General features: G+C 71.1%; 55 protein-coding genes (2 of these 55 running past the window's edge). 28 read left to right on the forward strand and 27 right to left on the reverse strand.

Annotated elements, in window-relative coordinates:
- Both B3S45_RS05725 and B3S45_RS05730 read left to right on the forward strand, forming a co-directional pair.
- Positions 1–101, forward strand: the 3' end of a protein-coding gene (locus B3S45_RS05725) for a glycosyltransferase (RefSeq protein ID WP_071045431.1). 1096 nt of this gene lie to the left of the window's left edge; the window shows 101 of its 1197 coding nt (coding positions 1097–1197); the start codon falls outside the window, past its left edge; the stop codon is at positions 99–101.
- Positions 102–105: 4 nt separating this feature from the next.
- Positions 106–1311 (forward strand): glycosyltransferase family 4 protein, encoded by a 1206-nt coding sequence (locus B3S45_RS05730; RefSeq protein WP_071045430.1) that lies wholly within the window; start codon positions 106–108, stop codon positions 1309–1311.
- Here the strand turns inward: B3S45_RS05730 and B3S45_RS05735 are convergent.
- Complete coding sequence (locus tag B3S45_RS05735; RefSeq protein WP_071045429.1) at positions 1293–1523, reverse strand: hypothetical protein; 231 nt, start codon at positions 1521–1523, stop codon at positions 1293–1295. The two genes, B3S45_RS05730 and B3S45_RS05735, sit on opposite strands and share 19 nt — an antisense overlap.
- A gap of 98 nt (positions 1524–1621) precedes the next feature.
- On the opposite strand from B3S45_RS05735, the gene B3S45_RS05740 reads away from it, so the two are divergent.
- The 6 genes from B3S45_RS05740 to B3S45_RS05765 all read left to right on the forward strand — a co-directional run bounded on the left by B3S45_RS05740 (position 1622) and on the right by B3S45_RS05765 (position 8555).
- Positions 1622–2614: a GlxA family transcriptional regulator gene (locus tag B3S45_RS05740; RefSeq protein ID WP_176759447.1), complete on the forward strand. Its 993-nt coding sequence runs from the start codon at positions 1622–1624 to the stop codon at positions 2612–2614.
- A 45-nt stretch (positions 2615–2659) separates the two neighbouring features.
- Positions 2660–3058, forward strand: a complete 399-nt coding sequence (locus tag B3S45_RS05745; protein WP_176759444.1) for a response regulator — start codon at positions 2660–2662, stop codon at positions 3056–3058.
- Positions 3059–3065: 7 nt separating this feature from the next.
- A complete protein-coding gene (locus B3S45_RS05750) occupies positions 3066–3422 on the forward strand; it encodes a response regulator (RefSeq protein WP_071045426.1) in 357 nt (118 codons plus the stop codon).
- Positions 3419–5164, forward strand: coding sequence for an ATP-binding protein (locus B3S45_RS05755; RefSeq protein WP_071045425.1), 1746 nt, complete (start codon positions 3419–3421; stop codon positions 5162–5164). Before B3S45_RS05750 ends, B3S45_RS05755 begins: the two co-directional genes overlap by 4 nt.
- A 120-nt stretch (positions 5165–5284) precedes the next feature.
- Positions 5285–7498 carry an ATP-dependent Clp protease ATP-binding subunit gene (locus B3S45_RS05760; protein WP_194383984.1) on the forward strand — a complete coding sequence of 738 codons (2214 nt, stop codon included), beginning with the start codon at positions 5285–5287 and terminating at the stop codon, positions 7496–7498.
- A 187-nt stretch (positions 7499–7685) separates the two neighbouring features.
- Complete coding sequence (locus B3S45_RS05765) at positions 7686–8555, forward strand: UbiA family prenyltransferase (protein WP_286717935.1); 870 nt, start codon at positions 7686–7688, stop codon at positions 8553–8555.
- A gap of 64 nt (positions 8556–8619) precedes the next feature.
- On the opposite strand, the gene B3S45_RS05770 is transcribed toward B3S45_RS05765, so the two are convergent.
- From B3S45_RS05770 to B3S45_RS05785, 4 genes are read right to left on the reverse strand one after another with little or no spacing between them, the layout of a single operon-like run.
- A complete protein-coding gene (locus B3S45_RS05770) occupies positions 8620–9762 on the reverse strand; it encodes an FAD-dependent oxidoreductase (protein WP_286717937.1) in 1143 nt (380 codons plus the stop codon).
- On the reverse strand, positions 9755–10456 hold the full coding sequence (locus B3S45_RS05775; RefSeq protein WP_071045423.1) for a methyltransferase domain-containing protein: 702 nt from the start codon (positions 10454–10456) through the stop codon (positions 9755–9757). Before B3S45_RS05775 ends, B3S45_RS05770 begins: the two co-directional genes overlap by 8 nt.
- A complete protein-coding gene (locus B3S45_RS05780; protein WP_071045422.1) occupies positions 10453–11556 on the reverse strand; it encodes a type III polyketide synthase in 1104 nt (367 codons plus the stop codon). Before B3S45_RS05780 ends, B3S45_RS05775 begins: the two co-directional genes overlap by 4 nt.
- A gap of 52 nt (positions 11557–11608) precedes the next feature.
- Positions 11609–12901 (reverse strand): MFS transporter, encoded by a 1293-nt coding sequence (locus B3S45_RS05785; protein WP_286717943.1) that lies wholly within the window; start codon positions 12899–12901, stop codon positions 11609–11611.
- Between the two features lie 67 nt (positions 12902–12968).
- Between B3S45_RS05785 and B3S45_RS05790 the strand changes: the two genes are divergently transcribed.
- Positions 12969–13535 carry an ArsR/SmtB family transcription factor gene (locus tag B3S45_RS05790; protein ID WP_286717946.1) on the forward strand — a complete coding sequence of 189 codons (567 nt, stop codon included), beginning with the start codon at positions 12969–12971 and terminating at the stop codon, positions 13533–13535.
- A 51-nt stretch (positions 13536–13586) separates the two neighbouring features.
- On the opposite strand, the gene B3S45_RS05795 is transcribed toward B3S45_RS05790, so the two are convergent.
- Positions 13587–14171, reverse strand: coding sequence for a nitroreductase family protein (locus tag B3S45_RS05795; RefSeq protein WP_071045419.1), 585 nt, complete (start codon positions 14169–14171; stop codon positions 13587–13589).
- Positions 14172–14273: 102 nt separating this feature from the next.
- Between B3S45_RS05795 and rraA the strand changes: the two genes are divergently transcribed.
- Positions 14274–14735 carry a ribonuclease E activity regulator RraA gene (gene rraA / locus B3S45_RS05800; RefSeq protein WP_071045418.1) on the forward strand — a complete coding sequence of 154 codons (462 nt, stop codon included), beginning with the start codon at positions 14274–14276 and terminating at the stop codon, positions 14733–14735.
- Positions 14736–14801: 66 nt separating this feature from the next.
- Complete coding sequence (locus B3S45_RS05805) at positions 14802–15176, forward strand: VOC family protein (protein ID WP_286717951.1); 375 nt, start codon at positions 14802–14804, stop codon at positions 15174–15176.
- Positions 15177–15199: 23 nt separating this feature from the next.
- On the opposite strand, the gene B3S45_RS05810 is transcribed toward B3S45_RS05805, so the two are convergent.
- On the reverse strand, positions 15200–16597 hold the full coding sequence (locus B3S45_RS05810) for a glucose-6-phosphate dehydrogenase (RefSeq protein ID WP_071045492.1): 1398 nt from the start codon (positions 16595–16597) through the stop codon (positions 15200–15202).
- Between the two features lie 46 nt (positions 16598–16643).
- Between B3S45_RS05810 and B3S45_RS05815 the strand changes: the two genes are divergently transcribed.
- Entirely contained in the window at positions 16644–18437 is a 1794-nt protein-coding gene (locus B3S45_RS05815; RefSeq protein ID WP_286717954.1) for a glycoside hydrolase family 15 protein, read from the forward strand.
- Positions 18438–19064: 627 nt separating this feature from the next.
- Here the strand turns inward: B3S45_RS05815 and B3S45_RS05820 are convergent.
- The 4 genes from B3S45_RS05820 to B3S45_RS05835 form a co-directional block, all read right to left on the reverse strand.
- On the reverse strand, positions 19065–20177 hold the full coding sequence (locus B3S45_RS05820; protein WP_071045416.1) for an ABC transporter permease: 1113 nt from the start codon (positions 20175–20177) through the stop codon (positions 19065–19067).
- Positions 20174–21058 carry an ABC transporter ATP-binding protein gene (locus B3S45_RS05825; RefSeq protein ID WP_286717957.1) on the reverse strand — a complete coding sequence of 295 codons (885 nt, stop codon included), beginning with the start codon at positions 21056–21058 and terminating at the stop codon, positions 20174–20176. The genes B3S45_RS05820 and B3S45_RS05825 overlap by 4 nt, the downstream gene beginning before the upstream one ends.
- 109 nt (positions 21059–21167) lie before the next feature.
- Positions 21168–21917, reverse strand: coding sequence for a response regulator (locus B3S45_RS05830; RefSeq protein WP_286717960.1), 750 nt, complete (start codon positions 21915–21917; stop codon positions 21168–21170).
- A complete protein-coding gene (locus B3S45_RS05835) occupies positions 21914–23173 on the reverse strand; it encodes a sensor histidine kinase (RefSeq protein WP_286717962.1) in 1260 nt (419 codons plus the stop codon). Before B3S45_RS05835 ends, B3S45_RS05830 begins: the two co-directional genes overlap by 4 nt.
- Before the next feature lie 104 nt (positions 23174–23277).
- On the opposite strand from B3S45_RS05835, the gene B3S45_RS05840 reads away from it, so the two are divergent.
- Positions 23278–23895 carry a hypothetical protein gene (locus tag B3S45_RS05840; protein WP_286717964.1) on the forward strand — a complete coding sequence of 206 codons (618 nt, stop codon included), beginning with the start codon at positions 23278–23280 and terminating at the stop codon, positions 23893–23895.
- 6 nt (positions 23896–23901) lie between these two features.
- Here B3S45_RS05840 and B3S45_RS05845 read toward each other — a convergent pair whose 3' ends face one another.
- A complete protein-coding gene (locus tag B3S45_RS05845; protein ID WP_071045412.1) occupies positions 23902–24396 on the reverse strand; it encodes a nitroreductase/quinone reductase family protein in 495 nt (164 codons plus the stop codon).
- 48 nt (positions 24397–24444) lie between these two features.
- Complete coding sequence (locus tag B3S45_RS05850; RefSeq protein WP_286717968.1) at positions 24445–25284, reverse strand: exodeoxyribonuclease III; 840 nt, start codon at positions 25282–25284, stop codon at positions 24445–24447.
- A 46-nt stretch (positions 25285–25330) separates the two neighbouring features.
- Between B3S45_RS05850 and pyrE the strand changes: the two genes are divergently transcribed.
- Together pyrE and B3S45_RS05860 are read left to right on the forward strand one after the other, a co-directional pair.
- Positions 25331–25909 carry an orotate phosphoribosyltransferase gene (gene pyrE / locus B3S45_RS05855; protein WP_071045410.1) on the forward strand — a complete coding sequence of 193 codons (579 nt, stop codon included), beginning with the start codon at positions 25331–25333 and terminating at the stop codon, positions 25907–25909.
- Positions 25910–25957: 48 nt separating this feature from the next.
- A complete protein-coding gene (locus B3S45_RS05860; protein ID WP_286717972.1) occupies positions 25958–27037 on the forward strand; it encodes an alkene reductase in 1080 nt (359 codons plus the stop codon).
- Between the two features lie 107 nt (positions 27038–27144).
- On the opposite strand, the gene B3S45_RS05865 is transcribed toward B3S45_RS05860, so the two are convergent.
- The 4 genes from B3S45_RS05865 to B3S45_RS05880 all read right to left on the reverse strand — a co-directional run bounded on the left by B3S45_RS05865 (position 27145) and on the right by B3S45_RS05880 (position 30972).
- Positions 27145–27720, reverse strand: coding sequence for a YdeI/OmpD-associated family protein (locus tag B3S45_RS05865; RefSeq protein WP_286717974.1), 576 nt, complete (start codon positions 27718–27720; stop codon positions 27145–27147).
- A gap of 178 nt (positions 27721–27898) precedes the next feature.
- A complete protein-coding gene (locus B3S45_RS05870) occupies positions 27899–28744 on the reverse strand; it encodes a carbohydrate ABC transporter permease (RefSeq protein ID WP_286717976.1) in 846 nt (281 codons plus the stop codon).
- Entirely contained in the window at positions 28737–29654 is a 918-nt protein-coding gene (locus B3S45_RS05875) for a carbohydrate ABC transporter permease (protein ID WP_286717978.1), read from the reverse strand. Before B3S45_RS05875 ends, B3S45_RS05870 begins: the two co-directional genes overlap by 8 nt.
- Entirely contained in the window at positions 29647–30972 is a 1326-nt protein-coding gene (locus tag B3S45_RS05880) for an ABC transporter substrate-binding protein (protein WP_071045406.1), read from the reverse strand. The genes B3S45_RS05875 and B3S45_RS05880 overlap by 8 nt, the downstream gene beginning before the upstream one ends.
- Positions 30973–31193: 221 nt before the next feature.
- Between B3S45_RS05880 and B3S45_RS05885 the strand changes: the two genes are divergently transcribed.
- Genes B3S45_RS05885 through B3S45_RS05895 form a run of 3 tightly spaced genes read left to right on the forward strand, consistent with a single transcriptional unit; the run spans position 31194 to position 35144 of the window.
- Positions 31194–32615, forward strand: coding sequence for an LLM class flavin-dependent oxidoreductase (locus B3S45_RS05885; RefSeq protein ID WP_286717980.1), 1422 nt, complete (start codon positions 31194–31196; stop codon positions 32613–32615).
- A 10-nt stretch (positions 32616–32625) separates the two neighbouring features.
- On the forward strand, positions 32626–33855 hold the full coding sequence (locus B3S45_RS05890) for an acyl-CoA dehydrogenase family protein (protein WP_071045405.1): 1230 nt from the start codon (positions 32626–32628) through the stop codon (positions 33853–33855).
- Positions 33852–35144: an acyl-CoA dehydrogenase family protein gene (locus B3S45_RS05895; protein ID WP_286717982.1), complete on the forward strand. Its 1293-nt coding sequence runs from the start codon at positions 33852–33854 to the stop codon at positions 35142–35144. Before B3S45_RS05890 ends, B3S45_RS05895 begins: the two co-directional genes overlap by 4 nt.
- On the opposite strand, the gene B3S45_RS05900 is transcribed toward B3S45_RS05895, so the two are convergent.
- Positions 35128–35952, reverse strand: coding sequence for an HAD-IIA family hydrolase (locus B3S45_RS05900; protein WP_071045404.1), 825 nt, complete (start codon positions 35950–35952; stop codon positions 35128–35130). The two genes, B3S45_RS05895 and B3S45_RS05900, sit on opposite strands and share 17 nt — an antisense overlap.
- 105 nt (positions 35953–36057) lie before the next feature.
- Here B3S45_RS05900 and B3S45_RS05905 point away from each other — a divergent pair, with 105 nt between their 5' ends.
- The gene (locus B3S45_RS05905; protein WP_286717984.1) at positions 36058–37020 is read left to right on the forward strand and encodes an SDR family NAD(P)-dependent oxidoreductase; all 963 of its coding nucleotides are present in this window, start codon (positions 36058–36060) and stop codon (positions 37018–37020) included.
- Here the strand turns inward: B3S45_RS05905 and B3S45_RS05910 are convergent.
- Together B3S45_RS05910 and B3S45_RS05915 are read right to left on the reverse strand one after the other, a co-directional pair.
- Complete coding sequence (locus B3S45_RS05910; protein WP_286717986.1) at positions 37010–37642, reverse strand: metal-dependent transcriptional regulator; 633 nt, start codon at positions 37640–37642, stop codon at positions 37010–37012. The two genes, B3S45_RS05905 and B3S45_RS05910, sit on opposite strands and share 11 nt — an antisense overlap.
- A gap of 50 nt (positions 37643–37692) precedes the next feature.
- Positions 37693–38727, reverse strand: a complete 1035-nt coding sequence (locus B3S45_RS05915) for a DUF2332 domain-containing protein (RefSeq protein ID WP_286717989.1) — start codon at positions 38725–38727, stop codon at positions 37693–37695.
- Positions 38728–39227: 500 nt separating this feature from the next.
- Here B3S45_RS05915 and B3S45_RS05920 point away from each other — a divergent pair, with 500 nt between their 5' ends.
- Positions 39228–39887: a TrmH family RNA methyltransferase gene (locus B3S45_RS05920; protein WP_286717992.1), complete on the forward strand. Its 660-nt coding sequence runs from the start codon at positions 39228–39230 to the stop codon at positions 39885–39887.
- Between the two features lie 21 nt (positions 39888–39908).
- On the opposite strand, the gene B3S45_RS05925 is transcribed toward B3S45_RS05920, so the two are convergent.
- Positions 39909–41234, reverse strand: a complete 1326-nt coding sequence (locus B3S45_RS05925) for an MATE family efflux transporter (RefSeq protein WP_286717994.1) — start codon at positions 41232–41234, stop codon at positions 39909–39911.
- Positions 41235–41327: 93 nt separating this feature from the next.
- Between B3S45_RS05925 and B3S45_RS05930 the strand changes: the two genes are divergently transcribed.
- Positions 41328–43316: a M13 family metallopeptidase gene (locus tag B3S45_RS05930; protein ID WP_286717996.1), complete on the forward strand. Its 1989-nt coding sequence runs from the start codon at positions 41328–41330 to the stop codon at positions 43314–43316.
- 30 nt (positions 43317–43346) lie between these two features.
- Positions 43347–44279, forward strand: a complete 933-nt coding sequence (locus B3S45_RS05935; protein ID WP_083336563.1) for a serine hydrolase — start codon at positions 43347–43349, stop codon at positions 44277–44279.
- A gap of 19 nt (positions 44280–44298) precedes the next feature.
- On the opposite strand, the gene purU is transcribed toward B3S45_RS05935, so the two are convergent.
- The gene (gene purU, locus B3S45_RS05940; protein ID WP_286718002.1) at positions 44299–45180 is read right to left on the reverse strand and encodes a formyltetrahydrofolate deformylase; all 882 of its coding nucleotides are present in this window, start codon (positions 45178–45180) and stop codon (positions 44299–44301) included.
- A 175-nt stretch (positions 45181–45355) separates the two neighbouring features.
- Between purU and B3S45_RS05945 the strand changes: the two genes are divergently transcribed.
- The 3 genes from B3S45_RS05945 (at position 45356) to B3S45_RS05955 (ending at position 48974) form a co-directional block, all read left to right on the forward strand.
- The gene (locus tag B3S45_RS05945; RefSeq protein WP_228480849.1) at positions 45356–46369 is read left to right on the forward strand and encodes a sodium:calcium antiporter; all 1014 of its coding nucleotides are present in this window, start codon (positions 45356–45358) and stop codon (positions 46367–46369) included.
- A gap of 68 nt (positions 46370–46437) precedes the next feature.
- Positions 46438–47241, forward strand: a complete 804-nt coding sequence (locus B3S45_RS05950) for an SDR family NAD(P)-dependent oxidoreductase (RefSeq protein ID WP_071045183.1) — start codon at positions 46438–46440, stop codon at positions 47239–47241.
- Between the two features lie 140 nt (positions 47242–47381).
- Positions 47382–48974: a catalase gene (locus B3S45_RS05955; protein WP_286718005.1), complete on the forward strand. Its 1593-nt coding sequence runs from the start codon at positions 47382–47384 to the stop codon at positions 48972–48974.
- A gap of 66 nt (positions 48975–49040) precedes the next feature.
- Here the strand turns inward: B3S45_RS05955 and B3S45_RS05960 are convergent, their stop codons facing one another.
- From B3S45_RS05960 to B3S45_RS05970, 3 genes are all read right to left on the reverse strand, one after another.
- Positions 49041–50168, reverse strand: a complete 1128-nt coding sequence (locus tag B3S45_RS05960; RefSeq protein ID WP_286718007.1) for a PQQ-dependent sugar dehydrogenase — start codon at positions 50166–50168, stop codon at positions 49041–49043.
- A 196-nt stretch (positions 50169–50364) separates the two neighbouring features.
- Positions 50365–51885, reverse strand: coding sequence for a SulP family inorganic anion transporter (locus B3S45_RS05965; protein WP_286718009.1), 1521 nt, complete (start codon positions 51883–51885; stop codon positions 50365–50367).
- A 122-nt stretch (positions 51886–52007) separates the two neighbouring features.
- On the reverse strand, positions 52008–53345 hold the full coding sequence (locus B3S45_RS05970; protein ID WP_286718011.1) for a peptide synthetase: 1338 nt from the start codon (positions 53343–53345) through the stop codon (positions 52008–52010).
- An 82-nt stretch (positions 53346–53427) separates the two neighbouring features.
- Here B3S45_RS05970 and B3S45_RS05975 point away from each other — a divergent pair, with 82 nt between their 5' ends.
- Genes B3S45_RS05975 through B3S45_RS05985 form a run of 3 tightly spaced genes read left to right on the forward strand, consistent with a single transcriptional unit; the run spans position 53428 to position 55256 of the window.
- Positions 53428–54213 carry an alpha/beta fold hydrolase gene (locus tag B3S45_RS05975; RefSeq protein WP_286718013.1) on the forward strand — a complete coding sequence of 262 codons (786 nt, stop codon included), beginning with the start codon at positions 53428–53430 and terminating at the stop codon, positions 54211–54213.
- Positions 54214–54266: 53 nt separating this feature from the next.
- Positions 54267–54506, forward strand: a complete 240-nt coding sequence (locus B3S45_RS05980; protein WP_414683075.1) for a DUF3072 domain-containing protein — start codon at positions 54267–54269, stop codon at positions 54504–54506.
- A gap of 30 nt (positions 54507–54536) precedes the next feature.
- Positions 54537–55256 carry a GNAT family N-acetyltransferase gene (locus B3S45_RS05985; RefSeq protein WP_286718015.1) on the forward strand — a complete coding sequence of 240 codons (720 nt, stop codon included), beginning with the start codon at positions 54537–54539 and terminating at the stop codon, positions 55254–55256.
- 36 nt (positions 55257–55292) lie between these two features.
- Here B3S45_RS05985 and B3S45_RS05990 read toward each other — a convergent pair whose 3' ends face one another.
- On the reverse strand, positions 55293–55481 hold the full coding sequence (locus B3S45_RS05990) for a multidrug transporter (protein ID WP_286718017.1): 189 nt from the start codon (positions 55479–55481) through the stop codon (positions 55293–55295).
- Positions 55481–55945, reverse strand: the 3' portion of a protein-coding gene (locus tag B3S45_RS05995; RefSeq protein WP_286718019.1) for an SDR family oxidoreductase. It continues 336 nt past the right edge of the window; only the last 465 of its 801 coding nucleotides appear in the window; its start codon lies beyond the right edge, outside the window; the stop codon is at positions 55481–55483. Before B3S45_RS05995 ends, B3S45_RS05990 begins: the two co-directional genes overlap by 1 nt.

Below are 55945 nucleotides of genomic sequence, written 5' to 3' on the forward strand. Positions count from 1 at the left end.
GGATGCAGCAGGCATCTCTCGACGGGGTGGCCGTGCACGACATCAACCGCACCCTCGACACCTTCGAAGCCCTCTACCGCGGCGAACCGCTCCCGGAGTGACGCCGTGCACGTGGTGATGTTCGGCGATCAGCACGTCGAATCGCTCGGTGGCGCGCAGGTCTCGATGCGCCTGCAGCGCGAGTTCCTCGAGCGAGCCGGGCACACCGTCACGATCGTCGCCCCCGCCCTCCACGGACGCCGGGCGGCGGCGGTCGCCCCCGACGACGCCTACGTCGACGTGCCGTCGATCCCGATAACGTTCGATCGCGAGTACTCGCTGTCCTGGCCCGGCGGTCGCACCGACCGCTGGGTGGATGACGCGCTGGCCGCGCGCCCGCCCGTCGACGTCGTGCACGTGCAGGCCGATTTCTGGGGAGCCTTCCTCGGACACCGCTACGCCGCCCGCCACGATCGTCCCGTCGTGCACACCATGCACAACCGCGTGGATGTCGGCATCGCCGCGACCACCCCCGCGCCGCGCGCCGTGCTGCGGCTCCTCGGCGGTTGGCAGCGGCGCGCGATCGGCTCGCGCACGCGCGGCGCCGACGGCTGGGCCTACCTCCGCCGATTCGCCGAGCGCGCGTCGGCCGTGACGGCGCCCTCGACGCACTTCGCGCGCCGCCTCGAGGCACACGGCGTCTCGCCGGCACGCGGCGAGGGCGTCGACGTCGTGTGGAACGGCATCCACGACGACCTCCTCGATGCCGTGCGCGCCGAGGCGCCGCCGGCTCCCGGCGGGCGACCGCGACTGGTGTGGCTCGGCCGGATGAGCCCCGAGAAGCGCCTGATGCCCTTCCTCGAGGCTCTGGCCTTCGCCCGGCCCGCCGCCGACGTCGAGATCATCGGCGGCGGTGGCCAGCTGCGCGCGGCGCAGCGGTTCGTCACGGCACACGGCCTGCACGCGCCGACCGGGACGAACGTCGGCTTCGCCGGACGACTGCCCTATGCCGAGACGCTGCGGCGCATCCATCGCGCCGATGCCGTCGTGCAGACCTCGATCGGGTTCGAGACCCAGGGGATGACGGTCTTCGAGGCGGCCAGCCTCGGCATACCCGCGATCGTGAGCGACCCCGACATCGGCGCGGAGCTCGGCGCCGGAAGGTGGGATGTCGCCGGTGCGTCGGTCGAAGCCCTCGGCGAGGCGCTCCGGCGGGCGGCGTCCGACATCGCCGCCGGCTCCGCCCCGGTCCCCGAGGAGCGGGTCGCGGCGGCCTTCCGCCAGTCCTCGCGCACCGCGGCGATGCTCGAGGTCTACGCCGGCGTGCTCTGACGCCCGCCGGCGAGACCGGGCCGCGCGACCGAGACCCGGCTGCGCGCACCGGTGTCTCGGACATTCGCCCGGGTCTCGTCGGCCGTGCTCTCGCGTTGCGGGATGCGTGGGGGGTCGGTCGGGATGCGGTGACGCGCGTCGGTGACGAGGGCGACGAGAGTCCCGGCGAGGCCGAGGGCGGCCAGGGCGGCGAAAGCGATGAGGATGACCATGGCAGAAAAGCTACGCCGAGCGGGAAAAAGACAGAAGTGGCAGAATGGACACACATCGGTGTAAAACTGCCATGACGTCCCCAATCCCGGAGGTCGAAGTGAGAACGGTCGCCTGTATCGTCCAGGACGGCTTCGCGCCGTTCGAATTCGGCGTCGCGTGCGAGGCCTTCGGGCTCGATCGCAGTCGCGACGGCATCCAGAACTTCGACTTCCGCGTGCTGGCACCCGACCCGGGAGTCGTGCAGTCCGGGATGGGCTTCTCGATCAACGTCGAGCACGATCTGTCGTTCGCCGCCGAGGCCGATCTGGTGATCGTCGCGCCGCTCCCGCGCGAGAAATGGGGCCGCACCGATGCGCGCGTGCTTGACGCGGTGCGTCAGGCCGACGCGCGGGGCGCGTGGCTGCTGAGCCTGTGCAGCGGCGCGTTCATCCTCGCCGAATCCGGCGTTCTCGACGGGCGCCGAGCCACCACGCACTGGATGTACACCGACACGATGATCGAGATGTACCCGCGCATCGACGTCGACCCCGACGTTCTCTACGTGCAGGATGGACGGATCATCACGAGCGCGGGCACGGCCGCGGGTCTCGACGCGAGCCTGCACCTGCTGCGACAGGAGCTCGGCGCCGAGGCCGCGAACACGATCGCGCGGCGCATGGTCGTGCCGCCGCAGCGCGACGGCGGCCAGGCCCAGTTCATCGACCATCCTCTCCCCGAAGTCGCCTCGCTGTCGCTGTCGGCGGTCACCGACTGGATGCTGGAGAACCTCGCGCTCGACTTGACCGTCGACCAACTCGCCGCCCGGGCTCACATGTCGCCGCGCACCTTCGCGCGGCGCTTCAAGGCCGATCACGGCACGACGCCCGCCGCATGGCTCGCGCGGCAGCGCGTCATCCACGCCCAGCGTCTGCTCGAGCGCACCGATCAGGGCCTGGACCGCATTGCCGAGGCGTGCGGATTCGGCTCCGCCGCGGTGCTGCGGCAGAACTTCTCCCGCATGCTCGGCGTGACCCCCACGGCCTACCGGGCGCGCTTCGCCTGCGTCGACGAGGCGGTCGCGGCGGTGGCGCCGTCGGTGCCGGCAGCCTGACGCGAGGGTCTTGGCGGACCGCCGCCTCCGCGTATCGTGACAGATGTGACTGACGAGCCGTTCCGCGTGATCGTCGTGGAGGACGATGAGGACGTCGCCCTCTATGTCCAGACGATCCTGCACCGTCGCCTGCCCTGTGAGGTGAAGGTGCTCGCCAGTGCGGACGGCTACGAAGCGCTCGAGTCGGAGTTCGATCCCGACGTCGTCATCACCGACCTGGAACTGCCGGGGCGCGGGGGCTTCGAGCTTCTCGGCGACATCCGTGCGCGGCGATCGGATCTCGCCGTGGTGATCATGACCGCTCACGCCGGCGGCGAGTACGCCGAGCGCGCACGACGCGAAGGCGCGAACGACTACCTCGCCAAGCCGCTGTCGTCGAAGGACTTGGTCGCCATCGTCGAACGTCTCGCGCGCGGCCGTCGCGAGCGTCCCGCTGTGGAATGATCCTGGGATGAGCGCTTCACCCGACGTGCTGGTGATCGACGATGTCGACGATCAGCGAGAGCTGCTTCGGACCCTCTTCACGCGCGCCGGATGCGACGTGCGCACGGCGGCCGGTACCGACGCCGCGGAGCCGCTCCTCGTGGAGAAGGCTCCCGACATCGCGGTCGTCGATCTGCTGCTCCGCGGACGAGACGATGGTTGGCGGGCGATGGACCGCGTTCGGGCCCTCGCCCCGGGAGCGAGGATCGTCATCTGCTCCGTGCTCGATCCGGCACAGTTCCCGACCGCAGACGCGCACCTGCCCAAGCCGTTCACCGCCGCGCAGGTGCGACGGGTCCTTGATCAGCTGAAGCCCTCCCGATGACGCCGACGGCGACCGCGCGCACGCCTGGCAGTGGTGCCGGCAGGCGCTCGCATCCGGGGCTGCTCCTGCTGCCCACCCTTCTGCTGGTCGTGCTCGCACTTCCGGCGGTGTGGCTGTTCGGAGCCGGTCAGATCACCGACCCGGTCGCGATGTGGTCGTCCGTGGTATGGCTCGCGCTCCTGGAAGTCGCGGCCGTCCTGGTCCCCTGGCACCGAGTGCGTCGCGACGGGGTGGCCGTCGTGCCGATCCTGGCCATTCTCGCGATCGGGCTCTTCCGCGTCGGAACCGGTGGCTCGGCGTCGATGTTCTCGGTCATCATCCTCCTCCCGATCGTCTGGGTCGCCACGCTCCCCGGCCGCCGCATGGTGGCCTTCGGGATCGGCGCGCTCGTCGTGGCTTTCCTCGGGCCCTACTTCTCCGGGCTGGAGGCCTGGGGCAACGGGCAACTCGTGCGCGTCGTCTTCGTCGCCGTGGTGATCGCGGCCGTCGCGATCGTCGTGAACGAGACCACGCGCTCGGCGAGGGCGCGATTGACAGAAGTGGCCGAACTCTCGGGCGAGCGTGCCCGGCTGCTCGAGGAGGCGGAGCGCGGCAGGACCGAGCTCGCCGCCGCTGCCGAGGGGCTTCGCGAATCCGAGGCATTCGCGAAGAGCATCTGGGAGGCGATGGACAACGAGGCCGTCATCGTCACCGACGAGCGGGGCCGCATCGTGGGGTGGGGGCCGGGGGCTGAGCTGCTCCTCGGCTACGACGTGGCCGACATCCTCGGCGGTGACGGAGCGCACAGCGGCGAGGAGGCCGTCGGCGACCTGTTCGTTCCCCGCACGGTGGGACTTCCTGCTGCCGACGACAGTGTCGCAGACGAAGCCGAGATCCTGCCGCGACTGGTCGAGATCGGTCGCTCTGCCGGTCAGGGCGAGGGTGACCTGCTCGTGCGCTCGGTCGACGGGGTGGAGATCCCGGTCTACCTCACATGCGCCGAGCGGCGCGTCGGCGACGAGAGGGTCGGCTACACCTTCGTTCTGCGCGACGCCCGTCACGCCAAGGAGATCACGCGCCTGAAGGACGAGTTCGTCGGCACGATCTCGCACGAGCTGCGCACGCCCCTCAGCTCCATCCTCGGCTATCTCGAGCTCGTGATCGAGGAGGAAGAGACCCTCTCCGAGGATCAGAAGCGGTTCATCGGGGTAGCGCAGCGCAATGCCAATCGCCTCCTCCAGCTGGTCGGCGACCTCCTGTTCATCGCGCAGGTGGAGGCGGGGAAGATTCCCCTGCGCCGCGAGAGCGTCGACATCGCGGCCATCGCGTCTGCTGCGGGCGAGTCGATCCTCCCCGTCGCCGAGCGTGCCGGCGTTGCCGTAGCCGTGCACGTGCCCGACGCGCCGCTGCATCTGCACGCGGACGGCCGCCGCATCGGCCAGTCCATCGACAATCTCGTCTCCAACGCCGTCAAGTTCACCCCGTCGGGCGGTTCGGTCACCATCGTCGTCGGTCGGGAGGACGGGCACGCCGTCGTCACCGTCACCGACACCGGGATGGGCATCGAGCCCGACGATCTCGAGCAGCTCAGCGAGCGGTTCTTCCGATCGAAGATGGCTACACGTCAGGCGATCAAGGGCGTCGGACTCGGCCTGTCGATCACGAAGGCGATCGTCACCGCTCACGACGGCACGATGTCCGCCACGAGCGCCGTCGGCGAGGGGACGCAGTTCCGCATCGCCCTCCCCGCGCGTCCGAACTGAGGGCGGCGGAACGAACCGTACCGGCCGGAGATCCGGTCGTTGCTCGCGTGCATCCACTTCCGGTGCTAAAGTTGAGCCAAGCAAACTCAACTTTGGAATCGACGTCAGGAGACGTGACACATGAACGCCACCCAGATGCCCGGGCAGGAGGAGCAGCAGAGCGCCCTCGAACAGTTCGGGATCAACCTCACCGACCGCGCGCGGCAGGGAAAGCTCGACCCGGTCATCGGCCGCGACTCCGAGATCCGTCGCGTCAGCCAGGTGCTCACGCGACGCACGAAGAACAACCCGGTGCTCATCGGGGAGCCCGGCGTCGGCAAGACCGCCGTCGTCGAGGGCCTCGCCCAGCGGATCGTCGCGGGCGACGTCGCCGAGTCGCTCAAGGACAAGGAGCTCATCACGCTCGACATCTCCGCGCTCGTGGCCGGGGCGATGTACCGCGGCCAGTTCGAGGAGCGGCTCAAGAGCGTCCTGAAGGAGATTACCGAGTCCGAGGGGCGCGTCATCACGTTCATCGACGAGCTCCACGTGCTCATGGGGGCCGGTGGCGGGGAGGGATCGGTCGCCGCGGCGAACATGCTCAAGCCCATGCTCGCCCGCGGCGAGCTGCGCCTGATCGGCGCGACCACGCTCAACGAGTACCGCGAGTTCATCGAAAAGGATGCCGCCCTCGAGCGCCGCTTCCAGCAGGTCTACGTCGGCGAGCCGTCGGTCGAGGACACCGTCGCCATCCTGCGCGGACTCAAGGAGCGCTACGAGGCGCACCACAAGGTCGCCATCGCCGACGGCGCGCTCGTGGCCGCCGCATCCCTGTCGCACCGCTACATCCCGAGCCGTCAGCTTCCCGACAAGGCCATCGACCTGATCGACGAGGCCGCGTCGCGGCTGCGGATGGAGATCGACTCCGCGCCGCTCGAGATCGACGAGCTGCGCCGCCACGTCGACCGCCTCAAGCTCGAGGAGCTCGCGCTGAAGAAGGAGAAGGACGACGCCGCCAAGGAGCGGCTCGCGGCCCTGCGCGCCGACCTCGCGGCCGAGGAGGCGAAGCTCGGCGAGCTGCAGTCGCGATGGGAGCGCGAGCGCGCCTCGCTCAACCGCGTCGGCGACCTCAAGACCCGCCTCGACGCCGCCCGCATGGAGGCCGAGCGCGCTCAGCGCGAGGGCAACCTCGAGCGCGCCTCGCGCCTGCTCTACGCCGAGATCCCGGCGCTCGAACGCGGCCTGCTCGAGGCCGAGCGCGAAGAGCCCGCCGGCGAGCGGATGGTCGGCGACCAGGTCACCGAGAACGACATCGCCGGCGTCATCGCGTCGTGGACCGGCATTCCCGTCGGACGCCTCATGCAGGGCGAGACCGAGAAGCTGCTGCACCTGGAGAAGGAGCTCGGCAAGCGGCTCATCGGGCAGAAGGATGCGGTCAAGGCCGTCTCGGATGCGGTGCGCCGCTCGCGCGCGGGCATCAGCGACCCGGACCGCCCGACCGGATCGTTCCTCTTCCTCGGCCCCACGGGCGTCGGAAAGACCGAGCTGGCCAAGGCCCTCGCCGAGTTCCTCTTCGACGACGAGCACGCCATGGTGCGCATCGACATGTCGGAGTACGGCGAGAAGCACTCGGTGTCGCGACTGGTCGGCGCCCCTCCCGGATACGTCGGCTACGAGCAGGGCGGGCAGCTCACCGAGGCCGTGCGCCGTCGGCCCTACTCCGTGGTCCTCCTGGATGAGGTCGAGAAGGCGCATCCCGAGGTCTTCGACGTGCTGCTGCAGGTGATGGACGACGGCCGCCTCACCGATGGGCAGGGTCGCACCGTCGACTTCAAGAACGTCATCCTGATCCTCACGTCCAACCTCGGCTCGCCCATCCTCATCGACCCGACCATCCCGCTCGAGCAGAAGCGCGAGCAGGTGCAGGGCCTCGTGCGCCAGGCGTTCAAGCCGGAGTTCGTGAACCGCCTCGATGACATCGTGATCTTCCAGGCGCTCACCGAAGACGACCTCGCGCAGATCGTGGAGCTCGCGGTCGACGCGCTGCAGCGCCGCCTGCGGGATCGTCGGCTGACGCTCGCGGTGACCCCCGACGCACGTGCGTGGCTCGCCGAGCGCGGGTACGACCCGATCTTCGGCGCGCGGCCGCTGCGGCGGCTCATCCAGTCCGAGGTGCAGGACCGTCTCGCGATGGCCCTGCTGTCGGGCCATGTGCGCGACGGCGACGTGGTGCGGGTCGACATGGCCGCCGACGGCTCGACCCTCGTGCTCACCAGCGACGGCCCCGCGACGGCCCCGGCCGCCGCCGAGCCCGACGAGGACGAAGTGATCGAGGCCGAGCTCCTCGACGACTGACGCCCGTGCCGGCGCGCCCCGGGCGGGTGGTCGGCGAGTGCCGTGGTGAACAACGCAGGTGATTTCTCCGGAATCCGCGCCGCAGCCCCCTCTGGTCGGTCATGCGGCGCGGATCTCCTGTGTTGTCGACGCCGCGCGGGCGAGGCCGTGCGGCCGACGGTCGGTGCCGGGCCGGTAGCGTGCAGGCATGGGGGAGCGGCATCGACGGAGCGTGGCGGGAGTCGTCCGCGCGCTGTGGGGCTCCTCCCACCCCGGCCCGACGCTCGTCGTCACCGCCCTGGCGCTCGCCCTCGGTGCCGCGGCGGGCGCGCCGCCGGCGCACCTGGCCCTGCTGACGGCGGCGGTGTTCTTCGGGCAGCTCTCCGTCGGCATCTCCAACGACGTCATCGACCTTCCCCGCGACCGCGTCGTCGGGCGCACCGACAAGCCGCTCGCGCGCGGCGACGCGACGCCCGCCCAGGCCTGGGCGGCCGCCTACGCATGCCTCGCCCTCGCCGTCGGACTGTCCCTCGCGATCGGGTTCGGGATGCTCGCCGCCCACGCTCTCTTCCTCGCGGCGGCCTGGGCGTACAACGCCGGGCTCAAGGCGACGCCGGTCTCGATCTTTCCGTTCCTCGTCGGTTTCGGGGCCTTTCCCTCTCTCGCGCCGCTGTCCGCCCAGCCCCCGGCCCCTGCCGCACCGTGGGCGTGGATCGCCGGCGCGGCGCTCGGCGCCGCCATCCATCTGGTGAACGTGCTGCCCGACCTCGACGACGACGCCCGCACCGGGGTGCGGGGTCTGCCGCACATCCTCGGCGCCCGCGTCTCGACTCTGCTCGCCATCGGCGGGCTCTTCGTCGGTGCCGTCGCGACGCTGCTGGGTCCGGTCGGGGCGGATGCCGCCGCCATCCCGCCGCTGGGCTGGATCTTCTTCGGGGCTGCCCTCGCCCTCACCGCGGCGACGGTGGTCGTCGCGCTCTCACGCCCCCGCGCGCGTTTGCTGTTCTCGCTCGTCATGGCCGCCGCCCTGCTGCTCGCCGTGCAGCTGGTCGCGACCGGCGGGGCGCTCGCCGCCTGACTCCCCCCCCCCGCATGGTCGCGCTGCCCGCGCTGCCTGCGCTGCCGGCCGGGCCGGGGTCGCCTCAGGCGTCGGCGTCGAAGCCCATCGCGTAGGCGTGGGCGAGAACGAGGGATGCGGGTGTGGCCAGCAGGGCGCGCAGCGCGCCCGTGCGCAGGCGGTCGATGCGGCGCGAGGCGGGGCGCCCGAGCGCGGTGTTGCCGGCCGCGATCGCCGCGGACACGCGTGCCGATCGAACGCGCCGGCGCTCCCACGCGTCGAGGGTCGTCGGCGCGGTGCCCGTGCGCATCCACTCCGCCAGCAGCGGCGCGAGGGTCATCGCGTCGAGCAGACCCAGGTTCATGCCCTGCCCGCCGATCGGGCTCACCTCATGGGCGGTGTCGCCGACGGTGAGGATGCGGTCGCGGCGCATGCGCGGCGCGACCATCCTCCGCACGCCGAACGAGGTCGCCGCAGCCACGCCCTCGCCCGCCTGCGCCTCGCCGCGAACGGCCATCGCCTCGCGCAGGCGCGCGCCTCGCGTCGCGGCGGTGTCGGATGCGTGCGGGGCGGCGTCCCACGCGACGAACCGCCGCCGGCCGCCCGGCAGCGGAAACGACTCCAGCACGCCGGCGGCGTCGAGGTGCACAGCCGCGACCGAGGTGTCCGCGTCGATCGCGGCGGTCGCATCCGTCATCAGGTAGCGGTCCGGATACAAGCGCCGTGCGAGCGCGTCGGTGCGATAGACGACGTCGCGTCCGCCGGAGCCGGTCGCGACGACCACGACGCGTGCGTCGCGCTCGGTGATCCCCCCGGAGACGGCGGCGCGCACGCGCACGTGGTCCGGCGCCGGCAGCACCGCCGTGACGGTCGCCGAGCGCACCGGCTCAGGTGCGGCCTCTGCGAGCACGGCCTCGGTCGCCGCCTGCGGCAGTGTCGCGACGAATGGGAACCGGCGCGAGAGCCGCTCGAACCGCACCACGCCGAGCACGTCGCCGCGGGACCGCGCCTCGCCGCGCGTGACGCGTGCGGCGGAGGCGAGGAGCCGCTCGGTGAGGCCCGACGGTTCGAGGGCGGCCAGCACCGGGGAGTGCACGCCGATCGCGCGTGTGCCGCCGCCGGCGGACGGGCGACGCTCGAGAAGCTCCACGTTGACACCGAGGCGCGACAGCTCGCCGGCCAGCAGCATCCCGACCGGCCCCGCGCCGACCACGATCACCTCACGCACGGCCCGACCCCTCGGCCAGCACCCGGAACGGCGCCGGTGTCGAGACCGTCCAGCGCCCCGGCACCGCGGCGAGGGCGGCGCGAAGTTCGGCCGGCGTGAAGCTGCGACGGATGGAGCGGAGCCCGTCGGTGCGCAGGAAGGTGCCGGGCGCGAGCGGCGTGATCCCGACCGCGTAGAGGCCGTAGGCGAGACGCCCGCGGGCGATGTCGCCGTGCAGCACGGGACCTCGGGCGAGCTCCGCGGATGCCGCCATGACCGCGGGCAGGGCGTCGTCGAGGTGGTGGAGCACGTGGTTGGAGACCACCGCGTCGAAGCGCTCACCGCGCGCGACGAGCGCGGCCGCGTCGGCGCACACGAACGCCGCGTTCGGCGGCGCGGGCGTCGACGTCGCAACCCGGTGCGCCCGGGGGTCGGGATCGGCGCCGACGACGGTGACCGCGAGGCCGTCGCGCGCGGTGGCGGCGGCGAGACGCCGCACCAGATCGCCGCCGCCGCAGCCCAGGTCGAGCACGCGCGCGGGGCGCTCCAGGCCGCGGAGATACGACCGCAGGCGGGTGCGGTAGACGGTGCCCCAGCCGGAGACGAGGCGGTTGACGAGGTCGAAGCGCCGCAGGGTCGCATCCAGTCGCACCGGATCGCAGGCGGGGTCGTCCATCAGCTCGCGCAGCGCCGTGTCGCGCGCGGCGAGCGTCATCGGGGGGTCCGCTTGGTCAGGCGGGCCGACTCGACCGTGAGGCCCGGCCCGAAGGCGAGCGCCCCGACCGTGCGACCGTCGGCGACGGCGTCGTCGGCGAGCTGGTCGCGCAGGATGAACAGCAGCGTCGCGCTGGACATGTTGCCGTAGGTCCGCAGCACATGCCGGGAGGCCTCGAGCGCCTGCGGGTCGAGGCCCAGCCCGCTCTCGACGCGGTCGAGCACGCTGCGCCCGCCGGGATGCACCGCCCACGCGTCGACGCCGTCGAGCACCGGTCCCACGGCGTCGCGGATCTCGCGCCCGATGATGCGCGGCACCTCGGCGGACAGGATCATCTCGAACCCGTGGTCGCCGATCGTCCACGTCATGTCGGTCTCGCCCTCCGAGGTGAGGGTCGTCGCGAAATCCGCCAGCTCGAGGCCGCCCGCCCGACCGATCCCGGGCGCGCCGGTGACGATCGCCGCCCCGGCCCCGTCGCCGAAGACGGACGCCGCCACGATCTGCTGCGGATCATCGGAGACCCGGATGTGCAGCGAGCACAGCTCCGCGCACACGACGAGGACGACCGCGCCGGGGTCGGACCGGGCGAGCCGCTCGGCGACGCGCAGGGCGGGAAGGGCCGCGGCGCATCCGATGAACCCCAGGTGATAGCGCTCGACATCGGGGCGCAGGTCGAGGTCGCGCACGAGACGGTAGTCGGGGCCGGGGGCGAAGAATCCGGTGCACGAGACGGTCACGACGTGCGTGATCTCGGATGCGGACACCCGCGCTTCACTCAGTGCGGCCCGTGCCGCCCGTGCGTAGAGTCCGGGCGCGTGCCGCACGTAGAGGTCGTTGCGCTCGCCGGTCGTCGGCGCGTGCAGGGTGCCGGCGGCATCCCGGAACAGCGCCTCCGTCGGGTCGGCGGCCTGCCCGGATGCGAGCTGCGACAGCACGCTGTGGCGCGTCTCGATGTCGGCGGCGTCGAACGCGGCGTGGATGAGGCGCTGTGTGAGTCGGCTGGTTCCCGGCTGCGCGGCGAACATGTCGCGCACCTCGTCCTGCGTCAGACGCGCGGTCGGTACGGCGGTTCCGATCGCGACGATCCGGGGGGCGGCCATGTGGCCACTCTAGGCACGCCGCGCACCGCGTCGGGTCGCTTCGCCGGCGGGACTACCCGCGGGACGACCCGGCGGTGGGGGCATCGGGCAGGCGGCGGAGGCTCCAGAACGGACCGAACAGCACGAAGCCGGCGGCCAGAAGCTGCCCGATCGCGCCGATCCACATGGTCGGGATGACGCCGAGCCACGTGCCGAGCCCACCGGCGAGCAGTGCCGCCAGCGGCATGACGCCCCATACGACGAACCGCACCGAGGCATTCATGCGTCCGAGCAGGCGCGGCGGCGTGATCCGCTGCCGGAAGGTCACCTGGGTGATGTTGTACAGCAGCACCAGGAAGCTCAGCACGAACGACTGCACGACCAGCAGGGGGAAGGCGAAGGCCGGGGTGATCGCGGCGACCGGGAGCACGAGGGCGGCGAGGCTGCACCCGATGGCGCTGAGAGGGATGGCGCGGGCTTCGCCCACGCGCGCGACGATGTGCGGTGTCGCGATGGCGCCGAGGAGTCCGCCGACCGCGCCGAGGGAGAACACCACGCCCATCGCGGCGGGGGTGAAGCCCAGCTCGCGCAGCAGGAACAGGGGGAGGAGCGTCGTGGAGATGACGGCGAAGAAGTTCGACGTGGCGGTCGTGCCGACGATCCGCCGCAGGAGTCGCTCGCCGAAGACGAACTGCAGCCCCTCCCGGATCTCGTGCAGGATCGGCGCGCGGTCATCGGCGGCGCGCGGCTCCTCGCGGTCGCGCGTGAGCAGCAGCGCGACGACCGACACGGCGTACGTGCCTGCGGTCGCGAGCATCGCGACCGGGGCGGTGAGCACGCCGACGAGCCAGCCGCCGATGCCGGGGCCGGCGATGTTCGCGAGCTCGTAGGTGGCCTGCAGCTTGCCGTTCGCCTCGGCGATCTGCCGGGGTCGCACGAGCGACGGGACGATGCTCTGATACGACACGTCGAAGAAGACCGTCGCGATGCCGACGACGAACGCGATGGCGACCAGCTGCCAGATCTCCAGCACCCCGAGCATCCACAGCGCCGGCACCGCCGCGAGCGCGAGGGCGCGCACGATGTCGGCCGCGATCATGACGTGGCGCTTGCGCAGGCGGTCGATCCAGGCGCCGGCGGGCAGGCCCACCAGCAGGAAGGCGGCGACGTTGGCGGCGTTGAGCACGCCGATCTCGAACTCGGATGCGCCGAGCAGCAGCACGGCGAGCACCGGAACGGCCAGTTCGGTGATCTGCGCGCCGAACTGCGCGAGGGACTGACCGCTCCACAGGGTGAGGAAGTTCGCGTCGCGCCACAGGGAGGTCTTGGTGGCGGGGACGTCATCCACCCCGTCTGATTGGGACATGCCAATCAGTGTGAGGGGACAGATTGAGTTCTGTCAATCACTGCGGCGTGTCACGTACGGTGGAGGCGTGGAACGAGACGAGCAGCAGCAGGCCGAGTTCGCCGCGCGCGCCCTGAATTCGCCGCTTCGCCTGCGCATCCTGCGTCTGTGCGGGTTCGACGCACGCACGAACAAGGAGCTCGCCGAGCTGCTGGATGTGAACCCCGGCACGATGCTGCACCACGTGCGCACGCTCGTGGAGGCGGGGATGCTCGCACCCGAGCCGGAGCGTGCCGGGCGGCGCGGCGCGCGCGAGGTGCCGTACAAGGCGACGGGACTGTCGTGGCGCACATCGCTCGGCGAGAACCAGTCCGTCGTGCTGATCGAGACGATGCGGCAGCAGCTGGAGGGCGTCGATCCGGCGGACGTGCGCTTCACGTGGCTCGGACTGCGCCTGAACGCCGAGCACAAGGCGGAGCTGGACCGGCGCGTGTTCGAGCTGGCGATCGAGTTCAAGGAGCGCGGCCCCGATCCCGACGGCGACGCGTACTCGTTCGTCGCCGTGACGCATCCCGACCTCAACCCCCGCCCGGACCAGCTGGCGCAGCGGATCGGCGTGACCGGCGATCAGGCCGGCCCCGCCCCGGCCCCCTGACCCAGCCGGGGCGGCCGGGGGTCACGGGAGGGTGACGCCAGCGGATGCGGGTCAGGCGTCGAGAAGGACCGAGGCGTCGAGGGCGCGACGCACGCGCGGGGCGTTCTCGCGCTGGCGGAGCTCCTCGGAGATGCCGGCGTGGGATCCGATGGTTCCGACGGCGATGATCGTGACCGGTTCGAGGTTCTCGCCGAGCTCGAAGGCCCGCGCGACGGCGTCGTGGTCGAAGCCGCCCATCTGGTGCGTGGCGAGTCCGGCCGCGTGCGCCTGCAGGCTGAAGTAGGCGGATGCCTGTCCGGTGTCGTACTCGGCCCACCGCTGCGGCGTGCCGTCATCGCGCGAGGTCTGGGCGACGAACACGACGAGGGCTGCGGCATCGCGCGCCCACGCCCTGTTGAAGCCGCCGAGGGTGTCGACGAGGGCGGCGTGCGGGGCGGATCCGCGGCGGGCCACGATGAAGCGCCACGGCTGGGAGTTGTTGGCCGACGGCGCCCAGCGGGCGGCCTCGAGGGCTCGGCGCAGCGCTGACTCGTCGAGCGGGGTGTCGGTGTCGAACACCCGCGTGCTCCATCGTTCGGCGATCACGTCGAGCACGGGGTGATCGGTGTCGGCGCTGCGGTCCTGCAGCAGGGTCATGGGAACTCCATTCTCGAAAGGATCCGGCGGGCCCCGTCGTCCGTCGCACTCCTGAAACAACATTCGCGCGAATTCATTCCCGCACGCCGGTAGCCTGGGCGCATGACCGCGACCGCCGATCTCTACGACGAGCGCGGAGACGCCCTCGCCTCCGTCTCCGTGCCGTTCCAGGACCTCGGCGGACGCCGCGCGTTCGAGGGCCCCATCCGCACGATCCGGTGCTTCCGCGACAACGGCCTGGTGAAGGATGTGCTGGCCACGCCGGGCGAGGGAGCCGTGCTCGTCGTCGACGGCGGCGGATCGCTGGAGTCGGCCCTCATGGGCGACATCATGGCCTCCTCGGCGGTCGAGAACGGATGGGCCGGCGTCATCGTCTACGGCGCGATCCGCGACCGCGACGTGCTCGCCACGCTCGACCTGGGCGTGAAGGCCCTCGGATCCAACCCGCGCAAGAGCGTCAAGGACGGCGTCGGCGAGGTCGACGTGCCCGTCGAGATCGGCGGGGTGGTCTTCACCCCCGGCAACCTCGTATGGGCCGACGCCGACGGCATCCTCGTCTCCTGACGCACGCCGTCACTGGCGCTGAGGGCATCCGCGGGTGGATGCTTGCTTCGACGATTCGGAGGCCCCATGTTCCGCACCACAGACGCCTTCAGCGGGTTCGCCGTCGACGATCTCGACGCCGCGCGCACGTTCTACGGCGACACACTCCGCCTCACCGTGGAAGACAACGCGATGGGCTTCCTCACGCTTCGACTCGGATCCGGCGCGGCGATCTTCGTCTACGCCAAGGATGATCACGTGCCGGCGACCTTCACCATCCTGAACTTCCCGGTGCCCGACATCGACGCCGCGGTCGATGACCTCAACGCCCGCGGGGTCGACACCAGGATCTACCCCGACGTCGGCGACGAGAAGGGCATCGTGCGCGGCGGCGAGAACGGCCCGGACATCGCGTGGTTCCGGGACCCCGCGGGCAACGTGCTCGCGGTGCTGCACGCCTGAGTCGCGCCGGTGCCGCGCCGGCCTCAGTGCTTGAGCGGCGGGGTCGTGTGCGACGGCCAGCCGGTGGGGTTGCTCGCACCGGCCGGATACTCGTCCAGCGGCACGTCGTCGGCGCGCCACGCGTCGATCACCGGCTGCACGATGCGCCAGCACTGCTCGGCCGCATCCCCGCGCACCGCGAGGGCGGCATCGCCGTCGAGGATGCTCGAGAGCACCTCGCCGTAGGCCCGGAGCGCGCCGGCGCCGAGGTCGGCGGTCAGGCCGATGCGCTCGAGTTCGAACGGGTCGTCGGCGCCGTTGACGTTGAGCTCGAGCGAGAGCACGTCGGGACCGAGGGAGAAGCGCATGACCGAGCCCGATGCATCCCCGGTGAGCCCCGTCGGCACGTGCCGCACCGGACGGAACTGCACGACGATCTCGCGCACCGGCTCGCCGATCGCCTTGCCCGATCGCAGCGTGAACGGTACGCCCGCCCAGCGCGCGGTGTCGACCGCGAAGGTCACCTCGGCGAGCGTCTCGGTGTGGCGCGACGGGTCGACCCCGGGCTCGTCCACGTAGGAGGGGAACGTCCGGTCCCCGATCGATCCGGCGGTGTAGCGCGCGCGCCGGGAGGCGGACGCGGGGTCGTCGTGCCACACGTGTGTCGCGCGCAGGGCCGCGCCGGTCGCATCCCGCAGATCGCGTTCGTCGAGGGATGCGGGTGCGGTCATCGCGAGGAAGGCCAGCACCTGCAGCAGGTGGCTCTGGATCATGTCGATCATCGCGCCGGCCTTGTCGTAGTAGCCCGCGCGTCCCTCGAGGCCGAGCGCCTCGTCGAAGCGCACGAGCACGCTCTCGACGTGCTCGGCGTTCCACACCGGCTCGATCACGCGGTTCGCGAAGCGCACGCCGAGCAGGTTCAGCAGCGTCGAGCGCCCCAGGAAGTGATCGACGCGGAAGATCTGATTCTCGGGGACGAGCTGCTCGAGCGTGCGGTTGAGCGCGTGCGCGCTGTCGGCATCCGTTCCGAAGGGCTTCTCGAGCGCCAGGATCGTGCCCTCGGGAAGGGTCACGTCGGCGAGGGCCTCGCACGCGCGGGCGGCGATCGCCGGCGGAACGGCGAAGTACAGCGCGAGGGGTCCGTCGACGCCGTGGACAAGGCGCTGCAGGTCATCCGCCTTGGTGATGTCGGCGCGCGTGTACGTGGTCTGATCGACCGCGGCGAAGGCGGCGTCGGCGTCACCGGCAGCGAACGAGGTCTTCACCACGTCGCGCCAGTGCGTGTCGTCCCAGTCGTCCATACCGGCGCCGCGCAGGTGAACGTGGCGATCGGGTTCGCGGGTGAGGAGCTCGCCGAGGGCGGGCAGGAGCAGGCGGGAGGTGAGGTCTCCCGAGGCTCCGAGGATGAGCAGCGTCGTGGTCGCGGAGGTCACGGCGCCCACGATAGCGTCGAACCGCTGCCCGCCACACTGCTCCCGGGAGGCTGCCGTGCCCGCACCCATCGAGGACTACGCTCTGCTCAGCGACTGCCGCACCGCGGCGCTCGTCTCGCGCGAGGGCAGCATCGACTGGTTCTGTCCGCCCCGCTACGACGCCGCCTCGGTCTTCGGTGCCCTTCTCGGTGACGAGGACCACGGCAGATGGATGCTTCGACCCGCCGACCCGCACGCGACGCCGACGCGCCGCTACGACGGTGACACCTTCACCCTCGTCACCCGATGGGAGAGCGTGGACGGTGTCGCCGAGGTGCACGAGTTCATGCCGATCGACGGCGACCGCACCGACATCGTGCGCCGCATCGTCGGCGTCTCGGGCGAGGTCGCCTTCGATCACGAGCTCGTGGTCCGGTTCGACTACGCGCGCTCCGTGCCGTGGGTGCGTCAGATCGGCGACGACGAAGCGCCCGCGCTGCTGGGGATCGCCGGACCCGACGCGGTCGTCGTGCGGGGTGCCCGCCTCCGCGCCGTCGACCACCGGCATCGCGGCACCGTGACGGTCGGGCCCGGCGACGAGGTCGATGTGACGCTGACGTGGTTCGCATCCCACCTGCCGACCCCGCCGCCGGTCGACGTCGACGCCGTCCGCGCGTCGACGCAGTCGTTCTGGGGCGACTTCGCCGAGACGATCGAGCACCACGGACCGCACCACGAGGAGGTCGTGCGGTCGCTGCTGGTGCTCCGGGCGCTCACCCACCTCGACACCGGCGGGATCGTCGCCGCGGCGACCACGTCGCTGCCCGAGGACTTCGGCGGGTCCCGCAACTGGGACTACCGCTATGTGTGGCTGCGCGACGCATCCCTCACCCTCGAGGCGCTGCTCGAGCACGGCTTCACGCGCATCGCGTTCCGCTGGCGGCGCTGGCTGCTGCGGGCGGTCGCCGGAGACCCCGCCGACGTGCAGATCATGTACGGCATCGCGGGGGAGCGGGAGCTGCCCGAGAGCGAGCTGACGAGCCTGCCCGGATACGAGGGGTCGGCGCCGGTGCGCCTCGGCAACGGTGCCTACACGCAGTTCCAGGCCGACGTGATCGGCGAGGTGATGGTCGCTCTCGAGGCGGCCCGCAACGCCGGCGTCGACGAGTCGGACTTCTCGTGGGCGCTGCAGAAGGCCCTGCTGGATCAGGTCGTGGAGTGGTTCGACCGACCCGACTGCGGCATCTGGGAGATCCGCGGCGAGGAGACGATGTTCACCCACTCGCGGGCGATGGTGTGGGCGGCGCTCGACCGTGGTGTGCGCGCCGTGAGGGAGACGGGGCTGCCGGGGGACGCATCCACGTGGGAGCTCCTGCGCGACCGGGTGCGCGAGGAGATCGACGCGAACGGCTTCGACGCGGAGCGAGGGCACTTCGTGCAGCATTACGGCTCGACGGAGGTCGACGCGTCGCTGCTGCTCCTGCCCCAGGTGGGCTTCTGCGACCACGACGACCCGCGCATGCTCGGCACCGTCGCCGAGATGGAGCGCACGCTCATGCGCGACGGCTTCCTGCTGCGCTACCTCACCGACAGCGGCGTCGACGGCCTCCCCGGCGACGAGCATCCCTTCCTCGCCTGCACGTTCTGGCTCGTCGAGCAGTACGCCAGCAGCGGCCGGCTCGACGACGCCGATGAGCTGATGAATCGGGCGTGCGCCGTCGCGAACGACGTCGGGCTGCTGTCGGAGGAGTACGACGTCGGGCGCGACCGCCACGCCGGGAACACCCCTCAGGCCCTGTCGCACCTCGCCCTCGTGCGCGCCGCGGATGCCCTCGTCGGCCACTCCGGTCGCGCCGCCTACCGCGTCTGACCCGCCCCCGCCTCGGCCGGACGCGCCGTCGCCCCGGGTCGGCGGACCCGTCGTCCTCCCGGACCCCCTTGTGCACCAATTCAGGCTGCGCGGTGACGAAGTAGCCGATTCCGGGCCCGGGGCCAGATTCGGCCGCGCCGAGCCTGAGTTGGTGCACACCGCGCGCGGGTCCGCTCCGCCCGGCCGCATCCCCGGCGGGGTCGGCGGGGACGGTGGGGACGGTGGGGTCAGCGGGGCGGGCAGGGCCGGTGGGGACGGTGGGGACGGTGGGGACGGTGGGGACGGCAGGGCTGGTGGGGACGGCAGGGCTGGTGGGGACGGTGGGGCCGGCAGGGCCGGTGGGGACGGCCGGAGGAGAACCTCCTGCGCGCCTCAGCCGCTCCGCCCGCCCCACCGCCCGTACACCCAGCCGCCGGCGCTGCCGCCTCCGCCGGCCCTGCCGCCTCCGCCCGCCCTGTCGGTCGCACACCACGTGCACCAATTCAGGCCCTGAGGGGACGAAGCGGCGCCGGGACCGGGATTCACCCGGGCCCGACGCCCGCCAGCCTGAGTACGTGCACGTGCACGTGCGCCGCCGTCCGCCGCCCGCCGTCCGCCGCCGTCCGGCGTGCGCCGACCGCCCGCGCGTCAGCGGGAGAGGGCCTCGGAGAGCTTGACGCGGGCGCCCATGCGCAGCAGCGAGTTCTCGTAGATCTTCGCGGCGACGATGATCGCTCCGAGGCACGTGGCGATGAGGATCGCCAGCGACAGCAGCGGCTCCCACCACTGGGCCTCGCCGAGGAACATGCGCATGGGCATTCCCACCGGCGCCGAGAAGGGCACGTACGACATGATCCCGAGCACGACGGGGTTCTCGTAGAAGAAGATCACGAGGAAGTACGGCGCCATGATCAGCATCGTGAGCGGCGTGGTGGTCGAGCCGATGTCCTCCTGGCGCGAGACCATCGACGCGGCGGCGGCGAACAGCGTCGCCAGCAGCACGAAGCCGAAGAAGAAGAACACCGCGAACCAGGCGATCGGCGCCCCGAGGCCCTGCAGCAACTCGGACTGTCCCGTGACGGTCAGGCCCACCACGGCGATCGCCACGAGGATGAGGATCTCCCCCATCGCGAGGATCGTGTTCCCGATCACCTTTCCGGCCAGCAGCGAGCGCACCGGGATCGCCGAGATGAGCAGCTCGACCACGCGCGTCTGCTTCTCCTCGACCACCGATTGCGCGATGGTCCCGCCGAACAGGGATGCCGCCATGAGGAAGACCACGCCGAAACCGATGGCGGCGACGAACCCGAGCGCATCCGACCCGGCGTCGGGGTCGAGCAGCTCCACGGTGGGCAGCTGCGACAGGGAGAGCAGCAGATTGGTCGGCGGGCTGGATTCGGCGACGACCGTGAAGCCCGTCGGCGACGCGGAATCGCCCACGATGGCCGCGTCGACCTCGCCGGAGCTCACGAGCTCGCGCGCTTCGGCGTCGGATGCGGCGTCGGTCACGTCGACGCCGGGCACGTCCGCGACGTACTGCTGTGCGTCGGACGTCACCGCGACGGGCGTGCCGGAGGTGTTCTGCGCGGTGAAGCCGCCCCACAGCACCAGCGCGAGCGCGCCCACGAAGAGGATCGCGAACGAGATGATGAAGGCCTTGCTGCGCAGCTTCGAGCCGATCTCCCGCTCGGCGACGAGCCAGACGCTCTGCGCCGTCGTGGGGCCGGCCGTCGTGGGGCCGGCGGTCGGGGTGGCGTTCACTGGATGACCTCCTTGAAGATCTGCGACAGGGTCGGATGCTGCGGGGCGAAGCTGGCGACGTCGCCCTGGGCGACGGCGCGGCGGAGCACCCGCTGGGCCGTCTCGTCGGAATCGGCGTCGAACACGGCGTAGCCGCCGTCGAAGTCGCGCACCTCGACGCCCTCTTCGTCGCGCAGCCACCCGGCGTCGCCGGTGGAGACGAGCTCGTAGCGGCGCTGCGCGTGGGCGGCGCGCAGCTCGTCGCGTGCGCCCTTGGCCCGGATGGTGCCGCCGGCGATGATGACGAGGTCGTCGCACAGCCGCTCGACGACGTCGAGCTGGTGCGAGCTGAACAGCACGGATGCGCCCGCGGCGGCCCGCTCCTGCAGGACGGCGGCGACCACTTCGACGGCGAGCGGGTCGAGACCCGAGAAGGGCTCGTCGAGGATGAGCACGTCGGGGTCGTGCACGAGAGCTGCGGCGATCTGTGCGCGCTGCCGGTTTCCGAGCGACAGCGTCTCGATGTTGTCGCCGAGGCGCTCGCCGAGACCGAGGTCTTCCAGCAGTGCACGCGCGCGCGATTCGGCGTCTGCCTTGCCGAAGCCGTGCAGGCGGGCGAGATAGACGATGTGCTCGAGCACCTTCATCTTCGGGTACAGGCCGCGCTCTTCGGGCATGTACCCGAACCGCCGTCGGTCGGCGGAGGTGACCGTCGCGCCGTCGAGCGTCACGGTTCCGGCGTCACCGCCGAGCACACCGAGCACGATGCGCATCGTGGTGGTCTTGCCGGCGCCGTTGCCGCCGACGAATCCGGTCAGGCGTCCGGGGGCGACGTCGAACGTGACGTCGTCGAGCACCCGGCGCTCGCCGTAGCTCTTGGTGAGGCCCTGCAGTCGCAGCATGTCGCGCTCCTTCCGGCGGAGATCTTCCACCGACACCGACGCTACAAACCCGGGCCGATGTGGACATCCCCCCGTGGGCGGGTCGTCGCCTCCCTCCCGGGGAGGAGGATCAGACCAGGCCGTGCCGGTGCGCGTAGACGACGGCCGCGACGCGGTCGCGGGCGCCGAGCTTCTGCAGCACGTTCGAGACGTGCGTCTTCACCGTCGCCTCGCCGATGTAGAGCCGCTGGGCGATCTCGGCATTGCTCAGCGCCTGCGCGACCAGCCGCAGCACCTCGGCCTCGCGCTCGGTCAGCTCCGCCGCCGGCACGGCATCCGGCGTGCCCGCGACGCCGCCCGCGCCGCCCGCGCCGGAGGAAGTGGATGCCGCCGACGCCGCCGCGGACGACGCTGCCGCGGGCGGTGCATCCGACGGCGTGGCGTCGGTGGCCGCATCCGTGCCCGCGAAGCGCGCGATCACGCGACGGGTCACCTCGGGGGCCAGCAGCGCGTCGCCCGAGGCGAGCACGCGCACGGCGTGCACGAGCTCCTCGGGGCCGGCGTTCTTGAGCACGAACCCGCTCGCTCCGGCCGACAGGGCGCGGAAGAGGTAGTCGTCGCGGTCGAAGGTGGTCACGATCACGATCGCCGGTCCGTCGGCGGCGCCCGCGACGATCCGTCGGGTGGCGTCGATGCCGTCCATGTCGGGCATCTGCACGTCCATGCAGATCACGTCGGGGTGCAGGGTGGATGCGGCGGCGACCGCCTCGGCGCCGGTGCCGGCCTCGCCGACGACGTCGATCTCTCCCGTCGCCTCGAGGATCATGCGGAACCCCGCGCGCATGACGGCGTGGTCGTCGACCAGCAGCACCCGGATCACGCGGCGACCTCCGCGGTGATGGGCACGTGCGCGCGCACGAGGAACCCGCCGCGCTCGCGGGGCGCGGCGGTGAGGGTGCCGCCGATCGCGGCCGCGCGCTCGCGCATCCCCACGATGCCGAGCCCGGAGCGCGGTGACAGGACGGTTCGTCCGGTGTTGGTGATCTCGAGCTCGACGCCGTCGTCGGTGTAGCGCAGCCGCACCTCGGCGGTGGCGCCGGGGCCGCCATGGCGGCGCGCGTTCGTGAGCGCCTCCTGGGCGATGCGATACAGGCTCACCTCGGTGACGGCGGTCAGCGGATGCGGTTCCCCGACCGTCGTGAGTGTCGTGGGCAGTCCGTGGTCGCGGGCGTGGGCGACGAGGTCGCCGAGGCCGGCGAGGGTGAGGGTGGAGCCGTCGACCGGCTCGGCGTCGTCGGTGCGGAGCGTCTCCAGCAGGTGCCGCAGTTCCGACAGGGCGCCGCGGGCGGAATCCTCCACGCCCGCGAGGGCGGCGCGGGCGGCGGCGGGGTCCCGATCGAGCACCGCGCGTGCGGCACCGGCCTGCACCCCCATCGCCGAGACGTGGTGGGCGACGACGTCGTGGAGTTCGCGGGCGATGCGCACCCGGTCGAGGGCGACCGCCTGCGCCGTCGTCACCTCGCGCTCGCGCTCGAGCTCACGTGTGCGCTGCTCGAGGGCGGTGCGCTGCTCGGCGGCGGTGAAGGCGCGCTCGCCCATGTAGTAGGCGCCGCCGAAGAAGGCGGCGTTGATGAGGAACTGCAGGATCATGAAGGCCGCGAAGGGCGAGAACAGTCCGGCTTGCGACAGCGCCTCGTCGGAGGGGTCGATCGCGGCGCGGAAGGTCGTGACGATCAGCCACACGAACATGCCGGCGATGATGCCCGTGCGCACGATCGTGGCTCGCCGGCGATCGACAAGCCACGCGCCGACGGTGTAGAAGCTCACGAAGATGGCGATGTTGCCGACGTAGACCTCGGGAATGCGGGCGGTCATGCCCACGAAGTACGTCACGGCGACGGCGATCGCGACCGTGGCGGGATAGCGCCGCCGCACCGCGAGCGGGGCGGTGAGGGCGAGCGCGTAGACGAGGCCCCACTCGGGGCCGGGGGCATCGCCGCCGAAGATCCCGGCGACGGAGTTCAGCGCGATGCTGAGCACGGCGGCGATGAACAGTCCCGCGGCGAGCCAGACATCTGACCGCAGCGATGCGCGGGTGGTCGCGCGCACACCGCGCGCGCTGTCGAGGGCGGACATTCCTCCACCGTACGGGCGGCATCGGCGGCGGACATCCCTCGGACGGCGGAGATCCCGCGGCGGGGCGGGATGTGCTGGTTGACTGTGCGGGGGAGGGGAGCCGGATGAACGACCGAACGCGTCGCCGCCGCGAGCATCGCGAAGCGTCGACGTCACGCCGTCAGGACGGCCGCGTCGGCGTCGCCATGGTCGGCATGGCGGTCGTCGTCTGGTGGCCCGCCTTCACCCTCGGCGCGTGGGGGGACCTGTTCTTCGACCAGCTGCTCGCCGTCTGGGCGGCGGCCACGGCGGCGTTCGTCTTCGTGCTCGTCGAGCGTCGCCCCGTCGGCGTGCGGCTGCTGCGCGCGTTCCTGCTGCTGCTTCCGAGCGTGTGGCTGGCGCTGATGTTCTTCATCAACGACGAGGAGGAGGACCTCTTCGTCTTCCTCATCGATCTCGGTGCGATCCTCGCTGTGCTGATCGGGCTGCCGTTCACGCTGTGGCTGCTCGTGCGGATCGTGTGGCCGGAGTTCGGCGACGAGACGCGCGTGAGCACGAAGTGGCTGATCGCGCTGGTCGTGGTCGGGGTGGCGGTGGCGTCGTTCCTGCTGGGCCTGAACCACAAGGCGTTCCTCACGTGCGAGGACTTCACCGAGAGCGGCAACTCCGCCCCGCTGGACTGCACGCCCGAACCGGAGGAGACGCCGGACCCCGCGCCGACGCCGACGACGTCGGCGAAATGAGCCCGGTCACGCGTGGCCGGATGAGGCGACGCGCAGCACGAGCGCGTCGGTGACCCCGAAGATCGCGATCGCCGCCCGATCCTTCTGCGCCATCGGCGTGGTCTCGATCGGCACCACCCGCGGATCGACGACCTCGATCTCCTCGCCGCGCGTGATCAGCGTCGCACCTCCTGCGGCGAGCACGTTCCGAAGCCACTGCGTGCCCGGGCCGTAGGGGATGGTGACGTAGAAGAGGTCGCCCTCCCGGTGCGTGCCGATGGGGGTCTCGTAGACCGTTCCCGACCTGCGGCCGCGGTGACGGATGATCGTCCACGGCGACTCCGTCGTGCCGGCGGTGCGCATCGCGCCGCGGTTCATCACGTCGCGCTGGATCACGCGGGCCGCCCGCAGCACGGACGGATTCTTCGTTCGGACGCCGACGACGAAGGCGGCCAGCACGGCGACGGCGCCCACGAGCGCAACGGTGAGGACGGAGAGCAGGACACGCGCGAGCGGCTTCATGCGACCAGCTTCCCGAGCCGTCCGCGGTGCCACAACCCCGGGAGCGTGTCAGAAGATCATCGGGCGGTCGTCGTCTTCCGCGCCGTCGAGGTCGAGATCGACGACCACCGGCACATGATCGCTCGGCCCCTCGCCCTTGCGCTCGTCGCGATGGATGGATGCGCCCGTCACCGCGTCGGCGAAGGTCTCCGATCCGAGGATGAAGTCGATGCGCAGGCCCTCGTTGCGGGGGAAGCGGAGCCGCTTGTAGTCCCAGTACGTGTAGCCGGTGGGGATGAGCGGGCGCACCACGTCGACCACGCCCGCGGAGGTGAGGGATGCGAAGGCCTGCCGCTCCGGCGGCGACACGTGCGTGGAGAAGCCCGGCACGATCGCGGGGTCTCCGTTGTCGGCGTCGGTGGGCGCGATGTTGTAGTCGCCGACCAGCGCGAGGGGCAGGTCGGGGTCGGCCGCGAGCACGTCTCGCGTGTGCTTCTCGAGGGCGGCGAGCCAGTGCAGCTTGTAGTCGTAGTGCGGATCGCCGAGGCCCCGGCCGTTCGGCACGTACAGGCTCCACACCCGCACGCCGGCGGTGGTCACCCCGATGGCGCGCGCCTCCTGCGGCGCATCCGGCCCCTCGTGCCCCTTCGCGAACCCGGGCATGCCCGGGAAGGCGGTCTCGACGTCGGTCATGGGTTCGCGGCTGGCGACGGCGACGCCGTTCCACTGGGAGAAGCCGTGCGCGCGCACCTCGAATCCGGCGGCTTCGAACGCCTCGTAGGGGAACTGCTCCTCCTTGCACTTGATCTCCTGCATCGCCAGCACGTCGATGTGCTCGCGGACGGCGAAGTCGACGATGCGGTCGACGCGGGCGCGGATCGAGTTGACGTTCCAGGTGGCCAGGCGCATGGATTCCAGCCTAGGCGCGCCCGCCGACTCTCCTAGACTCGACACCATGACCGCCGCCTCCACCGCAGACCTCGAGATCGACCGGCAGAACCTCATCGCGCTGATCAAGGCCGAGGCCGTGTTCCACGGCGACTTCACCCTCTCCAGCGGCAAGAAGGCGTCGTACTACGTCGACATGCGCAAGCTCACGCTCGACCACCGTGCGGCGCCGGCGATCGGGCGCATCATGCTCGACCTCATCCGCGACGTCGACGGCATCGTCGCGGTGGGCGGTCTCACGCTGGGGGCGGATCCCATCGCCAACGCCGTGATGCACGAGTCGGCCCGCACCGATGCGCCGCTCGACGCGTTCGTCGTGCGCAAGGAGCCGAAGGACCACGGGCGCGGGCGGCAGGTCGAGGGGGCGGATGTCGCCGGCAAGCGCGTCGTGGTCGTCGAAGACACCTCCACCACCGGTCAGTCGGCGCTGAAGGCGGTCGAGGCACTCCGGCGCGAGGGCGCCGAGCCCGTCGCGGTCGCGGTCATCGTCGACCGCAAGACGGGTGCGCAGGCCGCGGTCGAGGCGGCGGGCCTGCAGTGGCTCGCCGCCGTGGATCTCGACGACCTGGGTCTCGCCCCGCAGTAGGTCCCGGCTCGGGAATACGGCGTCGCGGCGCCGTCGTTGGCGGTCACCATGGATCTCTACTCTCCCGCGACCTTCGGATCGCTGCACCTCGCCAACCGCGTCGTCATGGCGCCGCTCACCCGCACCCGCGCGGGTGCCGACGGCGTGCCCACCGACGCGATGGTCGAGTACTACCGGCAGCGCGCCGGGCAGGGGCTCATCGTCAGTGAGGGCGTGTGGCCTGTCGCGGAGGGCATGTCCTACCCCGGCCAACCGGGCATCGAGACGCCCGAGCAGATCGAGGGCTGGCGCCTGGTCGCCGACGCGGTGCATGCCGCCGGCGGCGTCATCGTCATGCAGCTGATGCACGGCGGTCGTGTCTCGCACACCGCGATCACCGGCACCGAGCGGATCGTCGCGCCGAGCGCCCTGCCGGCTCCGGGACAGACGCGAACCCCCGAGGGCAAGGTCGACATGCCCGTCCCGCACGCGCTGGAGACCGACGAGATCCCCGCCGTGATCGCGCAGTTCGCGCAGGCCGCCCGCAACGCGGTCGCGGCCGGGTTCGACGGCGTCGAGGTGCACGGCGCGAACGGCTACCTCGTGCACGAGTTCCTCTCGCCCGCCTCGAACGTGCGCGAAGACACCTACGGTGGATCGCCCGAGGCGCGGGCGCGTTTCGCCGTCGAGGTGACGGAAGCCGTCGCCGCGGCCGTCGGCGCGGACCGAACCGGCATCCGCCTGTCGCCGCAGCACAACATCCAGGGTGTCCTCGAGCCGGATGACGCCGACGCGCGCGCGACCTACGCCGCGCTCGCGGCCGGGCTCGCGCCCCTCGGGCTGGCGTTCGTCGACATCCTCCACGCCCACCCCCAGGGCGACCTCGTGCAGCGCATCCGCCGCAGCGTCGGTGCACCGGTGATCCTGAACTCCGGGTTCTCGTCCCCCACCACGCGGGAGGAGGCCGAGGCCCTCGTCGCCGAGGGCTGGGCCGACGCGGTCGGCGTGGGGCGCCCCGTCATCGCTAACCCCGACCTCGTGCACCGCTGGCAGCAGCGCGCCGACCTGAACGAACCGCGCCCCGAGCTCTTCTACGGCCGCACCGCTGAGGGGTACACCGACTACCCGGCGCTCGCCGCGGTCTCCTGACGCATCTCAGTCGTCGCGGCGGCGGATCCAGACGACGATCCACGTGATGAGCGTGCCCAGCAGGATCACCGCGGAGCTTCCCAGCAGCAGAGTCTGTTCGAACTCGCTCATGAGGGGCGCCTTCCTTCCCGGGCGGCGGTGACGATGCTCGTGATGCGGGCCAGGCGCGTGGCAGGGCGCCGCGCCAGATCGACCTGAGCGATGCCGAACTTGCGCGCCGAGGGCGGGAATGCATCCCACGCGGCGCGAGCCGCCCCGTCGGCGTCGAGGGCGGCCGCGAGGTCGTCGGGCTCGCGGAGCGCCTCGGAGTTGTCCAGCACGCTCCACGATCCGTTCTCGCGGGCGACGGCGATCGCCCGCCGTCCGGCGTCGGTCATCTCGCCGGTGGCCTCGAGGTCGACCACGCGTGCCTTGTTCGTCGCCGCCCAGCCGCTGCGCGGCCGGCGCGGTGAGAACCACAGGCCGCCGAGGCGCTCGTCGAACGAGCGGGTGGGGCCGTCGATCCATCCGAAGCACAGCGCCTGCCGGATCGCGTCTTCATAGGCGACGACGGTGGCGTCGGACCCGGGACGCGCGCGCACCAGCCACGCGCCGGTCGAGGTGGTGTGGTTCTCGACCAGCCACGCCCGCCACGCCACGGCGTCGGCCACGACCACGCGCTCCCCGTCGTCGAGTGCACCCATGCCGCCGACCCTACGCGCGCCCGCCGACGTCGCGTCCGAGTTCAGTCGCGTCGCCTGCGCCGCCCCATCCGCCGTTCATAACTCCGCAATATCGCTCGGTCACAGCCCCGACAACCCCCAGAGAGCGTCGCGACGCAGATTCTTGCGGAGTTGTGAACGACGAGGGGCGGGTGACGGCTCAGCGCACGGCGCCGGAGGTCAGCCCGCCGACGAGCCAGCGCTGGAAGAAGACGGCGGCAGCGAACACCGGCAGCACGCCGATGACGGATGCGGCGGCGATCTTGCCGAAATGGGGCGTGCGTTCGCCGTAGAACAGCGAGAGCACCACCGGGAGCGTCTGCGCGTCGGGGTTCTGCGTGAGGAAGGCCGCCAGCAGGAACTCGTTGTAGTTCAGCACCCCGACGATGATGCCGATGGCCGCCAGCGCCGGAGCGACCAGCGGGGTCACGATCCACGTGAGCACCCGGAACGACCCGGCGCCGTCCAGCCGGGCGGCCTCCTCGATCTCGCTGGGGAGTTTCCGGAGGAACCCCTCGAGCAGCCAGATCGCGACCGGCACGTTCACCAGGGCGTACACGAGGGTGAGGCCCCACAGGGTGTTGTTGGCCCCGATCACGCGGAGCAGGGTGAACAGCGGCACGACCGCGACGATCGGCGGCAGCAGCCAGGGGCTCATCAGCGTGCCGGCGAGGGTGGTTCCACCGGTGCGGAACCGCACGATCGCCCAGGCTCCGGGCAGGGCGATCGCCAGGGTGAGGGTCGCGCCGCCGATAGCGGCCACGAGGGAGTTCCCGATGCCCTGCAGCAGGTCCGAGCCGGTCAGCACATCCACCCAGTTCGAGAACTGCGGGACGGCGGGCACGAGCACCCCCTGACCGGTCTCGTCCCGTCCCATGAGCGAGACCGACACGAGGTAGAGCAAGGGCGTCACGAAGAAGGCGAGGAGCACCGCGAGCACCACCGTGGCTGCTGCGCCGCGGGATCCGGTCGTGCGGCGTGGCCGGTCGAGGATGCGGTCACTCATGATTCGCCTGCCATCGTCGAGCCACGAGTGCGACGGGGATGGTGACCGCCGTCACGAGCACGGCCAGAAGGAGCGTGATGACGGCCGCCTTGCCCACGTCGAACTCCCGCAGCGCCGCCTGGTAGATGAGATACGACGTGGTGGTCGTGGCCTGTCCGGGGCCGCCGGAGGTCATCATGAAGACCAGGTCGAACACCTTGAAGGCGAGCACCAGCCGGATGAAGAAGGCCGCCGCGACGACCCCGGAAACGGCGGGCAGGGTGATGTGGCGGAGCTTGCCGAACCCGTGTGCGCCGTCGAGCGATGCGGCCTCGAGCGTCTGCGGGTCCTGGGCGAGGAGTGCCGTGAACACCAGCAGAGCCACGAGGGGCGTCCACTCCCAGACGTCGGCGACGGCGATCGCCGGGAGCGCCCACAGCGTCGACGACAGGGGCGCGATGGTCTCGGAGGGCAGCCCGATGAGTCCGAGGAGGGTCGCGAGGAGCCCGCCCCCGGGGTTGTAGATGAGCTTCCAGAGCGTGCCCACGATCACGGGAGGTGTGATGAGCGGGAGGAGGAGGAGCGTGCGCACGAGCGCCCCGCTCCGCACAGCGCCGTGGAGCGCGAGCGCGGCGACCACCCCGAGCACGAGGCTCGCAGACGATACCGCCAGGGCGTATGCGAGGGTGCGCCACAGCGACGCGACGGCGTCGGCATCTGTGAGCACCTGCTCGAACGTGGCCGTGCCGACGAACTCCTGGAACGGCCTGCCGAGAGACGATTCCGTGAACGCGGCAGCCACGATGAACAGCAGCGGATACGCCCCGAGCACGAGCAGCGCGAGCACGCTCGGTGAGACGAACAGGCGGTGCGCCCACGCCGGCCCCCGAGGGAGGCGCCGTGGGCGCACCGTCGCGGATGCGTCAGCCAAGGAGCTCTTCCCACTCCGCCTGCGCGGCATCCAGTGCCTCCTGCGCGGTGACCTCACCCGCGACGAGCTTGGCGAGCTCGTCGGTGAGCACCTCGGCCGCCTGCGTGGCGTTCTTGCCGGTGGGCCAGGCGAGTGCGCCGTCGAGGGTGGCGCGGTTGACGCGCTGCAGGTCGGGATAGGCCTGTCCGTACGCCTCACTCTCGAGCGAGGAGATGCGGTTGGGGTCGATACCGGTCTGCGGGTCGGCGACGAGCAGTTCCTCGTTGATCTCGCTCGAGGCTGCCCACTGGATGAAGTCCCGCGCGAGCTCGGTCTTGTCGGTGTGGGCCGCGATCACCCAGGTGAACCCGGCCACGAGCGATGCGCGCGCCTGGGTGTTCTCCCCGCCGACGGGGAGCAGCGTGACGCCCCAGCCGTCGGCCACCGTGGAGTCGGGGTTGATCTGCGAGCCCACGCCGAGGTCGGTCCAGTTCTCGATGAACGCCGCGTTGCCCGCGTACCACGCGGAGTTGCCTTCGCCGAAGGCGGTCTCGGTGGGTGTGGGGTAGGCGGATTCCAGTGCGTCGGCCAGGGACTGCGCTGCCGCCACGGCCTCCGGGGAGTTGATCACGGGTGCGCCCGCGTCGTCGACGAACTCGCCACCGAACCCCGCAAGGCGGTTGGCGAAGCTCGCTCCCAGGATGAGCGGGGACTTCTGGCCGAAGATCACGTTGCCGTAGACGCCGTCGGCTCCCTCGTTCTCGGTGATCACGCGCGACTGCTCGACGTACTCGTCCCATGTCGCGGGCGGAGCGTCGAAGCCGTTCCGCTGCAGGATCTCGGTGTTGTAGAAGAGCACGTGGGTGTCGCCGTCGAACGGCAGCCCGTACCGGCGATCCTCCACCAGGGTGTACGGATCGTAGATCGAGGGGATGAAGTCGTCTTCGTCGGCGGCGGGGTCGCTCGCGATCCAGTCGGTGAGGTCCTGGATCGAGCCGGAGTCAGCCAGGTCTCCGATCGAGACGTACCAGGGCGCCGCAACGTCGATCGTGTTCGCGCCCGACTGCTGGTCGAGCGCCAGGGTGTTGCCGATCTCGTCGTAGGGGACGATCACCGGGTTGATGCGCACCCCCGTCTCGGCCTCGTAGCGCTCCGCGAGGAGGTCGGAGGCGCCCTCGTGCGATGAGATGAGCAGCACGGTCAGCTCCTGCTCGCCGGCAGCGTCCGATGCGTCGGCGTCGCCGCCGGCGCACGAGGCCAGCATGACCGCGGAGGCGGCGACGACGGTGGGGACGGCGAACCTGCGCAGCGTGCGTGCGCGGCGTGACGAATCGGACATGGCGAGCCTCTCGGATGGATGCGGTGCGCGGCGAGGGCCGCACGAGAGGACATTGTGGAGCGAGCGATACCGGCGCAGCATGCCCGCTCGTAAGACGGCGACATCGTGTGACGTCCTGTGTCGCAGCGTGTCGGCGTGTGTCGGGCTCGTCTCCCGTCGTGAGGGACCGTTGATAGCTTTCCCGCGGCGCGCCGCTTTCGGCGCAGGAAGGAAGGTGCCCGGTGACCAAGCCGATCATCCTCAACGCGTTCGAGATGAGCTGCGTGACCCACCAGGCGCCGGGCCTGTGGCGGCATCCCGACAACCGAGCGGATGAGTATCACCGCCTGGACTACTGGATCGACTTGGCGAAGCTGCTCGAACGAGGCGGTTTCGACGCGATCTTCCTGGCTGACGTGCTCGGGGTGTACGACGTCTACCGCGACTCCGTCGCGCCCGCCCTGCGCGACGCCGCGCAGGTGCCCGTCGGGGATCCGCTGCTGCAGATCCCGGCGATGGCGGCGGTCACCGAGCGTCTCGGCTTCGGAGTGACGGTCGCGACGACGTACGCCCAGCCCTACGCGCTGGCGCGCACGCTCACGACGCTCGACCACTTCACCGGCGGCCGAATCGGCTGGAACGTCGTGACGTCCTACCTCGCCAGCGCCGCGCGCAACCTCGGACTCGGCGACCAGATCGCGCACGACGACCGCTATGGCATCGCCGACGAGTTCCTGGATGTCGTCTACAAGCTGTGGGAGGGATCGTGGGAAGACGGCGCCGTGCTCCGCGATCGTGACACCGGCGTCTTCACCGACCCCGAGAAGGTGCACCCGATCGACCATCGCGGTGAGCACTTCGACGTGCCCGGCATCCACCTCGGCGAGCCGTCGCCCCAGCGCACCCCCGTGATCTTCCAGGCGGGCGCGTCGCCCCGTGGGCAGGAGTTCGCCGCTCGCCACGGGGAGGCCATCTTCATCAACGGGCTTGCCCCCGAACTCACCCGCCGCACCACCGACGGCATCCGTGACAAGGCCCGCGCCGCCGGGCGCGATGGTGACGACGTGAAGATCCTCACCCTCGCCACCGTCATCGTCGCCGAGACGGACGAGCTGGCGAGAGCGAAGCACGACGACTTTCGTCGGTACGTCTCGCTCGAGGGCTCTCTCGCTCTGTACGGCGGCTGGTCGGGGATCGACCTCGCCGCGCTCGACCCCGACGAGCCGCTCCGGTACGTCGATACGGATGCCGCCCGCTCCGCCCTGTCGATCTTCACCAAGGCCGACCCCACCCGCGAGTGGACACCGCGCGACATCGCCGAGTACGTCGGCATCGGCGGCATCGGCGCGGTCATCGTCGGAAGCCCGACCACCGTGGCCGACGAGCTGGAGAGATGGGTCGACGTCGGTGGGGTCGACGGATTCAACCTCGCCTACGTCATCACGCCCGGCACGTTCGAGGACATCGCCGAGCACCTCACGCCCGAGCTGCGTCGGCGGGGTCTTCTCGCCGCCGACGCCCGCCCCGGCGCCACGCTGCGCGAGCGGCTCTCCGGCAGCGCCGTGGTGCCCGAGTGGCACCCGGCGCACGCGTATCGGGGTGCGTTCGCCGGTTCGCGCACCGCCGCCGACGGCGGCGCATCCCTCGTTCCCACCACCGTCTGAGGAGAAACGCATGATCGCCACCACCAGCCTCGCCCCGCCCCGTACCCACTGGTCGGGCATCGCCACCGACGCGGAGCTCGCGCGATGGGATGCCGTGGCCGAGGCCGTCGCCGAGACGCTCGGCGCCGACGCCCTCGCCCGGGACCGCGCCAACGCGCAGCCGTTCGCCGAGGCTCGGCTGCTGCAGGATGCCGCTCTCACGACCCTGCTCGATCCCGTCGAGTTCGGCGGCGGCGGGGCCCACTGGGAGACCGCCGCGAGGGTGGTGCGCATCATCGCCCGACGCGACGCCTCGATCGCGCAGCTGCTCGGATACCACTACATCAACGAGGCGAACATCGCGCTGGTCGCCGCGCCCGACGAGCGGGAGCGCTGGTTCCGCTCCTCGATCGACGGCCGCTGGATCTGGGGCGACTCGGTCAACCCGGTGGATCCGAACCTGACGCTCACGGTGGACGGCGACGGCTACCGCCTCGACGGCTTCAAGCGGTACTCCACCGGGTCGGGAGTCGGTGAGGCGCTGCTCATCAACGCTGTTGTCGAAGACGGCCCGGACGCGGGAGCGTTCGCCTACCTGGTGCTCCCCCATGGGCATCCCGGCGTCGAGCTCGTGGACGACTGGGACAACCTGGGCCAGCGGCTGTCGGCCAGCAACACCGTGACCTACCGAAACGTGCGCGTCGACCCGGAGCATGTTCTCGGGTTCGGCACCGACGAGCCGATCCAGAGCTTCGTGACACCCGGCATCCAGCTGATGTTCGGCAATCTCTACCTCGGAATCGCGGAGGGCGCGCTCGCGCAGGCGCGCGACCTGACCGTTGCGCGGCCGAACGCGTGGTTCCTGTCCGAGGCCTCCACCTACCGGGACGACCCGTTCGTCCGACGTCTCTATGGCGAGCTCGTGTCGAAGACGGCTGCGGTGTCGGCGCTCGCCGATCGGGTGAACCGCCGATTCGACGAGACCATCGCCCTCGGCGCCGACGTCTCCGCGAAGGACCGCGCACGACTTGCCGTCGAGGTCGCGCAGCTCAAGGTGGTCGCCAGCGACACCGCCACCGACGTCGCCCACCGCGTGTTCGAAGCGACCGGCACGAGTTCGACGGCGAGCCGCGTGGGTCTCGACCTGCACTGGCGCAACATCCGCACGCACTCCCTGCACGACCCGGTCGACTACAAGAAACTCGAAGTGGGAGCCCACTTTCTCACCGGTGCCGTCCAGCCGATCTCCCTGTACACGTGAACGGCCAGACGGTGGCGGCCCCTCTCCGCACGGATTTCACCGACCAGGTGTGGGCGGCGGTGCCGCGAGACCTCGAGGAACGGTTCCGCCCGACAGTGGAGCGCATCGCCGAGGAGGCGGCAGCTCGTGACCGCGGGCGAGATCTGCCGTTCGATGCGGTGCGCGAGCTGCGCGACCTCGGCATCGGACGCGCGCGCGTCGCCGTCGAGGAGGGCGGGCTCGGCGCCGACTGGGCGAGCCTCACACCGCTGCTGATCGCGATCGCGGCCGCCGACGCGAACGTGCCGCAGATCTTCCGCGGCCACTTCGCGCTCGTCGAGCAGGCGCTCACGACATCCGACCGCGGATTCGGAGACCGGTGGATCCGGCGTGTGGTGGACGGCCAGCTCACCGGCAACGCGTGGAGCGAAGCATCCGGATCGACCACGTCACGCGCCGGCACCGAGCTGCGCGCCGACGTCGGCGGCACCCTGCGGGTGAGCGGACGCAAGTTCTACACCACCGGCAGCATCTTCGCGGAATGGACCGACGCGGTCGCTCATCGTGTTGCGGACGGCGTCGATGTCGCGGTGCTCGTGCGGCTCGATCAGCCCGGAGTGACCGTGAGCGACGACTGGGACGGATTCGGGCAGCGAGGCACGGGGACCGGCACCATCGTGTTCGATGACGCCGTTGTCGACGCCGCCGACGTGCTGCCCGTGGCCGAACGCTTCGGATACCAGACGGCGCTCTACCAGCTGGTGCTGCTGAGCGTGCTGGCGGGGATCGCGCATCGGGCGGTTTCCGATGCGGCGGATGCGGTGCGGTCGCGAGCGCGGGTGTACAGCCACGGAACGGCCGATCGCGCGCAGGACGACGTGCAGATCCAGGCTCTGATCGGTGAGCTCGCGGCCTCCGCCTACGCGGTCGAGTCGACGGTGCACGCCGTGGCAGGCGCCGTCGACGACGCCGTCGCCGCCGCGCGAGCGGTGCGCGACGACCCCGGTGACGAGGCGCTGCGAGAGCGCGCGCGGGCGGCCGACGCGATCGCGGAGATCCGGGCTGCACAGGCGCAGTCGTTCGCCACCGGTGCGGTGCAGACGATCGCATCGCGCCTGTTCGACGCGCTGGGTGCCTCATCCACGGCGCGCGGCGCGTCGCTCGACCGGCATTGGCGGAACGCCCGCACGGTCTCGAGCCACAATCCGGTGCTCTACAAGAACCGCTGGGTCGGCGCGTGGGTGCTCACCGGCGACCTGCCGCAGCCGCTCTGGGCGGTGGGGAGCCCGAGCGTCACAGCCCGTGGGTGACTTCGCCCTCGGGCATCTCGGCCTCGATCGGGTGGTCGGCGAGCAGTTCGGCGACGGAGTCCAGGATCTCGTCGGGGCGGAACGGGTAGCGCTCGATCTCGGCGTCATCGGAGATGCCGGTGCGCACCAGCACGGTGTGCAGGCCCGCTTCGATCCCGGCCACGACGTCGGTGTCCATCCGGTCGCCGATCATGCCGGTGTTCTCGGAGTGCGCGCCGATGCGGTTCAGAGCCGAGCGGAACATCATGGGGTTCGGCTTGCCGACGACATACGGCTCCTTGCCCGTCGCCTTCGAGATGAGGGCCGAGATCGCCCCGGTCGCCGGCAGCACGCCCTCGACGGAGGGGCCGGTGGCGTCGGGGTTGGTGGCGATGAACCGGGCGCCGCCGCGGATGAAGCGGATCGCCTTCGTGATCGCCTCGAAGGAGTAGTTGCGCGTCTCGCCGATCACCACGTAGTCCGGATCGGTCTCGGTCATGATGAAACCGGCCTCGTGGAGAGCGGTCGTCAGGCCCGCCTCGCCGATGACGAAGGCGCTGCCGCCCGGCATCTGCGAACGCAGGAAGTCGGCGGTCGCGAGGGCGGAGGTCCAGATGGCCTCCTCGGGCACGACGAGACCGGATGCGCGCAGTCGCGCACTGAGGTCGCGCGGCGTGAAGATCGAATTGTTCGTGAGAACCAGGAACGGCACACCGAGATCCCGCCACTGCTGGAGAAGCTCGGATGCGCCGGGGATGGGGGTGTTCTCATGGACGAGCACGCCGTCCATGTCGGTGAGCCAGCATTCGACCTCGTCACGGGTGCGCATGGGCACAGCCTATGCGGCGCGGCCCGCGCTGTCCGACGAGAGGCCGACCGCGACGCGCCCGCGCGCCCCATTCCGCATCGGGCATGTGCGGCATAGGGTCGTCGTGTGAGTGGACCCGAGTGGCATCTCCCCGACCTCACCGGCCGGACGTACCTCGTCACGGGTTCCAACGCGGGTCTCGGCTACTTCTCGTGCGAACACCTCGTGCGGGCCGGGGCGGACGTGATCATGTCGGCGCGCAATCCCGCTCGCCTCGCCGCGGCTCGCGCGGCCCTCTTCCGCCGGGTGCCCGAGGCTGCCGGACACGATGCGGTCGAGTCCCTCGTCATCGACACCAGCAACTCCGGCTCGCTGCGCGCCGCCGCCGCCACCCTCCGCAGCCGCGGCGCGCTCGACGGCGTGCTGCTGAATGCCGGCATCGTGCACCCGCCGAAACGGCGCACTCTCACGCGCGACGGCAACGAGCTCGTCTTCGCCACCAACGTGCTCGGCCATTTCGCGCTGGCCGGCGAGTTGCTTCCCGCGCTCGCCGCGGCGGGTGGGCGGATGGTGTGGGTGGGGAGCATGTCGACCTCGATGTGGCGATACGACCCGGTCGACCCGCAGCTGTCGGAGGGCTACACGCCCTGGCGCGCCTACGTGCAGTCGAAGATCGCGACCAGCTCGCTCGGGTTCGAAGCCGACCGCCGCCTGCGCGGCGCCGACGTGGCGGTCGCGAGCGTCGTGGCGCATCCGGGCTATTCCACCAGCGGACGCACCGCCGGCATCCGCGGCGTGAACAACCCCTCCCGGCTGACGCGGTTCGCCGACAACATCCAGGCGCCCGTCACCCAGTCCAAGGAGGTCGGCGCGCAGCCCCTCGTGCACGCGCTGGCGGCATCCGATGTCGCCGGGGGCGAGTACTGGGGACCGCGCGCCCGGCTTCGGGGCGAGCCTCGACGCGGCACGTCGTCGCGCGTCACCCAGGACCGTGAGGTCGCCGCGCGCATCTGGGAGGTGTGCGAGCACGCGACCGGCGTCGCCTGGCCCTTCGCCAAAGCCGCCAAGACCAAGCGGCTCAGGCGCTGAGCCACACCGCCTGTCGCACGTCGTCGTCCAGCGCCGTCTCCGCGTCGCCGACCCGCACGCCGGCCGCCGTCACGGTGACCTCGGTGGCGACCGTCATCCCGGCCGCTTCGGCGACGCGCAGCACGTCGGCGTCGCGGTCGCTCACGCGCAGCACCCGGCCGGTGTGGCCGGCCGCCGCATCCGCGAGCAGCACGAACGGCTCGCGCACGACCGTTCCGTCGGCCCGCGGGATCGCGTCGCCGTGCGGGTCGAACAGCGGATGACCGAGCAGGTCGTCGATGCCGGCCAGAAGTCGGTCGCTGATCGCATGCTCGAGCACCTCGGCTTCGTCGTGCACCTCGTCCCACGCGTAGTCGAACTCGCGCACGAGCCAGGTCTCGATGAGGCGGTGGCGGCGAATGATGGCGGCCGCACGGCGCTCGCCGGTCGCCGTCAGCGAGACCGGGCCGTAAGGGCGGTGCGTCACCAGCCCGAGGCTCGCGAGCTTCTTCACCATCTCGGTCACGCTCGAGGGGGCAAGCCCGAGTACGCCGGCCAGCTGGGACGGCGTCATGCGCTCGTCCTGCCACTCGGTGTGGTGGTAGATCGTCTTCAGGTAGTCGTCGACGGCGGGAGAGGCCACCGCTCCAGGCTACTCACGGCGGCGTCTCCGGCGCCGTCGCGAGGACGGCGTCATCCCGCGAAGGGGCGGGTTTCGTAGACGGCGCCGTGCTGTCCGGCGAGGGCCACCGCGCGCCCGTCGACGGACTGGACGAAGCGGCGGGCGGTATCCGCGTCGGCGGGAACCTGCGCGTCGATCTCGGGATACGTGCCCGCCGACTCGTTCGACAGCCACACCACGCGTCGGCCCAGGCGCTCGCCGAGAGACAGCGCGAGGCTGGCGAAACGCGCACGCGAAGGTGTATTGAGGTAGAGGAGCACAGCGCTGTGGAACAGCACCAGCGTCGCGTCTGCGGGGGACTCGGCGGCGAGGGTCGTCACGCGCTCGAGCAGGTCGCCGGTGTCGACGCGCGGCCGATCCGCCGCGGCGATCGCGGCCGCTCCGCGCAGGCGGGCGACGCGCGCATCGTGATCGGGGCCCGGCCAGACGAGCGTGGCGAGCCACGCGACGGCGTCGGGGTCGGCGGGGTCGATCGGTGCCAGGTCGATGCCGGCGCGCCATTCGATGTGAGGCATGCGTGTGGGGGCATCCCGTGCGTCGTCGATACGGCACTCCAGCAGCACGGCGCTCGGGCCGCCCGCGGGGTGCAGGTCATGCACGCCGGCGGGAGAGAGGAACCGATACGAGTACCGGTCGGGGAGCAGGCACAGGCCGGCCGCTGCACCGACCTCGAGGAGGGCTACCGGGCCGTCAATGCGCGACAGCACCGGCAGCAGCGTCGCGCACCGTCCGACTTCGTTGGTCTGGGTGGCGCGGACCGACGCGGTGGCGAGGACCGCATCCCAGTTCTCGACGAGCCACGATCGCCATCTCTCGTAGTCGTCGAGCGGGGCACCCACCCAGCGCGCGGCGGCGAAGAGGAGATTGGCCTGCTGCAGGCGCGGCGGGAGACTGCCGATGCGCATGATCATGTCCGGGTCGGCGGCGATCCCGGCGGCCCACTCCTCGTAGAGCGGCGACGTGCCGTGCGCCCATCGCCGGGCGAAGTCGTCGTAGTACGCGACGAGACGTTCGGCGTCGTCGGGCATCGGTCGGGCGTGCACCATGGCCGCACCCTACGCCCGCGTCGTCCGCCGCGTCCGGTCCACCCGGCATCTCCCGGCCCGGTCCCACCGGCACCCCGCCCCGCCCCGCCCGCCGTTCCGCCGCCCGGTTCGCCGCCCTTCCGCCCCCCGTCCCGCCCCCGTTCCGCCCCCCGTTCCGCCCCGCATCGCGCACCGTGCACCAGCTCAGGCTGCGCGAGGCCGTTTGCCGCGATTCCCGCCCGGGAGGGGCCTCACCGAACCACCCAGCCTGAGTTGGTGCACGTCGGTGGGAGGAGGCGCGCGTCCCGGCGCCGCGTTGATCCCCCGTCCGCCTTCCGCTCACGGGCATTCCCGGTGCCGTCGACATTCCTGGGCGGCATCGTCCGGCATTGCCGGTCCCGCCCCGCATCGTGCACCAACTCAGGCTGCGCGAGGCCGTTTGCGGCGAATCCGGTCCGGGAAGGGTTTCCCCGGACCTCCCAGCCTGAGTTGGTGCACGTCGGCCGGGCTAGCCTTTCGGAGTGACAGAGCCGAGGAACGACGGCGGAACGGCCGCCGCGGATGAGCCGCAGACCGCGCACGGCGTCGGACCGTGGCCGGGCGGCGCGGCGGCGTGGCCCGACGACCCGCGGTACGACCGCGAGCTACTCGCCGATGGTGACCGCCGCAATGTGGTCGACGGCTACCGGTACTGGACGATGGATGCGATCGTCGCCGACCTCGACGCCCGGCGGCACCCGTTCCACGTCGCGATCGAGAACTGGCAGCACGACCTCAACATCGGCTCCATCGTGCGCAGCGCCAACGCGTTCCTCGCGGCGGAAGTGCACATCATCGGGCGCCGGCGGTGGAACCGCCGCGGCGCGATGGTCACCGACCGCTATCAGCACGTGCGTCACCACGACGACGTCGCCGCGTTCACCGCATGGGCGGTGGATGCGGGTCTGCCGATCGTCGCGGTCGACAACGTCGCGGGATCGCAGCCGGTCGACCGCGCCGAACTGCCCGAGGCGTGCGTGCTGCTGTTCGGGCAGGAGGGCCCCGGGCTGTCGCCCGAGGCCCTCGCCGCGGCATCCGGCGCCGTGCAGATCACCCAGTACGGCTCGACGCGCTCGATCAATGCCGGCGCTGCGGCCGCTGTCGTGATGTACGAGTGGTGCCGGCGCCACGCGGCCGGCTGATCGACCGCTCCGTGGCTATCCTCACGTCCCGGCTGTGAGCCACGCCCGGCCGCGCACACGCCAGCCGAGTGTGGCCAGGCGCGCGAGCATGAACACGCCGAAGAAGGCCACCGCCAACCACGCCAGCCCGGCTGCTCCTGCGAGCGACAAGACGTTCAGCGCCACGAGGACCGGAACGTAGGGGATGAGGTTCAACCCGCCCGCGATCGCGAGGTACCGTGCATCCCCGGCGCCCATGAGCACGCCGTCGAGCACGAACACCGCTCCGGCAACCGGCTGCGCGACGGCGAGCACGATGAGTGCCGGCTGCACGAGCGCCGCCAGCTGCGGATCCCCGGTGAAGACGAGCCCGATGACCCCGGAGGACGCCCCGATGACGAGCCCGACGAGCACGCCGAAGGCCACACCCCACGCGAATGTTCGCTGCAGGACCCGCCGCACTCCGGCCTCGTCTGCGGCGCCGAGCCCCTTGCCGATGAGTGCCTGGGCGGCGATCGCGAGCGCGTCGAGGGCGAACGCGGCGGTGGAGAAGATGGTGAAGGCCACCTGCCACCCGGCGAGCTCCTCGGTGCCGAGCGTCGTGGCCACGGCGACGGTGGCGAGCAGCGCGACGCGCAGCGCGACGGTGCGCAGGAACAGCCACCCGCCGGAGCGGGCGCTGCCCGAGATCCCGTCGCGCTGCGGCCGCAGACCCGCGCCGTGCCGGCGGGCGTGGCGGCCGATCACGACGACGTACGCGGTCACCATGCCCCACTGCGCGAGCACCGTGCCGACGGCCGATCCGGCGAGGCCCCATCCGAGCCCGTAGATGAAGAAAGCGTTGAGCAGGGCGTTCGCGGCGAAGCCCAGGCCGGCGATCCACAACGGGGTGACGGTGTCCTGCAGGCCGCGCAGCAGGCCGGTCGCGGCGAAGACGATGAGCATCGCCGGCAGCCCCCACATCGAGATGCCGAGATAGGTCTCCGCATCGGCGGTGACCGCCTCCGTCGCGCCGAAGAGGCCGACGAGGAACGGCGTCGTCAGGTAGCCGGCGAGGGCCAGCAGCGCTCCGAGGCCGAGTGCGAGCCACATGCCGTCGATGCCCGCCGAGACCGCTCGCGTGGGATCGCCGGCGCCGAACCGGCGCGCGACGGCCGGCGTGGTCGAGTACGCGAGGAAGACCATGAGCCCGACGATCGTCTGCAGGATGGCCCCGGCGATGCCGAGCGCAGCCAGCGGGGTCGTGCCGAGATGGCCGACCAGTGCCGAATCGACGATGAGGAAGAGCGGCTCGGCGACCAGCGCACCGAGTGCGGGCACCGCAAGACGCAGGATGTCCCGGTTCAGGGTGTCGCGTGCGGTGGCCACGCTCCGAGCCTAGAGTCGCCCGCAGACACCCACGCGCCGTCCGACGGCCCAGACTCCGACCGACGACCCAGACTCGGTGCTTATCCTGTACGCATGACCGACGCCCCCGCATCCGGTCTCGCGCTCGACGAGCTCAGCGACGAGATCCGCCCGCAGGACGACCTGTTCCGTCACGTCAACGGATCGTGGCTGGACCGCACCGAGATCCCCGACGACAAGGCCCGGTGGGGCGCGTTCCACCTGATCGCCGAACAGGCCGAGAAGGATGTGCGCGCCATCATCGAGGAGTCCCAGCGCGCCGACCCGGGCACCGAGGCCCGCAAGATCGGCGACATGTACTCCAGCTTCATGGATGTCGACCGCGTCAACGAGCTCGGCGCGAGCCCGCTGTCGGCGCAGCTGGCGATGGTCGATGAGGTGACGACGATCCCCGAGTTCCTCCGCGTCGTCGGCGTGCTCGAGCGTGACGGCGTCGGCGGCATCATCGATCTCTACGTCGAGCCCGATCCGGGCGATCCGCAGCGATACGTGCCGTTCGTGCTGCAGGGCGGCCTGTCGATGCCCGACGAGAGCTACTACCGCCTGGACAACTTCGCCGAGACCCGCACCGCCTTCCGCGCGCACGTCGAGCGCATCCTCGACCTCGCCGGTGTCGCCGGGGCCGCGGATGCCGCCGATCGCGTCTTCGCGCTCGAGACCGAGGTGGCCGCGCACCACTGGGACAACGTGCGCAGCCGCGACGCGGTCGCCACCTACAACCTGCGCACGTGGGACGAGACGGTCGGCCTCGCCGGCGCCGACCTGGTGCCGTGGCGCGAGGGCATCGCGCCGAACCATCCCGACGCCTTCGCCGAGGTCGTCGTGTCGCAGCCGAGCTTCCTGGAGGGTCTCGCCGGCCTGCTCGTCGAGGAACGCCTGGATGACTGGAAGGCGTGGCTGCGGTTCAAGATCGTGCACGCGGGAGCTGCGTTCCTCACCGACGCGTTCGTCGCCGAGAACTTCGCCTTCTACGGCACGCAGCTCACCGGCGTGCCGGTGAACCGGGAGCGCTGGAAGCGCGGCGTGAGCCTCACCGAGGCCGCGCTCGGCGAGGCGATCGGCAAGGTCTACGTCGAGCGCCACTTCCCGCCGCGGGCCAAGGCCGAGATGGACGACCTGGTCGCCAACCTGGTCGAGGCGTATCGCGAGAGCATCTCGTCGCTGGAATGGATGACGCCCGAGACGCGTGAGCGCGCCCTCGCCAAGCTCGCCGCGTTCACCCCCAAGATCGGCTACCCCGAGAAGTGGAAGGACTACTCGTCGCTCGAGATCGACGCCGCCGACCTCGTCGGCAACGTGCGTCGCGCTCACGTGTGGGAGCACGACCGTCAGCTGTCGAAGGTCGGCCAGCCGATCGACCGTGACGAGTGGTACATGACCCCGCAGACGGTCAACGCCTACTACAACCCGCTGATGAACGAGATCGTCTTCCCCGCGGCGATCCTGCAGTATCCCTTCTTCGACGCGGACCGCGACGCGGCGGCGAACTACGGCGGCATCGGCGCGGTCATCGGTCATGAGATCGGTCACGGCTTCGACGACCAGGGCAGCCGCTTCGACGGCGACGGGTCGCTGCGGGACTGGTGGACGGATGCCGACCGCGCGGCCTTCGAGGAGCGCACGGAGGTGCTGATCGACCAGTACAACCACCTCGTGCCCCGAGGCCTCGCCGATGAGCACACCGTCAACGGTGCGCTCACGATCGGCGAGAACATCGGAGACCTCGGCGGTCTCGGCATCGCGATCAAGGCGTACGCCCTGTCGATCGCAAGCGACGACGCCGGCCCCGAGATCGCCGACGCCGCCCCCGTCATCGAGGGCTACACCGGCATCCAGCGGCTTCTCCTCAGCTGGGCCCAGGTGTGGCAGCAGAAGGGGCGCGATGCCGAGACCATCCGCCTGCTGACGATCGACCCGCACTCGCCCAACGAGTTCCGGTGCAATCAGATCGTGCGCAACATCGACGCGTTCTACGATGCGTTCGGGGTGACCGAGTCGGACGAGCTGTGGCTCGACCCCGACAAGCGCGTCACCATCTGGTGATCACGAGCCCGAGCAGAGAGGACACCGTTCGTGGGCACGCCCCCTGAGCCCAGGCGCGGCACCGAGGAGCCCCTTCGGAGTTCCCGTCGGATCAGACCCCACGACAGGCGACTGCCCCGCCGGGCAGCCGCCGGCCGTCGATCGTTCGCATCGACGCTCGCGGCGCTCGACGAGCTCGCCGAGTCGGGTGCGAAGGTCGCGGTGCGCGTGACCGACCTCGATCGCGGTGACGCGGTGCTCTCCGGCGACGACTTCATCACCCTGCCGATCGGCGGCCTCGGCGTCGTGCCGCTGCTCGTCGAGGTCGCGGCAGCATTCGACGACGGGCGCCTCGACCCCGCCGAGGTCGTCGATCGCACGAGCACCGATGGGGTGTCGGTGGCCGGCCTCTGGCACCACCTCGCCGCGCAGACGTTCAGCCTCGGCGATCTCGCCGTGCTCGCCGCGTCGGCCGGTGACGCGCTCGCGGCCAATGTGCTGCTGGAGCGGGTCGGGCTCGAGGCGGTGCGCAACCGGCTGGGGCAGCTCGGGATGCCGCGCTCCGCGCTGCTCGACGGGTTCCGCGACAGCCGCGGTCCCGACGACGCGCCCCACGTGGCGCTCGGCACGGCGGCGGAGATGTCGGAGCTGTTCTCGGCCCTGGTGAACTCGTCGGCGGTGAACCCGTCGGTGAGTGCGCACGTCGCGGAGTGGTTGAGCCGCAACCACGATCTGTCGCTGGTCGCTTCGGCCACGGGCCTCGATCCGTTCGCGCACGACAACGACGACCACGGGCTGCTCTTCATCAACAAGACGGGTCGCGGCGCCGGGATTCGCGCCGAGGCGGGCGTGCTCGCCGGCCCGCGCGCGGGTGTCTCCTACGCGCTCATCGTGTGCTTCGACGACCTGTCGATCATGCACCGCTCACGGGCGCACGCGGCCTTCCGCGTGCTCGGCACCGACCTTATGGAGTACGTGTACTGAGGCCGACGCGAGGGTGGGATCAGAAGACGATCGTGTGGTTGCCCTGGCGGATGACGCGATCCTGCGCGTGCCACAGCACGGCACGGGAGAGCACCTGACGCTCGACGTCGGCGCCGCGGCGGGCGAGTTCGAGCGAGCTGTCGGCGTGGGTCACACGAACGGTGTCCTGCTCGATGATCGGACCCTCGTCGAGGTCGCTCGTGACGTAGTGCGAGGTGGCGCCGATGAGCTTGACGCCGCGCTCCTTGGCCTTCTTGTAGGGGTCGGCGCCGATGAAGGCGGGCAGGAACGAGTGATGGATGTTGATCACCGGCACACCGACCTTCTCGAGGAAGTCCCCCGACAGGATCTGCATGTAGCGGGCGAGCACGACGAAGTCGACGTTGCCGACGAGCAGCTCCAGGATCTTCTCCTCGGATTCGGACTTGTCCGGACCCGGCGCGGACGGCACGTGGAAGAACGGCACACCGAAGGTGCGCACGTCCTCGGCCGCCGTCGTGTGGTTGGACACGACCATCGGGATCGTCACGGGCAGCTCCCCGCGGCGGTGGCGCCACAGGAGGTCGAGGAGGCAGTGGTCCTGCTTCGAGGCGAGGATCGCCATGCGCTTGGGGGTCGACTGGTCCGTCAGTGACCACTGCAGGTCGAATCCGCCGCCGAGCGTGCGCCCGAGGTCGTCCTCGATCATCGGCAGCGCCGCCGCGAGATCGGGCCGGTGGAAGACCACGCGCTGGAAGTAGTCGCCGCCCGTCGGGTCGTCGGAGTACTGGTCGAACGCGACGATGTTGCCGTCGTGGCGGGTGATCAGGGCCGAGACGGCGGCGACGATTCCGGGTCGGTCGGTGCCGTGGACGATGAGACACGCGTGGTCGGGCAGAAGGTGGGGGCTGGGAGCGGCCATGCATCGATTCTGCCGTGTCCGCCGGTCGGGCGCGCGCGGGTCGGGCACGCTAGCACGGGCGCCGCCGCTGCGGGAGTCCGGGGTGAGGATGCGTCGCCGTCCGTATCCTCGACCGCAACCCGAGGGAAGAATCCCGCGACCCGAGGGCGGAAGACACCCGAGGGAGGAAGTCACCGTGCAACCGTGGCCGCTGTGGCCGAGCGTCATCGCCCTTGTCGCCGCCGTCGGCATCGTCGTCGTGGCCGGCTCGCGGCTGGCCCGCGCCGCCGATGAACTGGCAGACCGTACGGGACTCGGCGAGGCGGTCGCCGGCGCGGTGTTCCTCGGTGCGGTCACCTCCCTCCCCGGGATCGTCACGACCGCCACCGGCGCGCTCGAGGGCGACGCGGCCTTCGCCTTGGCGAATCCGATCGGCGGCATCGCCCTGCAGAGCGTCTGGCTCGCGATCGCCGATCTGCTGTATCGACGAGCGAATCTCGAGCACGCGGCGGCGTCGATCGAGAACCTCTTCCAGGCCGTCGTGCTCGTTGCGCTGCTCAGCCTGCCGGTCATCGCCTTCGCCACGCCGCAGCTGACGGTCGGCTGGATCCATCCGGTGACCGTTCTCATCCCGGTCTTCTACTTCTACGGTCTGCACCTGCAGCGCCGCATGCACCAGGCCCCGATGTGGACGCCGATCCGCACGCGTGAGACGCGCGACGACGAGGAGGGGCAGGAGCACAGCGGACCGCTCTCGCGCCTGTGGTTCACCTTCGCGGCGCTCGGGCTCGTCGTCGGCGTGACCGGGTGGGTCATCGGGCAGGCCGGCCTCGGGGTCATCGCGGCGACCGGATGGCCGAGCGGGGTCACCGGGTTCACGGTGACGACGGCGGTGACATCCCTCCCCGAGCTCATCGTGCTGATCTCCGCGATCCGCATCGGAGCCCTCACCCTGGGGGTCGCCAACATCATCGGCGGCAACGTCTTCGACGTGCTCACCCTCACCGTGGCCGACGCCTTCTTCCTCGACGGCACGATCTATGCCGCCGCCGGCGACGAGAGCCTCGTGCTCCTCGGCGGGACCCTCCTCATCACGGCCGTGCTCGCCGCCGGGCTCATCATCCGGGATCAGCGCGGCATCGGGTTCGAAGGGATCGGCATTCCCGCGATCTACGCCGGCACCATCGGCCTCGCACTGTTCGCGATCTGACCCTTATCCGACCGCCGCGAACGCGATAGCGTCGAGGGGAATCGGCACCTCGACACATGGGAGCAGGGATGAACATCGCAGGCAAGGTCTTCGTCGTCACGGGGGCGGGAAACGGCATCGGCCGCGAGGTCACCCTTCAGCTTCTGCGCTCCGGGGCCTCGGTCGCCGGCGTCGACCTCAACGCCGACGGGCTCGCCGAGACGGTGGCGCTCGCCGCGGCAGGCAACCGCCTGTCGACGCACACCGTGAACATCACCGACCGTGAGGCCGTCGAGGCGTTGCCGGCTGCCGTCGCCGACATCCACGGAGCGGTCGACGGCATCGTCAACGTCGCCGGCGTCATCCAGAAGTTCGTCAAGATCATCGACCTCCCCTACGAGGAGATCGAGAAGGTCATGACCGTGAACTTCTGGGGCACGCTCCACATGGTCAAGGCGTTCCTCCCGGTGCTGGTCGAGCGACCGGATGCCGCCATCGTCAACGTCGCGAGCATGGGAGCCTACGCCGCCGTGCCCGGTCAGGCCGTCTACGGCGCCTCGAAGGCCGCCGTCGGCCTGCTCACCGAAGCGCTCTACGCCGAACTCCAGGGCACGTCGGTCGCGGTGACGGCGATCTATCCCGGCGCGATCGGCACGAACATCGCGGCGAACTCCGGCGTGGTGATGGACATGCCCGACGGCGACGCGGCAGCATCCGCCCGCAAGACCACGACGCCGGCCGAAGCGGGTCGCGTGATCGTCGAGGCGATCGCGAAGGGCAGGTTCCGCGCGACGATCGGCAAGGACGCCGCGACGATGGACAAGCTGTCGCGGCTGAACCCCAAGTACGCCACCGAGCTCATCGCGAAGCAGATGGGCGATCTCCTCGGCTGACTGGGGAGGGTCGGCGCATTCGCGAAGAGCTGAGGCGACGGCATCCGTCAACCCCCCTTTCCGCGGTGAGTCGGAAGTGCTTCGCTGGATCGTGGGCGCATCCGCCCGGCAATCGCGATCCGCGAAGGAGAACCCATCCCATGCCTCAGCTTCCCGAGCCCACAGACGGCACCTCGGTCGCCCAGAATCCGTCTTCCGAGGCGGAGATCGGCTCGACCACCGACACCGGCGCGCCCGCGCCGAGTGATCGCAACAGCCTGACGGTCGGGGCCGACGGCCCGATCGTGCTGCACGACGTGCACTTCCTGAACCAGATGGCGCACTTCAACCGCGAGCGCATCCCGGAGCGCAACGTGCACGCGAAGGGCTCCGGTGCCTTCGGCGTCTTCGAGACCACCGGAGACGTCACCGCCTACACGAAGGCGGGGCTGTTCCAGCCCGGCACGAAGACCGAGATGCTCGCGCGCTTCTCGACCGTTGCCGGCGAGCAGGGCTCGCCCGACACGTGGCGCGACCCGCGCGGATTCGCGCTGAAGTTCTACACCGACGAGGGCAACTACGACCTCGTCGGCAACAACACCCCGATCTTCTTCATCCGCGACACGATGAAGTTCCCGCACTTCATCCGCTCGCAGAAGCGACGCGGCGGAAACGGCCTGCGCGACAACAACATGCAGTGGGACTTCTGGACCCTCAACCCGGAGTCCGCGCACCAGGTGACCTATCTCATGGGCGACCGCGGCATCCCCACCTCGTACCGGCAGATGAACGGATACGGCTCGCACACCTACATGTGGGTGAACGAGGCCGGGGAGAAGTCCTGGGTCAAGTACCACTTCCACAGCGACCAGGGTGTCGCGGGACTCACCGACCAAGACGCCACGCGCATCGCCGGAGAGGATGCGGACTTCCACCGCCGCGACCTCTACGACGCGATCGACCGGGGCGAGTTCCCGTCGTGGACGCTGTCGGTGCAGGTCATGCCGTATGAAGATGCCAAGACCTACCGCATCAACCCGTTCGACCTCACGAAGGTGTGGCCGCACGAGGACTATCCGCTCATCCCCGTCGGCACGATGACGCTGAACCGCAACCCGGAGAACTTCTTCGCCCAGATCGAGCAGGCCGCGTTCGAGCCGTCCGCGCTGGTGCCGGGCATCGGCTTCTCGCCCGACAAGATGCTGCTCGGCCGGGCGTTCGCCTACTCCGACACGCACCGGCACCGCATCGGCGCGAACTACCTGCAGCTGCCGGTGAACCGCCCGCGCGTCGAGGTCAACACCTATACGCAGGACGGGCCGATGGCCTACGAGCACCGCGGCGACGACCCGGTGTACGCGCCGAACTCCTTCGGCCGCGGCTACGCCGACAACGTCGGCGAGGTCGACCCCGGCTGGGAGGCCGACGGTGCCATGGTGCGGCAGGCGTATACGCTGCGTCCCGACGACGATGACTTCTCGCAGGCCGGGGCGCTCGTGCGCGACGTCTGGAACGACCAGCAGCGCGCCGCGTTCGTGAAGACCGTGGCCGGACACCTGCTCGGCGGCGTGACCGGCGACGTGCTCGAGCGGGCCTTCCAGTACTGGAAGAACGTCGATGCGGCCACCGGGGCCGAGATCGAGAAGCTCGTGCGAGACGGTGCCGACCTGGGTGCGCCCGGAGCTCAGCCCGGCGCCGCGCAGGACGACGCCGATCAGCCGATCGTGGAGCCGAACACGCACGCCGACCGCTGAGCCGACATCACGAAGCCCGGTCGCGCTCGCCGCGGCCGGGCTTGCGTGTGTCCGCCGGGCGGCCCGTCAATCGCCCGTACGCGTGAGGGGCAGGGAGAGGATGCGGTCGTCGCCCTCCCGCGGGGAGCCGCGGCCGTCGGTGTTGTTCGTCAGCACCCACAGGGTGCCATCGGGAGCGATGGTCACGTCGCGGATGCGTCCGTCGTCGTCGAGGAGCTGCTCGGACGTCTCGGGCGCGGAAGCGTCGATGGCGAACAGCCGCTCGCCACCCAGCCCGGCGACGAAGACGGTTCCGCCGGTGACGGCCAGCCCGCTCGGGCTCGCCTCGTCGGGGGTCCACTGCTGCACGGGATCGATGAAGCCGCGCTCCGCCCCGCCGCTGCCCTCCACCTCGGGCCATCCGTAGTTGCCGCCCGGAACGATGATGTTCAGCTCGTCCCACGTGTCCTGTCCGAACTCGCTCGCGAACATCGTTCCGTCCTCGGCCCAGCCGATGCCCTGCGGGTTGCGGTGCCCGAGGCTGTAGACGAGCGAATCCTCGAACGGGTTGTCGGCGGGCGGGTCGCCGTCCGGCGTCATGCGGAGGATCTTCCCCGCGAGGCTGTCGACGCTCTGGGCCGACGGCCGCTGGTCGGCGTCACCGGTGGTCGCGTAGAGCATGCCGTCCGGCCCGAAGGCGAGGCGCCCGCCGTTGTGGATGCGTTCGGCGGGAATACCGTCGAGCACGGTCTCGGGGTCGCCGAGCACGAGCGAGCCCGGCGCGCCGGTGACGGCGAACCGATCGATACGGTTCTCGCCCGACCCGGTGGAGTAGGCGTAGAGCCGGTCCTGATCGTCGACGGCGAGCCCGAGCAGGCCACCCTCCCCGCCCGCGACCACGCCGCCGACCGTGCCGATCTCTCGGGTCGAGCCGTCGGCTGCTACCTCGAGGATGCGGCCGGTATCGCGCTCGGACACGAGGGGCGTCCCGTCGGAGAGGAACGCGATGGACCACGGTGCGGCGAGGTCCGTCGCCACCGTCTCGACCGAGCCGTCGGGCACGAGCCTTCCCTCGGGTGGCGGAGTCGTCGCGGCGGTGGGCGCCGATGTCACCGACGTCTGCGGTGTCGGCGGCGGGTCGGCGGTGCAGGCGCTCAGCGACCATGCGGCGGTGGCGGCCAGAAGGGCGACGCTCACCCATCGGGATCCGACCATCGGTGCGCCTCCGCCCTCGTCCTCGACCGGAGCTTCACCCTACGTCGCGTGCGACTCCTCAAGGGCCGTCCGGTTCGGCGTGGCCGGGCTCGCGTGAAGAATACAGGAGATCCTCGGCCGCCAAGCCTTCAGGGCGGCTCCTCGGCCGGGGAGCCGTGCAGATCTCCTGTGTTGTTGTCCGCTCACGGTCGGGCGCTCAGCCCTCGCCGCCGAGGTTGCCGGTCAGGCGCGCGTGCATCGCCGAGCTCGACTCGTTCATGCCCTCGATCACGACACGCTTGCCGTGGTTCTCGTACTTCGTCACGATCGCATCCAGGGCGGCGACGGTGGAGGCGTCCCAGACGTGCGAGCGCGACATGTCGATGACGACGTCGTCGGGATCGTCGGCGTACTCGAACTGCGTCGTCAGGTCGTTCGACGAGGCGAAGAACAGCTCGCCGTCGACGCGGTAGTGCGCGGTCGGCACCTCCGCATCCCGGTCCACCGTGCGTGTGACCGACGTGAAGTGCGACACGCGCCGGGCGAAGATCACCATCGCCACCACGACGCCCAGCACCACGCCGATGGCGAGGTTGTGGGTGATCACGACGACCGCGACGGTGGCGACCATCACGATCGTCTCGCCGATGGGCATGCGCTTGAGGGTGCCGGGGCGGATGGAGTGCCAGTCGAAGGTCGCGACCGAGACCATGACCATCACGGCCACGAGCGCCGCCATCGGGATGAGCCCCACGATGTCGCCGAGGCCCACGACGAGGATGAGCAGGAACACGCCCGCGAGGAAGGTCGAGATGCGGGTGCGGGCGCCGGAGGCCTTGACGTTGATCATCGTCTGGCCGATCATCGCGCACCCGCCCATGCCGCCGAAGACGCCCGACAGCACGTTCGCGGCGCCCTGGCCGAGAGCCTCGCGGGTCTTGTGGGAATGCGTGTCGGTGATGTCGTCGACGAGCTTGGCCGTCATGAGCGACTCCATGAGCCCGACGAGGGCCATGGCGAGCGCGTAGGGGGCGATGATCGCGAATGTCTCACCGGTCAGCGGCACGTTCGGGATGATGAGCTCGGGCAGGCTGTCGGGCAGCTCGCCCTGGTCCGACACGGTCGGGACGGCGATGGCGAAGGTGACGGTGATGATCGTGAGGATGACGATCGCGACCAGGGGTGCGGGGATCGCCTTGGTCAGGCGCGGCATCCCGACGATGATCACCAGTCCCGCGATCACGAGCGGGTAGACCGGCCAAGGCACGTCGATCAGGTGCGGAATCTGCGCGGTGAAGATGAGGATCGCCAGAGCGTTGACGAAGCCGACCATGACGCTGCGGGGGATGAAGCGCATGAGCTTGGCGACGCCCACCGCGCCGAGGACGACCTGGAAGACGCCGGCGAGGATCACGGTCGCGAGGAAGTAGTCCATGCCGTACTCGCGGGCGACCGGGGCGATCACGAGGGCGACGGCACCGGTCGCGGCGGTGATCATCGCGGGGCGTCCGCCGAGGAACGCGATGGCGACGGCCATCACGAACGACGAGAACAGCCCCACGCGCGGGTCGACCCCGGCGATGATCGAGAACGAGATCGCCTCGGGGATCAGGGCGAGGGCGACGACGAGACCGGCGAGCACCTCCCTGGTGAGGATGCGCGGACTGCGCAGCGCCTCGAGGACGGATGGGCGCGGTCGGTATCGGTCGGACGCGGTGGCGCGCGCGGCGGTGGCCATGGGATCTCCGGGAAGGCAGGAAGGCTCGAACGAGCCGGGCGGGCGCGCGGGAGGTGCAACGCGGCGTGGTTCCGGTCATCCAGGGTACGGGACGCGCCTGGACGCGTGCGTGCCGGTCCGCGTCAGCCCACCTCGCCGACGAGTGCGGTCCTGTCGGGCAGGCGTGCGAGAAACCCCTCCGCGACGGCATCGAGCCAACCGCCGACGGAAGCGACCGCTTCGTCGGTGTCGGGGTACCGGCACCGCAGGTGAAGGCCGCGGCGGTTCACGACGAACCACACCATGACGTCGTCGCTCGCGGCGACCGCGGAGACGTACTGCGCGTCGAGGTCGTCGTCGAGCTCGACCGGCAGGCGCCGGGTGTCCAGCCACGACAGGGCGAACATGCCGCGCGGCACCTTCATGCCGCCGTAGGGCTCCAGGATCGGGGCGAGGGGATGCGACCCCAGGGTGATGGCCTCTTTGACGGATGCCGCGCACGCCGCGGGTGCGTCGTCGACGCATTCGAGCACCGAGTTGGTGATGAACCAGCCCGAGGAGTCGTGCCAGCGCGGCTCGTGCCGGCTGTGCACGGGGAACACGGCCCGCAGCGGGGCGTCCGCCACGCGGCGGGTCACTTCGGTCAGGGCCGACATCGCCAGCCCGATCGTGGACGTGCCCGCAGCCTTGGCCGCGCCGGCGAACGCGTCGTAGTCGATCGCATCCAGCACCTCGCGCACCTCGACGACCGGGAGGGCACCGGGCGCCGGGTCGCCGACCGGGAGAGGGAAGCGCGGCATCTCGCCCCCGCACACCTCGAGGATCTCCGCCCATCGGGCCGCGACCTTCTCGGGTGCCGGACCGCGATCTTCCAGCGCAGCGGTGTGCGCGGCGAACGGCGGGGCGTCCGGGAGGTCGTCGGCGCCCGCCTGCCCGGCAGCTGCGTCGAGGTAGGCGATGACATCCCGCGCCACCACCACGAGCGACCACATGTCGACGTGGGCGTGGTCGGCGCCGACGACGACGCACGGGCGCGGATCGTCGGCGGCGCCATCCGGTTCGATCACGCACAGGCGGTGGGACGGCGCCGCGAGCGGGCGGCAGGCGAGGTCGAACACCTCCCGCACGACTTCGCGGGTCGCGATCCCCTCGGGAACGTGATGCTCTTCCCAGGCGCCGTCGCCCAGCGTGATCTCGTGCAGCGTGGGCTCGCCGGCGTCGTCGAGGCCGAACACCGTGCGGAACGTGCCGTGCCGGTCGACCGCGCGCTCCCACGCGGCCGCGAGTGCGTCGCGCGTGGTCCCCGGCGGCAGACGCAGCGCGATCGACATCCAGGATCCCGGCCGGTCGCCGGCGCCGACGTGACGGCCCTGATCGAACGACACCGGCAGAGCGCGGCCGCGGGGACCGACCGGGCGCAGGGCGTAGCTGTGCACCGCTCCCGGCGGAAGCGTGGCCTGCGCGATATTCGTGAGCCGCATCGCCCGTAGTGTAGAGGCCCGGTGTTTCGTTCCCGAGACGGCATGTCACAACCGGCGACGGCGCACCGGAGATGGAGGAACGGTGCCCACTCTCGAGGTTCCGCATGGGGCTGCGCTCGACTACGAGATCACCGGCGAGGCCGGCCCGCTCGTGGTGCAGCTGCACGGCCTGACGTCATCCCGCGACCGTGACGCCCAGCTCGGGCTCGATCTCGCCCGCTCCCTGCGCGGCCACCGCGTGCTGCGCTACGACGCCCGCGGTCACGGCGGATCCACCGGCGACCTCGATCCGAGGTCGTATCAGTGGAACCGCCTCGCCAAAGACCTCCTGGCCCTGCTCGACCACGTCGCGCCGGGAGAGCCCGTGCACGCGGTCGGACCGTCGATGGGCTCGGCGACACTGCTGCACGCCGCGAAGAAGCATCCCGAGCGGTTCGCCAGTCTCACCCTGGTCGTGCCGCCGACCGCGTGGGAGACCCGGTCGGCGCAGACGCAGCTCTACCGCGCGAATGCGGCGCTCATCGAGAAGGAGGGCCTCGGGGTCTTCCACGCCAACCACACCGCGCCCGTGCCTCCGGCGCTGTCGGATGCACCCTCGACGACGCCGACCGTGCCCGAGGACCTGCTTCCCACGGTGCTGCGCGGCGCGGCGAGCACCGACTTCCCGAGCGAGAAGGCGGTGTCGCGCATCACGACGCCGACGCTGATCCTCGCCTGGACGGGGGATGCGGCGCATCCGGTCTCCACCGCGAAGCGCTTGAAGAAGCTGCTGCCCGACGCGCGGCTGGTCATCGCGAGGACGCCCTACGGGATCATGGCCTGGCCGGGCCTGTTCGCCGAGCACGTCACGACGACGGACCCGCGCTGAGCCGGCACGTCAACCCCCGCCCCGGTGTCGGGACCGGTGCTTAGCATCGACCCATGGCACAGGCGAATGATGACCGTGAGATGCTCGGCGCCACCGACGACGGCGACGCCGCCGCCGAGAAGGACCCGTCGACGTGGGTCACCGGCGACGAGCCGATGACCGCTCCCCAGCGCAGCTACCTCGACACGTTGGCGCGTGAGGCGGGCGAGGAGATTCCCGCTGACATCAGCAAGGCCGAGGCCTCGGAGCAGATCGATCGGCTGCAGCAGGAGACCGGGCGCTCACCGCAGTGAGCGCCTTGCCGCCCGCGTATCGTGGGCGGCATGATCGCGGAGCACGGGGAGACGTCGGCCGGACTCGAGATCCGGCCACTGGCGACCGTGGACGACGCGGTCGTCGCTAGTGACGTGCTCGCGCGCGTGTGGGGCGGCGATCGCGCCGCGATGCCGCCGCAGCTGCTGCGCGCGATGGCCCATGCCGGGTCGTACACCGTGGGCATCTGGCGCGAAGCCGAGATGGTCGGCGCCTCGGTGGCTTTCTTCGGAGCACCCCCCGAGCGCACGATGCACTCCCACATCACCGGCGTTCTGCCGGAGCACCAGGGGCGGGGCGTCGGCCGGCTGCTGAAGCAGCACCAGCGCGAATGGGCGCTCGCCCGCGATGTCGGCACGATCACCTGGACCTTCGATCCGCTCGTGCGCCGCAACGCCCATTTCAACTTCCGAGTTCTCGGCGTGCGCGCCGTCGAGTACCTGGTGAACCACTACGGCGCGATGGATGACGGCGTCAACCGCGGCGACGAGACGGACCGCATCCTCGTCGCGTGGGCGATCGCCTCGGCTCCCGCCCTCACTCCGCCCGATGACCGGGTCGCCGCCGCCGTGGAGGTGCCCGCCGACATCGAGACGCTCCGCCGCAGCGACCCCATGGCCGCGAGCGCCTGGCGTCTCCGGGTGCGCGAGCAGCTGCTGGCGCATCTGGCCGACGGGCTCGTCATCGGCGGATTCGACGACGCCCGCGGCTACCTCCTCGTGCGTCCTTGACCGGCACGCGCCCGGCTGGCGGGGCGAGGGGCCGGGTCAGTCTTCTTCCGGGATCTGCGGGCCCCCGGGCCGCACCTCGGCGTCGTCGCGCACGTCGATTCGCGTGATGCCGTCGTGCTCGGTGACGTCGATCCGCGGAGCCGCGTCGTCTTCCGTGGCCGCCGGCGCCGACGTCAGCTGGTCGTGCCGCTTCTCCTCGGGGGTCATCTCGTCCGCTCCCGACATCAGATCCTCCATTCGTCGCTGTTCAGGTGGGAGCCGGCCTGCGGTCCCATCTGAAGCATCCCACCGTCGACCACCCAGCTCGCGCCCGTCACATAGCTCGAGGCCGGCGAGGCGAGGAAGGCGACCACCGCGGCGACCTCCTCGGGCGCACCCGGCCGAGCCAGCGGAATGCCGGCACGGTGGGTCTGCTCGGCGTCGCCGGCCTCCATGTCGTTGATCGGCGTGGCGATCTCGCCGGGTGCGACGGCGTTCGCGGTGATCCCGTGCGCACCGAGCTCCTGCGCCATGACCTTCAGCAGGCCGCCGAGGCCGTGCTTGGCGGCGACATACGGGGCCGACTCCACGCGCGGCTGATGCTCGTGCACGCTCGTGACGGCGATGAGACGGCCGCCGGTGCGCTGCGTCGCCATCCTCCGGGCAGCCGCCTGCAGGGCGAGGAACGCTCCGTCGAGGTTGAGTGACAC

Source organism: Microbacterium sp. UBA1612 (genome assembly GCF_002321605.1).
GTDB classification, from domain to species: domain Bacteria; phylum Actinomycetota; class Actinomycetes; order Actinomycetales; family Microbacteriaceae; genus Microbacterium; species Microbacterium luteum.

What these genes read in the sequence shown, in the direction of transcription:
- B3S45_RS05750 (WP_071045426.1), top strand. Translation starts at nt 3,066, where the DNA reads ATGAGCGCTTCACCCGACGTGCTGGTGATCGACGATGTCGACGATCAG.
- B3S45_RS05870 (WP_286717976.1), bottom strand. Translation starts at nt 28,744, where the DNA reads ATGAGTGACCGCATCCTCGACCGGCCACGCCGCACGACCGGATCCCGC.
- B3S45_RS05915 (WP_286717989.1), bottom strand. Translation starts at nt 38,727, where the DNA reads ATGGTGCACGCCCGACCGATGCCCGACGACGCCGAACGTCTCGTCGCG.
- purU (WP_286718002.1), bottom strand. Translation starts at nt 45,180, where the DNA reads ATGGCCGCTCCCAGCCCCCACCTTCTGCCCGACCACGCGTGTCTCATC.
- B3S45_RS05835 (WP_286717962.1), bottom strand. Translation starts at nt 23,173, where the DNA reads ATGTCCGCCCTCGACAGCGCGCGCGGTGTGCGCGCGACCACCCGCGCA.
- B3S45_RS05860 (WP_286717972.1), top strand. Translation starts at nt 25,958, where the DNA reads ATGGATCTCTACTCTCCCGCGACCTTCGGATCGCTGCACCTCGCCAAC.
- B3S45_RS05950 (WP_071045183.1), top strand. Translation starts at nt 46,438, where the DNA reads ATGAACATCGCAGGCAAGGTCTTCGTCGTCACGGGGGCGGGAAACGGC.
- B3S45_RS05890 (WP_071045405.1), top strand. Translation starts at nt 32,626, where the DNA reads ATGATCGCCACCACCAGCCTCGCCCCGCCCCGTACCCACTGGTCGGGC.
- B3S45_RS05805 (WP_286717951.1), top strand. Translation starts at nt 14,802, where the DNA reads ATGTTCCGCACCACAGACGCCTTCAGCGGGTTCGCCGTCGACGATCTC.
- B3S45_RS05785 (WP_286717943.1), bottom strand. Translation starts at nt 12,901, where the DNA reads ATGTCCCAATCAGACGGGGTGGATGACGTCCCCGCCACCAAGACCTCC.
- B3S45_RS05990 (WP_286718017.1), bottom strand. Translation starts at nt 55,481, where the DNA reads ATGTCGGGAGCGGACGAGATGACCCCCGAGGAGAAGCGGCACGACCAG.
- B3S45_RS05780 (WP_071045422.1), bottom strand. Translation starts at nt 11,556, where the DNA reads ATGGCCGCCCCCCGGATCGTCGCGATCGGAACCGCCGTACCGACCGCG.
- B3S45_RS05825 (WP_286717957.1), bottom strand. Translation starts at nt 21,058, where the DNA reads ATGCTGCGACTGCAGGGCCTCACCAAGAGCTACGGCGAGCGCCGGGTG.
- pyrE (WP_071045410.1), top strand. Translation starts at nt 25,331, where the DNA reads ATGACCGCCGCCTCCACCGCAGACCTCGAGATCGACCGGCAGAACCTC.
- B3S45_RS05735 (WP_071045429.1), bottom strand. Translation starts at nt 1,523, where the DNA reads ATGGTCATCCTCATCGCTTTCGCCGCCCTGGCCGCCCTCGGCCTCGCC.
- B3S45_RS05775 (WP_071045423.1), bottom strand. Translation starts at nt 10,456, where the DNA reads ATGACGCTCGCCGCGCGCGACACGGCGCTGCGCGAGCTGATGGACGAC.
- B3S45_RS05965 (WP_286718009.1), bottom strand. Translation starts at nt 51,885, where the DNA reads ATGGCCACCGCCGCGCGCGCCACCGCGTCCGACCGATACCGACCGCGC.
- B3S45_RS05755 (WP_071045425.1), top strand. Translation starts at nt 3,419, where the DNA reads ATGACGCCGACGGCGACCGCGCGCACGCCTGGCAGTGGTGCCGGCAGG.
- B3S45_RS05985 (WP_286718015.1), top strand. Translation starts at nt 54,537, where the DNA reads ATGATCGCGGAGCACGGGGAGACGTCGGCCGGACTCGAGATCCGGCCA.
- B3S45_RS05980 (WP_414683075.1), top strand. Translation starts at nt 54,267, where the DNA reads ATGGCACAGGCGAATGATGACCGTGAGATGCTCGGCGCCACCGACGAC.
- B3S45_RS05880 (WP_071045406.1), bottom strand. Translation starts at nt 30,972, where the DNA reads ATGTCCGATTCGTCACGCCGCGCACGCACGCTGCGCAGGTTCGCCGTC.
- B3S45_RS05900 (WP_071045404.1), bottom strand. Translation starts at nt 35,952, where the DNA reads ATGCGCACCCGTGACGAGGTCGAATGCTGGCTCACCGACATGGACGGC.
- B3S45_RS05865 (WP_286717974.1), bottom strand. Translation starts at nt 27,720, where the DNA reads ATGGGTGCACTCGACGACGGGGAGCGCGTGGTCGTGGCCGACGCCGTG.
- B3S45_RS05765 (WP_286717935.1), top strand. Translation starts at nt 7,686, where the DNA reads ATGGGGGAGCGGCATCGACGGAGCGTGGCGGGAGTCGTCCGCGCGCTG.
- B3S45_RS05955 (WP_286718005.1), top strand. Translation starts at nt 47,382, where the DNA reads ATGCCTCAGCTTCCCGAGCCCACAGACGGCACCTCGGTCGCCCAGAAT.
- rraA (WP_071045418.1), top strand. Translation starts at nt 14,274, where the DNA reads ATGACCGCGACCGCCGATCTCTACGACGAGCGCGGAGACGCCCTCGCC.
- B3S45_RS05970 (WP_286718011.1), bottom strand. Translation starts at nt 53,345, where the DNA reads ATGCGGCTCACGAATATCGCGCAGGCCACGCTTCCGCCGGGAGCGGTG.
- B3S45_RS05845 (WP_071045412.1), bottom strand. Translation starts at nt 24,396, where the DNA reads ATGAAGCCGCTCGCGCGTGTCCTGCTCTCCGTCCTCACCGTTGCGCTC.
- B3S45_RS05960 (WP_286718007.1), bottom strand. Translation starts at nt 50,168, where the DNA reads ATGGTCGGATCCCGATGGGTGAGCGTCGCCCTTCTGGCCGCCACCGCC.
- B3S45_RS05760 (WP_194383984.1), top strand. Translation starts at nt 5,285, where the DNA reads ATGAACGCCACCCAGATGCCCGGGCAGGAGGAGCAGCAGAGCGCCCTC.
- B3S45_RS05840 (WP_286717964.1), top strand. Translation starts at nt 23,278, where the DNA reads ATGAACGACCGAACGCGTCGCCGCCGCGAGCATCGCGAAGCGTCGACG.
- B3S45_RS05850 (WP_286717968.1), bottom strand. Translation starts at nt 25,284, where the DNA reads ATGCGCCTGGCCACCTGGAACGTCAACTCGATCCGCGCCCGCGTCGAC.
- B3S45_RS05795 (WP_071045419.1), bottom strand. Translation starts at nt 14,171, where the DNA reads ATGACCCTGCTGCAGGACCGCAGCGCCGACACCGATCACCCCGTGCTC.
- B3S45_RS05930 (WP_286717996.1), top strand. Translation starts at nt 41,328, where the DNA reads ATGACCGACGCCCCCGCATCCGGTCTCGCGCTCGACGAGCTCAGCGAC.